The organism is Chryseobacterium jejuense (genome assembly GCF_017877355.1).
Lineage (GTDB): Bacteria > Bacteroidota > Bacteroidia > Flavobacteriales > Weeksellaceae > Chryseobacterium > Chryseobacterium jejuense_A.
The window spans coordinates 1-57671 of the sequence record NZ_JAGIPR010000007.1 but is presented as its reverse complement, the minus strand read 5'-3'; the positions used below and the strand labels follow the sequence as shown (position 1 = coordinate 57671).

Here is a 57671-nt window from a genome sequence, read left to right as displayed (position 1 = left end):
AGAATATGCTGAAAAATTGTGGAATAAAAATATGGGAGAATAATTTGTAAATTAGTCCTATCAAACTGAATATAAATACAAATTACCTACAATTTTAATTTTAGAATCATGTTATTAGCTATTATACTTCCCTTTTTATCTTTTATTGTCCGGGGAAAAATCCTTACCGGAATAATCTGTTTTATTTTACAGATTACCGTAATTGGCTGGCTTCCTGCTGCCATTTGGGCCGTAATGTCTTTAAATAACGATAGAGCCAATAAACGAAACGAAGATTTAATTCGAGCAGTTCGTGAGGGCAGAAAATAAAATCATTTTTAAATAGATATTCAATCCTTTATTTGTGTAAAGGATTTTTTTGTGCTAAAAGTCTGGATTTACGTTTTAAAAATTTTTACATTAATAATCGTAAATTTATCATTCGTTAATCTCAGTTTTAAAATAGAACTATAAACCCTCTCTATCATGAAAGAAAACAAATATGACAACCCGTCTTTTTTTGACCAGTATGAGAAAATGCTCCGTTCCCAATTGGGACTGGAAGGAGCCGGAGAATGGCATGCCTTAAAAAATATGCTTCCTGATTTTAAAGAGAAAAATGTACTGGATCTTGGCTGTGGATTCGGATGGCATTGCCGATATGCCATAGAAAATGGAGCAAAATCTGTAGTTGGTATTGATCTTTCAGAGAAAATGTTGACGAAAGCCAAAGAAATCAATAATCTGGAAGGTATCCTGTATGAAAGAAAAGCATTGGAGGATCTTGATTATCCTAAAGAACAGTTTGATATTATTTTAAGCTCATTAACACTGCATTATATAGAATCATTTGATAGAATTGCTCAAAACATTTACCAATGGTTAACTTCAGGCGGACATTTTGTATTCTCTGTAGAACATCCTGTCTTTACCGCTGAAGGAAGTCAGGACTGGGTATATGATAAAAACGGAGAGAAAACATGCTGGCCTATTGATAAGTATTTTATGGAAGGAAAAAGAAATACAACATTCTTAGGTGAAAATGTAATTAAATACCACAGAACCTTAACTTCCTACCTCAACACTTTATTGAAACAAGGTTTCAAAATAAAGGAGATTATTGAACCGGAGCCAAGTTCTGAAATGCTGAAAGAAATTCCGGAAATGAAAGATGAACTTCGCAGACCTATGATGCTATTAATCTCTGTAGAAAAATAATCTGCTTGGAAGATTCAAATATTCCACAACCGATGAATACTCCTGTAAAAATAAACAGTCTTATCATTTATTTTTTGCTTTGAGGAAGAACATCATCAGGTACTTTAAAAACAGCTGCAAAAACAATAATCAGACATAGAATATTAACCAGTATTGCCACTGTAAAAGCTTTATGATAATCTTGTATTAAAGGTTTTTCGCCCAGAAAATAATAAAAAACACTTCCCACTGCCACAATTCCTATAATGGCCGCAATCTGCTGAAAAGTATTGTAAACTCCGGAAGCATTTCCAATCATTTTTTCAGGGATTCCTGAAAGGGCAATATTCGCCAGTGAAGGAATCACAGAGCCTACTCCTACTCCATGCAAAAATAACAACAGAAACAACCATAAAAACTCAGTAATTCCGTTGAAAAAAACAATCTGAAGAATCAAAATCAAGATGATAAAACCAAGTCCAGTCATCAGGGCTTTTTTCCCATATCTCAGGATTAGTTTCACCGAGAAAGCTGAAGCCAGAATAAATCCCAATCCCTGAAAAACGATTATTTCCCCGGCTCTCAAAGGGCTAATCATTAATCCATCCTGAAAAAATAAAGAGAGAATATAGAAATAGGAATCCAGCATAATAAAGAAGCAAGAGACTGCTACAATACCCAAATTGAAATTTTTGTAACGGAACAGCTCGAAATCAATCAGGTAAGTTTTTTTATTTTTCAAATTATCTTTCTGATTTTTAATAAAGTAGATTAAAATAACCACAGAAATAACCATGAACAGCATATTCTGGACAGAAAAGATCTCCTTTTCAGAAACGGTAAGCGTGTAGGTCATACTGAAAAGTCCTGCTGACAATAGAAAAACGCCCCAACTATCAAAGGATTCTTTTATACTGATTCTGGATTCTTCCAAAATTCTTACACTGAAAAAAATGGCGATCAGACATATAGGAATATTAATCAAGAAAATAAGCCGCCAAGGCTCTTCCCAAACAGTAAGTGATGAAAAATATCCACCCAGAAACTGCCCCAGAATTGTTCCGACTCCAATAGTGATTCCATACCACCCCATTGCCTTTGTACGCTCTTTGTGAACAGGAAATAAAATCTGGATCATAGAGAGAACCTGTGGTGCCATTAATGCAGCACTTATTCCCTGAGCCAATCTTGAAATCATCAGCATAACAGTTCCTTGTGAAATTCCGCAGGTAATGGAACTTATCATAAAAAAGATCAATCCGCTAATGAAAATCTTTTTTCTTCCGTATACATCTCCCAAACGCCCGCCTGTAATAAGAAAAGAAGCAAATCCGATAAGATAGGCAGCTATCATCAGCTGCATTTCTCCATGGGAAGCATGAATATCGCTTTGTATAGAAGGTATGGATACATTGATAATAAAAATATCCATAATTGTCAACAACTGTCCAAAAAGAATAATTAATAATTTCAAATAGTTACGTTTCATTTTTATATAGATATATCTATTTTTAAATTCATAAAAAAATTAGGGCAATAAACCCTGTATCATTTTTTTGATCTGATCAAAAGAATCATTTTTTCTGGTGATGGTGGAAGTTACTACAGCTCCTTCTATCAGTAAAAATATATTTTCCGCGATTAAATCAGAGTCTGACAACTGATGAAGCTCACTATATTCCTTCACAATACCATGAATGACTGCCCTTTGTTTTTCCTTATGATTTTTAGCAAAAGTGAATACTGCAGTGTTTCCATCTCCTATTTCAGAGACAATTTTAATGAAATGGCATCCTGCAAACTTTGAAGATTGCTGCAGCTTTTTACGGTAATCCACAATTGCTACTATTTTTTCTTTCGGATCTGAAATAGAAGCAATACTTTTTTCAAGACCTTCGAACCAGTTTTGCTCTTCCTTGACTAGATAAGCCTGAAGAAGCTCATTTTTAGAGGCAAAATGATTGTACAACGAACCAATGGCAATATCTGACTCAGCAATGATCTGATTGATTCCTGTAGAATTATATCCTTGTTTATAAAATAATTCCGAAGCCACTCTGATGATTCTGTCGTGTACTTTTTCTTTTTTCATCCTGAAAAGTTTTGACAAAGCTACATAAAAAATAGAGAAGTCTATCTATTTTTTATCATAGAGAGTCTCTATCTGTTGGTTAAAATCCTAATGATTTCACCAAAATTCTTTTCCGATTTTTTTTATTTTTGATAAAATAACGCGATCTTTAAGCTATAAAAGACAAGTTATGTTCAACTTTTTGAAGAAGAAGAAAAAAATTAAAGTCAACCTTCATTCTGTAACCATTCCCGATCAGGGATGGACTAAAGTTTCAGAAGACAATGAGGCGATAAGATGGGTAAATCCACAACAATCAGCTTTGATTGTTCTGCATTTTTTTGATAAAGAACCAGACCTTCCTACAGCAAAAGATCTCGATTATCTGAAAAAGTTTTACAGAAATATTGCTGCATCATCAAACGGTGGAATTATTGAGACAGACATTATCAATATCCACAATATTCCTTGTGTAAAAAACATGATTAAGATTCCTCAGCCGGAAACCGGAATGGCCTATATTGTGTCCATCACCATTCCTTTTGAAAACTGTAGTTATGTAGTAAAAATTCAAGCAGATGAAATTGGAATCACAGGGATGAGAGATGCAGTTATTCTTGACAGATTGCATAAAGCCGGAGAAGTAGAAATTGATGAAGAAACCATGAAAAACTGGTTTGAAGACCCTTATGATCCTGACTTTAAGCAAGGAACGGTAATGAATAAATCTGAACTGGAAAAATATGATCGTGAGTTTCCGGAGCATCCGCTTTCTATTGCCAGATCTCTTATCAGGTCAATAGCCACAACAATCATTTTCAAACCGGAAATAAAAGCGCTTCCACCCTTTAAAAAATAAAATTAACTTCAATGAATTCATCCAATCCTGTCGTTTATTTTGAAATTCCTGTGAATGATCTGAAACGGGCAGAGAGCTTCTATTCGGCTGTCTTTAATTTCAGTTTTGAGAAAGAAACCATCGATCATTATGAGATGGCTCTTTTCCCTTTTGAAGAAAAGAACTGTGGTATTACCGGAGCTTTAGCCAAAGGTGATGTTTATAAACCTACAAAAAATGGGGTTATTATTTATTTTAAAACAGAGAATATTGATTCCACTTTGGAAAAAGTTCTTCAGCACGGAGGAAAAATTCTTTATCCGAAAAGAATGGATGAAAAATATGGTTTCGCTGTAGCAGAATTTGAAGATTCTGAAGGAAACAGAATTGCGCTGCATCAAACTATTTAAGGTTTTTGAGATCTTATTTGATAATAGTATTAAAAACTTATAGGTTTGAGGGCAAAATTATTTTCAGACAACCTACTCACTCCCATTCATCGCATATTATTTTTTAACTTGTGTTTCAGCATATTTTGTATCTTTAATTACCATTTTTATAAAATATTTGGTAATTCGTTATGACAGGAGAACTTTATTTCATCAAAACCAACCCAAATATTGCCAAAATCAATTTGTACAATAAACTTTGTCGTGAAGAAGAGAATTTTCAAAAGTTTCTTCAGCCTGACGGAAAAATCAGTCTTGAAATCATCAAGGATAAAGTAAAAGATTCAGTGGAAGAGCTTACCAGAGAAGAGCTTTTAAATATATTTTTATGGTTCAACAAAGCCTATCCTTCAGATCATGAAGAAATAAAAACTCAACTGTTCATTAACGGCATTGATCTTTTCTACGAAATTCAATCGCCTATGCATACTGAGACCTTCCTACAGATTCTTTCTGAATATGAAAAACTTTCTCAGAAAAACCTTAATTATATTGTCAATGCTCAGAATTTTAACCAATTTCTGATCTATGGAATATTCCTTACTGAAATTATCCGCAGAGAACAAGGAAAAGAAAATATCCTTTCGGATTATCTGAAACCGGATAATAAGCCATTATATGAATTAGCTGAAAATCATTCTGAACTTCAAAGTCTTGATGATAAAAGCAATACAGACCTCCAAAAATATTTCAACGATCTGTATGACCTGACTAAATTTTATAAAGGTTCTATTATCCAGTTGTAATGCTAAACTTCTTTCAAAAGTTCAGGATTGGTCCGTAAATAATCAAGAGCCTCTTTTACAGCCTGTTCAGGGCTTTTAGGAGCAAAGCCCAATTCGTTTCTTGCTTTGGAAATATCAAAATCCTGTTGCAATCCGGAAAACATGGAGATATCTTTTCTTGTCAGTACCGGAGCTTTTCTGCTCATTTTTGCTGTAAATTCCATCAAGGCAGCAATGGTATAAAGAATTCCTTTGGGAACAGCATTTGGGACTTTCAGCTTTAAATCCGGATATAATTTATTCGCCAAAATTGTTGTATCCGTAATCGTCATACATTTTTCATTCGCTAGAATATAACGTTCGCCTGAACGTCCTTTGTGAGCTGCCAGATAACATCCTTCTGCTACGTCTTTTACATCTACCCAATTCAGGGTAATTTTTGTATCTACAGGAATTTGTTTGTTCAGAATAAGCTTCAATACTCCGTAGGAAACATTCAAAGGTAAAAAAGCTTCACTCCCAATCATTGCTGAAGGCATCACAGAAACAAGTTCTACTCCAAGTTTTGCAGCCAGTTCAAAAGCCAGCCTTTCGCCATCGTTTTTAGAATTATAGTACATATCTCTGCGATCAGGATTGTAACCATTACTTTCCTTTGTAGGTAATTGAGTATAATTGAGAGCGGCAATAGAGCTTATGTAGACTATTCTTTTCACTCCGGCTTCAGCCGCTGCTTCAATGGTATTGCGAGTTCCTTTGATATTAACATCGTAGATTTCCTTTTTAGGGTCTTTGGCCCATAATTTAAAGGAAGCTCCCACAGCATAAAAGGTTTCCACTCCCTGAAGAGCGCTTACAAAAGAGGCTTTATCTGTGATATCGGCTTGCATCAACTCACAGTTCAGTCCTTCAAAAGGTTTTGTATTATGGATATTCCTTACCGTTGCCCGTACCGGAATTCCCTGTTTGAGTAAAAATCTGACTAAATTATTTCCCAGATGTCCATTAGCTCCTGAAACGAGGCTTAGATTATTCTTTGTCATTGCATTGATTTTAATGCAGCAAAGTTCAGCCTCTTAGTTTCGGATCCGCTTGACTTTTGTTAGTTAATTATTTTTCTCCTGATCCTGCTCAAACTTTCCGGTTTCATTCCCAGAAAGGAAGCGATATATTGAATAGGAACATGCTGAATAATTTCTGGATAATCCTTTAAAAGCTTAAGATACCGTTCCTCGGCATTTAAAGCAGCCAATTCTCTGGAACGGTTTTCATTATAAGCAATAGAGTCTTGAAATACCGAAATACTGAAATCTTTCATCGCCTGACTTTCATTCACCAGATGATCGAGATTTTCTTTGGTAATTCTTAAAAGTTCACACCCGGTAATACATTCTACATTATGATCTGAGATGGTTCTGTTGATAAAATGAGAATAAGAGGTAAAAAATCCGGGTGGACAGTTGATATGTGTAGTCACTTCATTTCCATTCTGATCCATATAAAACAATCTGAGGTATCCCGAAACAATATAATAAAGATAATTGGGAACCTTACCGGATTCTTCAATCACCGTGTTCTTTGAAAAAACTACAGGCTCAAAATACTGTTTAACCATTTCAATTTCTTTTGGTGAAAAATCATAGACAGAACGAATATATTGTAAAAGCTTGTCGTGCATTGAAGTTGGTCTTATTATGTTGAATACAAAAATAGCCAAAAGAATGTTCAGATATTTTTAAATAAAAAAAGATTTTTCACAAACCTATGTAATGTTCTCCGCTAAATAATTGTCTTGTATTAAAAGCTAAATATGAACCAGGAAAAAGGAAAAGAATATTATCCGGACTATAATATTGATTATCAGTATAAGGAAATTACAAGAAATGTTCACCTTTCTCTTACATAAAAATTTGGAAATAATAATGTGAAAGGTGCTACCAAGCAGGTGAAGTTTGAAGAATCTAACAGAGCAGGTGCTAGTAACAATTAATTTTCCACCATAATGACCTTATAAAACAAAAAACAGGATAAAAATAATAACCCGGCCGGCAGTTCTTTTTAAATAAAGTTCTGTCGGCCTTTTTATAAGAAGCAGTCTTAAAAATCCACGAATGTATAGTGAAGAGTATTAATTATTTGATTTTAGAGATTCTTCGCTGCTCTCAGAATGACAAAAGTCGTTTTTTGGAATTTTAAGACTTATTATTTTTTTGCATGAGAAATTGATCTGATATTAAAAACGTAATAGATCATTCCCCCGATACAATAAGATAAAACATCAAAAATATCTCCTGTAAATAGTGGAGATAACTGGAGACAAAGCACTTCAAACAGGAAAGACAGATATAAAACGGAAGTAAGAACAAATTTAAAATCAGGTTTCCATCGAAATCCTAACAGGGAATTCATGATGTATCCTATCAGATAACAGTACATCGGAATGGTAATAAAATCAGTAAAATAATTATTGATGACAGGAATAAATATACCATTCTTTCTCAGCAGGATAATAACTAACCAAGCAGCTAAGCCTAACAAAAACCAATAAGAAATCTTGTTTTTCATTACATATGCAGTACAGCCATAATAAACCCGATGATGACCTGCAGTACTTTTGCCATAATATCCTGAATATCGGTTTCATTTTTCTTTTCACTCTTTCCAGCAGCCTCGTAATCAAACTTTTGTTTTCCTTCCATTGTAATAAGATTTGATATTACAAATATACCCAAATTAGAACAATTGTTCTAATTTAAAAAATATGATTTATTACCAGCCTTAATTATTCATATCTTTGAAAGATGAGCACAAAGGAAAAAATTCTGGCGAAGGCACTGGAGCTCTTTAATGAAAAGGGTTACAACAATATTACCACAAGGCATATTGCGGGTGAACTTTCCATCAGTCCGGGAAATCTTCATTATCATTTCAAGCATTCTGAGGATATTACCAAGATCCTTTTTGCAGAACTCACCCTGAAAATGGATGAGCTGCTGAACAAAATGAAGAAAATAGAAAATAAGACACTGGAAGATCTTTATACACTCACTTTTTCCACGTGTGAAATCTTTTATTCTTACCGATTTATTTTCATCAATTTTATAGATATTCTGAATAAAATCCCGGAAGTGAAAACTCAATATGAGGGCATTAATTTCAACAGAAAAGAAGAATTTCAATTGATATTTTCAGATCTTCAGAAAAACGATATTTTCGAAAAAGATATTCCGGAATTTATCACAAATAGCCTTACAGAACAGATTTTCATTATTGCAGACAATTGGCTTACTCACAACAGACTGATTTCAAAACTCAATAAAAAGGCAGCCATTCAACATTATACCGTTCTGCAGATGAATCTTTTTTATCCTTTACTTAATAAAAAACAACAAAAGCTCTATGAACAGCAATACATCTGATAAACCGTTGTTCAGGATCAGAAAAGGAAACTTACAGGATCTTTCTGAAATGCTGATTCTTTTTCAGGATACCATTACAGCCATCTGCAAACGGGATTACAATACAACTCAGCTTGAGGCATGGAAATCCGGATCAGAGAATAAAGAACGATGGCAAAATGTAATGAATGAACAATATGTTTTCATTGCAGAATCTGAAAATAAAATTGTTGGTTTCTGTACCCTTGCTCAAGGAAATTATATTGACCTGTTGTTTGTTCACAAAGATTATCAACATCAGGGAATTGCATCCAAGCTTTACGAGCTTATTGAAAAAGAAGCCTTAGATCAAAACCAAAAGATCTTAACTGCAGACGTAAGTAAAACAGCAAAACTTTTTTTTGAAAGGATGAATTTCAAGGCCATCCAAGAACAAATAGTGAATGTAAAAGGAATCGATTTCATCAATTATAAGATGGAAAAACGCCTATAACATGATAAAAAACATATAAAGTCAATTTAACAGATTGTGGCACAGAATTAGCTTAAGAAATGACAAGTAAAATTGTTTTGAACCATTATTTTAGACCATTAAGATTCGTAAATGGTTAAGTTTTTTCTAAAAAAACAAATCTTGTTATAACCACTTACACTACATCTTAATGGTTTAAATATTGGAACTTCAGGGAAATCCTGCTATATTTACAATATCAATGAAACACTTAAACAGCATATTGCGTCTTCCATTCTTCAGTGAATATTATACTCCGAATTATTGTTCGGGAAGACTTTCTATATCTGTATTCTAAAATAAATAATCTACTTAACATATAGAGCCCGGACAGTACCTGTCCGGGCTTTTTCCTTTTAAAACTATTACAACATGATTGATACATTACAAGAAAATGTCTCTATAATCCTTCCGGAAAACGGATTGGAAGAGAAATTAAAACAAGCTAAAGAAGAAAACAGAAAACTTTCTATTAAACTAGGCTTTGATCCTACTGCTCCCGATTTACATCTGGGACATGCTGTTGTGCTTAAAAAACTGAAACAGTTTCAGGATCTGGGTCATCAGATTATTATTGTGGTGGGAAGTTTTACCGCAAGAATAGGTGATCCTACAGGGAAAAACAAAGCCAGAAAACCTTTAAGCGCTGAAGATGTTCAGCATAATGCACAAACTTATATCAATCAGCTTTCGAAGATCATTGATGTTGAAAAAACAAAGATTGTTTTCAATTCTGATTGGCTTGATGCATTAAATTTCTCGGAGGTTATTCAGCTGCTATCAAAAGTTACAGTTGCCCAGCTGATGCATAGAAATGATTTTAATAAACGATTTACAGAAAACACTCCAATTGCCATGCATGAGCTGGTATACCCTATTCTCCAAGGCTTTGATTCTGTAAAAATTGAATGTGATATCGAAATGGGAGGCACCGATCAGCTTTTCAACTGTACGATGGGAAGACAATTACAGGAAGTTCATCAGATGCCCGCTCAAATTGTCATGTGTATGCCTTTACTGAAAGGACTTGACGGAAAGGAAAAAATGAGTAAATCTTTAAACAACATCATTGGACTAACGGATGAACCGAATGAAATGTTTGGAAAAACAATGTCTATTCCAGATGCTCTCATTGAAGAATTCATTGATTTTACCACAGATTTTTCAATAGAGCAGAAAAATAATTTAAAGGAAAAAATGGAAAACGGTGAAAACCCGATGAACATTAAAAAACTAGTTGCCAAAAATATTATCAGTCAATACCATGATGATGAAGTAGCTGAAAATGCAGAGCAGTTCTTCAATAACCAGTTTCAGAATAAGAATTTTGATGAGAAAAGTTTTGAACCTGTTTCCATCAGTTCTTTAAACTCTATTCAGCAAAAAAAGACTGTTCTTGAACTTTGTCACCAACTAAAAAATGACCTCAGCAAATCTGCGGTGAGAAGGCTTATTGAAAGCGGTGGTGTTCAAATTAATTCTGTTAAAATTCTAAATCCGGATCAGGAAATAGAGCTGATAAAAGAAATCAAAATAAAGATTGGCAGAAGAAACTTTTTTGAACTGATCTAAAAAGAGATTGAGTGCCGGAAAACAAAGCTTCCGGCATTTCTCCTCTTCCCTGGCTCCAATTAAATCAATATCTTCGCCCCAAGAAACAAAAAATAATGACGCAGGCTGAAATCCTTACCCTGATTGATGAAGAATTGTTCACTGACAATATTAAAACAGAAGTCGGTGAGCAAAAGATTACCTGGACAGATCATTCGGGTATGGAAAATTCAGTATCTCCACATCAGATAGCGATCAATAATGATGGGGTTATTGCATGGTGGCAGTGTAATAAAGCAGGAAAAGAAGAGGTTCGGATCAGGCTAAAGGAAAAGAAAGTTATTACCTGGAAACCATCCATCAATACTCTGGGGCAACCACTATTTCGGGATGGCCTTTTATATTTCTATGAAAACTATCTCATCATTAAGTATAAAGACACTCATTATCAGAGGCTTTTTATTTTTAATATTAAAACTTTAAAAAATGAGGAAATCATTATCAATGCCCTTACTATCCAAGTAAAAATAATAGGGAACGAATTATTTTTGGGAGGTCTTTATCATGATGAAGAATTTATTAAAATCACCATCTATCCGGATCATTTTGAAAAAGAAAGTATTGATGAGGTATATCTTCACCAAAGAAATATTACATTTGATTAAACTTTACATTCAACAGGTTAATTCTTTCTCCCAACAGCAAAAATATAGTCTGAAATCCAAATTCAAAAAATATGAAAACTCCACTTACCTACCAGAAAGCTACAGAAAACGACATTGATTATCTTCTTGATCTGAGGATCAAAACAATGGTTCCGCATTATGCAGCATCCAATCTTCCTACAGACCGGGAAACGACTCTTAACCGGATTCTTGATCAGTTTGATAAGGCTCATATTATTTTTATGGACAACCTTCCCATAGGGCTCTTGAAATTAGACAGAGCTGAATCGGATATTAATATAATGCAGCTTCAGATTGATCCCACCCAGCAGGGTAAAGGATTAGGAAGAATGATCCTTACAGATATTTTGAAAGAGGCATCTGAAACAGGAAAAACAGCTTCTTTAAGTGTTTTAAAAACCAATCAGGCACAGCATCTTTATTCCAGTTTAGGCTTTAAAATTGTAGGTGAAGATGAGTATGCCTACTCTATGGAATTTTCTCCGGTTTAAATCTTAATAATACAGATAAATTGGCTCTAATAAGTTCCAATTAAGATCTGAGTAAAATATAATCTCTCGCAGATTGAGCTGATAAAGCAGATGATTATGCATAAGATCTTCGTAATTTGTAAAATCTGCGACAGAGTATTATAAGTTTGGGCTAAAGGCCATTGGATTTGAGAAAAATATGAAACGAGGCTGTCTCCTATGTTTGCAAAGTCAAATAATTTGGCTTTTGTCATTCTGAAGAAGGAAGAATCTTATTGGTAATCAAATCCATGAGATTCTTCACTGCATTTTATTTCGTTCAGAATGACATTTTTTAGACAGTCTCTTCTATTGAATTTAAATACTATCATTTATTTTTTGCCGTTATACTTCCAGCTTCATTCTTCCAGCTTCCAGCCTATTTCTATCTACTGATTCGCCATTGTCACATAGATTAATCTTCCGCCTTCTTCTGCTGATAACAGTATTTTCTTTCCATCAGTCAGTTCTACCATAGATCCCGGTGGGATTTCTTTCTGTTCTGTAATATCTTTCATACCTGTCAAACTTTGATTCACCAGTACCCATTTTCCCTGATGGAATGTAAAATATCCTACAGGCATTTTATCCTGCATCGTAAGATTTTCATTTCTAATCACCTTTCTGGATACATGCCATTTGAATAAATATTGATTGTGATAGACCATCAACCGATGGTTTTCAGGTTTCCATACTTCATCATCAAACCGGAAATACAGATCCAGAACCGGAAGCGTTCCCTTATGTGGAGTTCCACAGAAAGGACATTTCGGATTACTCGTATTATCAAAGACATACCATTTTTCACTACAATTGGTATTCTGACAAGGCTGTATAAGGTCTACAGTCTTTAGTAAAGCAGTTTCCCATTCATTAGCTGTAGGACGTCTGATTGGATCGTGCAATCCGTCTATAAATGCTTTCCTGAATAAATCGGCAATATACGGACCTGTTACAGTATAAGGAATCTTCTGTGGATCACCCCAGAAAGCATCCCATTTTCTAAGATGATCTACTCTTACATTATTGGATGGATCATTAGGATGTTCTATAAACAGGGCTTTTTCTCCCATAGATATCATCTCATCCTTTTCAGAATCCAGATCCCAGATCTTTCCGCCACGGAGAGGATGTCTTCTTAACAGATACATATAGATCAGCACTGCAAGAGCATGTAGATCTGTTTTTTGATTGGGCAGATGTCTTCCGGGATCCTGAAGTCCCAAATGTTGGGTTTTTAAAACTTCGGGAGCAATAAAATCTGCTGTCCCAATTACTTCAGGTGGGAATAATTTTGGAACAACAAGTCCATCAATATCAATAATACAGGCCGATTTGCTCACCGGATCTACCAGAATATTGTTATAAGATAAATCTGAGTGGGCTAACCCCATCTGATGAAGCTTCTTTACACCCCGGCTGATATTAATGGTAATCTGAAAATAGCTTAACCAGTCTCCAAGTTCAGACTGATCTAACCTCAGCGGATACTGTGGATTTCTGAACATCGGAGCCGTGAACCATTTCCCTACTTTATCTTCCCCCTGAATATTATCCGAACCTACATATCCTTTAGCAAAGAAAAATTTTTGATTGTAAATAGGAACAATAATTCCTGTCAGCCTATCTTTTTCCACAATATCATAGGGCCATCTGAATATTTCATTCAAAAAGTATTCTGCTGAATTCCCATTCTGAATATTCTGCAGATAGGTAAAAACAATTCTCCTAATCCTTTCCTTCTGCCCTTCATCCAGAGGATTTCTATAAAAGGCAACTACATAATCCCTGTCCGGCGAGAAGTAAACATCTTTTACTCCGCCTTGAATTGGTTTTTCATCTACATATTCATAGGATTTGGCTGCATCCAGAACAGAAACAACCCTAATAGTGTTTTTCATATTGAATTAATAAATTATGGACAGTGTACGATCGTCATGGTTTCCTCTGCTCCAGAAATCGGTCCAGTGGAGAAGTTGTTGAGTAATTTCGGCATCATTAATAAAGTCTACTTTGGCAAGATCATCATTATCCCCACTAAGATCTTTAAAAAATGTTTTCCAGCTTTCTGTATCTTCCAGCTTGTTTTCGGTAAGAAATTTAGGATCATAAATTCCGTCTGTCATAAGCACCAGATATGAGAAATCCTCAACACAGTTCATCCCAAAGCGGGAAACAATATTGTCATTGAATATTTCTTTCATGGTGATAAAACGAGTGCCGCCGCTGAACGCTCCTACATCCATTGTATTTAAAAGCATTACCTCAGAAAAATCAGTATTGATAAGGTTGATAGGGCAATCTCCAACTCCAAAACTCAGGATCACATATCCAAAACTGAACTTTTTAACCAAAGCAAAAACAAGAGTGGCATGCAGATCATTAATGGATAAATTATTTTCTGAAGCAGTTTTCTCCAATGAACAATGAACATATAAAACCCCTTCATAAAGGAGCCTTATCACATTCTCTTTGGCTTCATCCTGCTCTTTTTTTGAATTCTCTGAGGAGTAAATGGCATTGATATTATTTTCAATTTCATGTACAACTTCCGGAGAGCTGAAAAACTGATTAACAGAAACAGTGGCCAGCCTTGAACCTTCTCTTGCCATTGTCGCAGAACCGGCACCATCAGATATAGAAATTATATTCCAGTCTGAAGGGAGTTTATTTATTGCAAAATCATCTTCTCTGAATTTTCCTTCATGGGCATGAGAGCGGCCTCTCTTGGAAGCCACAACAATTTTTTTGTCTGAAAAAGTTCCCTGAAATGAAGCTTCATCTTCTTTGTAAAAATCAGCATTTCTATCACTTGGAATATTCTTCCATAAGTCTTTGGGATCAATATTAACCAATAGCTGAACTCTTTTAACATCCGTATTCTCTTTATCCTCAGTGTGAAAAAATTCAATATCCAGATGATACATATTATGGGCTATAGGGGTCCCAGAAATCCTGTTATTTTCAAACGTGAGACCGGTTTCTTCCAGATTCCTAATATTTTTAATGTTGATATTCGGAAAATCAGTCATCTCAAAGATGAATTCATAGAACTTCCCTGAATGGGCATGCTTTAATACCCAGTGAACTTCTTTAAATTCTTCTTTTTCTTTACGAATAGTTCCTTTTTCCAAAGGCTTTTTTCCGATTCCAAAATAAAATGAAGGTATTTTCATGGCCAATACGATTTAACCTAAAGTTCTGTTGATATCAAATCCTCCTCCCGAATATCCGTAATAATCTGAAGTTCCGCACCAAGGACATTTATTATATCCTTCCCCTTGCAGGCAATGAATTCCACCACATGCACAGGTGGCCAGAGCAATAGGATTTGCACAATGCGGGCAGGAAGTTCCACCCTGAAGTTCTTCTATTGAAATTTTCAGATTACTCCTTTGAGCTGAAGACAGCCTGTAATAGGATTTTTCATCAATTTTATAGGCTCCCTCCAGTTTATAATATCTGGTTGACATCCCCGGAATGCTTGATTCTCCGAATGTCTTTTTAAATTTCATCAGATAGAGTTTATCCGTCTCTGAACATTTACCATTCAGAACTACAAAATTATTGTCCGGAAAACGCTGTTCCATCTGCGGATCTACTTTTTCAAGGATCACGGAATCAATTTTCGAAAGATTAATGCCTTCTTTTTTTGCTTCGGTAACACTCTGACTGGTTGTTTTGATAGAATCTGTTACCCATTTGAAAAATTCTTTATACGAATTTTCATCTGTATTATTGAAGAGTAAAACGTTATCTGCCAATGAACCCAATAGTTTATAATTGGTATTCTCTCCTATAGAAACAGCAATGGTATTGGCTTTTCCGTTATACTTATTATTCCATCTTTCTATCGCTTTGGTGGCATCATCTGTAGGAACACCATCTGTAAACAGAAAAACAATAGGCTTCCAGTCGCCTTTTCTATCGTACGTTGTTTTTACAACATCCTGATCTATGCAATCCATGATTTTAATCAATCCTTGCGATAATGAGGTACCGCTTCCAATTGGAATTTTGGGCGGATAAAAACTGATAATATCCTGAAGTGGTGTAATCACTTCAGCCTCTCCTGCAAAACCTACCACAGAAATATAAACCGTTTCCAATGAATACGGATCTTTTTTCAGTTCCCGGACGATATTGGAAATTCCTTCCTGTACCTGCTCAATTGGGTCTCCTACCATAGATTCGGAAACGTCAATTAAAAAATAAATCGGCAGCCTTCTCATAACTGTAAAGACAATTTTTTAAATAATAATAGTAAGCTCCGATGGTGGCGGAGGCAATGTTACGTGATCTGTTGTATTTTGTGAATGTCCACCTTGTGTAATGGAAGAACTTACCCATCTGAAAAATGATGAAAGCGTGATAGCATCTGTAGTATCCAGTTTTACAACATGATCTGTTAATTCTTTCAAATACTGCTCATCAGCTTTAGGACCTGCAGCACAACCTACAATAGCGCCAAACTCAAGGTCTCTAAGTACCGGAATCATCTGCCTGTATTTCTGAATATCGGAAGGCTTTCCGTCCGTAAATATAAAAAGTAACGGCTGCCAGTCTCCTTTTTCATCAGCAGAACCTTTTACAAGGTCTTTCTGAACAAGTTCAGCTACCATTTCCAGTGCTGCCCCCGTATGAGTAGGACCACTATCCGGACAGGTAATCTCCATGGGATAAAAATTGGCAAGAGCAGTTAGCGGAATGATATTTTTAACTTCCCTATCAAAAGTAATGACACTTAAGTGAAGGCTGTCCATCGCTTGTGGATCTGCACGAAGCATACTGATAAGCCCGTTGAAGCCGTTGTTCAGTGCCTGGATTGGCTCCCCGTTCATAGAGCCGGAGGTATCCAGTAAAAAATATGCTAATAATCTTCTGGTCATAAGGTGGTTATTAATTCTGAAGCCGGCGGAGGAAGTCGAAGACTTCCCAGCCGGCTTTTATGTTGAATAGAAATCTAAAGTTTAGTTTGAGTATGAATACTGCTGTCTCAGAATATCAATAAAATTATCTGTATTGTGAGGTTCTCCCACAGCACGGAACTTCCAGTCTCCATTATGACGATATGCTTCAGCAAAAACCATTGCACACATTCCATTCATACTGGAATCTCCTGAAAGACTGTACTTGGTAATTTCTTTACCTGTAGCATCTACAGCACGGATAAATGCGTTTTCAATCATTCCGAAGTGCTGGTTATTGGTTCTTCCCTGATAAATGGTAACCAGAAATACTATTTTCTGGTAGCTTTGATCCAGCTGATCTAGCTTCACAATAATCTGCTCATCATCTCCATCTCCGGCACCTGTTCTGTTATCTCCCGTCAACCATACATTTCCGCTTGGGTGTTGCATAGAATTGAAGAAAACTACATCTCCCTGGTACAACCCCATCTGTCTTCCGTCATTTGTCTGAACTGTTCTCCCAAGATTAGCAACTTTTCCGCTACCATCTAAAAGAAACGCTACTGCATCAAGATCATATTCGGCTTCCTTATTAAAAATTTTTCCAAAGAAACCACCTTGCTTCCTTACATCCCATCCTAATCCGATCGTTACTTTTGAAAGGTCATAAACACTTTCTCCACGGTCGTTTTTTCTTAAATCAATCGTTTGACCTTTCTGTAAATTAATTGCCATAGCTATCGTTTTGTGTATTAGTGTATTTATTATTTATTTGATGATTTGTCCTTTATAATACTTCTCAAGGAAAAAACCAAGATCTGCCCTGTAGCCTATCCCTGAAGCTTCAAACTTCCAGCTTCCGCTTCTTTTATACAGTCTTCCGAATTCAACTCCTGTTTCAATAGAAAAATCCTCATCCAGTTCATATTTTGCAATCTCCTGATTATTGCTGTTGTCAACTACTCTGATGTAAGAGTTTCTCACTTGTCCGAAGTTTTGTTTTCTTCTTTCAAAATCTTCAATAGTAACCACAAAAAGAATTTCTTCAACTCTTGAATCTACCTTATCTAGATCAATAATGATGGCTTCATCATCATCTCCATCACTGTTCTTTCCACTTGGATCATCTCCAGTATGGGTAAGAGCTCCATCCGGCGAGTTCAGATTATTATAAAAAACAAAATATTCCTCGCTCACTAATTTTCTGTCAGAATCAATCATGATTGCTGAAGCATCAAGATCAAAGTCGTAGCCTGTCCCTTCATTAGGATCCCAACCAAGTCCAATTGTCATTTTAGTCAATCCAATCTCGATCTTTTGTCCTTTCTGTAGATTAATTGCCATAGTATTTTATGTTATGAATTATTTTTTGCATTAAGATAGATTTGATTTATGAATTGACCAAATTTATTTATTAAAAATAATGGATATAAAGCAATTAAGTCTAATTTCCCAATTAAATAAAAGACAATAAAAAAGGTCCAATTAAAAAATTGAACCTTTATACAGTATAATTGTTGAATTAATTTTTAAAATTCCTTCTTTGAAGCGGCTTCATTTCTTGCCTTCGCCAGCATTGGAATAGAAATAAGTCCCATTACCAGCATAATTACAATCTGGAGCGGTAGAGAAATAAAAGAATAAGTAAGTCCCATTTCACCACCAAGATCTGCACTTTTCCCTATTGAGATAAAAAGAGCCATAAAACCATACTTCATCGCCAAATTATAAGCTCCAATTCCACCACTTGCCGGAATAATCATCCCCAATGTTCCTACAACAATAATGAAGAAACCATCCGCAAAGGTAAATGCTGAAGTTTCAGGAAGTGCAAAACACACCAGATATGCTGCAAAATAATAGGAAATCCAGATTCCCAGTGTATATAATATGAACTTTCCTTTTTGTTTTAACTTGAAAATAGTGCTTAACCCCTGAAAAATACCATCTATAAAATTGACAATCTTTCCTAAAAACGGAACATTCGCCAATCTCTTTTTAAAGGCAAAAAATAAGACTGTACCTCCTATTAATATAGCAAGAACAAGCAAAATTTTGTTAGGATTGATATTCACGCCTGAATTTTCATAGAATGATACGATTGCCTCATATTTAAACAATAGTGTCAGCCCAAGGAAACCAAGCATACATATCAGGTCTACTACTCTTTCCAGGATAATTGTGCCGAAAGATTTATCTACAGGCACTTTTTCCACCCCATACAAAGCTGTAGCTCGTGCCACTTCACCACTTCTAGGGATGGTAAGATTCATGAGATATCCAAATGAAATAGACCAAAGTGAATTGGAGTTTGAAATCCTATGTCCCATCGGCTCCAGCATCAGATTCCAGCGAATCGCTCTGAACCAATAAGCCAAAAGGCCAAATACAGATGCAAACAATACCCAAAGATAGTTGGCCTTAGCCAATGACTGTTGAATCACTTTAAAATCAAGCCCACGCAAGGCAAGCCATAAAAAAAAGCCTGCAAAAGCAAGCGATATTACTATTGTAATTATTGATTTTAAAGGACTTTTTGATGTTTTCTCCATGAATTATGTAAGAAGGTTTGTTTTTTCATCTGGGAAAACAATCTTAGGCTGGAAGTCTTTTGCTTCTTCAGGCGTCATCTGTGCATAGGCAATAATGATGATGATATCATCCTTTTGCACCTTTCTTGCAGCTGGCCCATTAAGGCATACTTCTCCGGATTTTCTTTTCCCTTTGATAACATACGTATCAAAACGTTCTCCGTTGTTTACATTGACGATATAAACCCTTTCTCCTACTACCAATCCGGCAGCTTCAATAAGATCTTCATCTATTGTTATACTTCCTATATAATTAAGGTCTGAGGCTGTTACTCTTACCCTATGGATCTTGGACTTGAAAACTTCTATTAACATGCTGCAAATTTATTAATAAAAATTAATAAAACAGACCTTCACTACCATTAAAAAACTCCCATAAACAATGGTGTTTAATTTTATAAAACACAATAAAAGAGACTATTAATTATATTATTAACAATTATATTCTTAAAAACTTCAATACTTTATACGCAATTTAGGATTTAATAAATACAGGAAATAATATTAACTTTTTGCTAAAGTCAATAAACATAAGCATTTGGCATGATTTTAGTAACCCGTAACGTAGATTTTTCGTGAAAACACGAATTATCATATTTTAACCATTTTCACTGAAAAGTAAAAAAATTGTATAAGTTTTAATAAAAAAATTGCACAATTAGAAAATAGTATTATATTTGCTATAATTACGAACTAACTTTAATATTAAAAATTATGAACAAGTCTGAATTAATCGACGCAATCGCAAAAGATGCAGGTATCACTAAAGTGGCAGCTAAAGCAGCTTTAGAATCTTTCATTGGTAACGTAACTTCTACTTTAAAGAAAAAAGATGGAAAAGTTTCTTTAGTAGGTTTCGGTACTTTCTCAGTAGCTGAGAGAGCAGCTAGACAAGGGATCAACCCTGCAACTAAAAAACCAATCAAAATTGCTGCTAAAAAAGTTGCTAAATTCAAGGCTGGAGCTGATTTATCAAATGCAGTTTCTGGTGCTAAGAAAAAATAATCATTCAGATTATAAAAATTCAAGGCTGTTTCTTCGAAACAGCCTTTTTTATGCCTTATAATTACTGATAGTGGATAGATTATTAATTATGGATTTGAATTTCTGAATACAGATATGATTCAATAGAAAAAGACCTTACTATGTTCGTCAATAAATCTTTCAATATTCAGACCCTTACAGGATGACAAATTAAGTGCTTAGAATAAGGAAAAACCCCTACTAAAAAGAACCACCAATTTGATTATCAATGAGATTCCTCCTGCATCAGAATAACAAAAGTCAAATTTTTTGACTTTTGAGACGACCTCTTATATTGATATTTCAAAATATTTTTCAATTAATCCGTTGAAAATAGGTATAGCAAACACCAGTACCTTCCATCTCTCAACTTTTCGCTTCCATCTTTCTGCTTATGGAGCCAATCGTGAGACCTTCCAGTCCAGATCTTCCAACTGATATACGATTCTATCGTGAAGGCGGTTAGGTCTTCCTTGCCAGAATTCAATTTCATAAGGTTTTGCCAGATATCCGCCCCAATGGACAGGTCTTGGCACCTCTGTAGTTTCGTATTCTTTTTCCAGCTCTTTTAATTTTTCTTCTAAAAATTCACGGTTAGGGATTTCCTGGCTTTGTGGAGAAACTACAGCACCAAGCTGACTTCCCTTAGGTCTTGAATGAAAATAACCATCGCTTAAATTTTCCGCTACTTTTTCAAGATTAGCTTTAATAATGATTTGTCTCTCTAAATTTGGCCAGAAAAAGTGTAAGCAGGCTTTATGATTATGCTCTATTGCTTTTCCTTTTCTGCTGTTGTAATTGGTATAAAAAATAAACCCTTCATATGTATACGCCTTCAGCAACACCATTCTTGTTCTGGGACACCCATCTTCTTCTACTGTAGAAACCGCCATAGCATTGACTTCAGAGATCATAGGACTCTCACTAGCCTCCAAAAACCAGTCTCTAAACTGCTCAATTGGATTTTGTTTTATCTCACTTTCAATAAGTTGGGATTTATCGTACACTTTTCTTTTGTCATGCAGGTTTTCCATAAATATTTTTTATTAAATTTGAGTATGAATCACTCATACAAAGGTAAAATATTAATCTCGACACCTGACATTTCCGGCGATATTTTTTCAAGATCGGTAGTATTGGTTATTGAACATAACGAAAGCGGAGCTTTTGGTTTGATACTGAATAAAAAGAATAGTCAGATGAGCAGTAAATTCAAGGAATTCTTTGATTTTAAGATTGAGGTATATGATGGGGGTCCTGTAGAAAATGACAAAGTCTTTTTCATTGTAAAAGGTGGTGAAAAAGTTACTGAAATTTATAGTGATATCACCGATGAATATTATCTTACCGAAGATATTGAACGTATTATTAATGCCGTTTTGGCCAACGAACTGGATATTCACAATGTAAAAATATTCTCCGGATATTCCGGATGGGCTCCTAACCAGTTGGACAGTGAGGTTCAGAGAAAAATGTGGACGGTAGTAGATGTTTACAATCTTGATTATACTCTTCCAAATGACCAGACATTATGGAAATCTATTATGCAGAATCTTGGTGGAGAATTCCTACTTTGGGCCAATTCACCTGAGGATATTTCACTAAATTAACTATATCTTTTTCAAATAAGTAAAATAATTAACAAATTTTAGGATTCTGTTAACCAATTTTAAAGAAAGTTTTTCCGTTCTTTGAAAAACCAAAATCACTGAAATGAAAGGTATTACATTACTTGCTTTATCAATCTTTTCGACTGCTTTTTTATCATTTACTCCTCTTAATAAGAAATACATTGTCATAGATGCCGGTCATGGTGGAAATGATTGTGGTTCAGTATATGCTCATTTTACTGAAAAAGACATCACATTAAGTATTGCAGGGCAAATTCAAAAGCTTAGTGGAACACAGAATCAATATGAAGTGATTTTAATAAGAAATGAAGATATCTATCCCAGCCTTTCGGAAAGAACCACTCAAATCAACAAATTGAACCCGGCAATGGTTATCTCACTCCATGTTAATACTTCTCTTCAGAAAGAGACTTCTATGCATGGAACTGAAATATATGTTCAGAATTCTGAAGATTCAAAGCAACTGGCGGGAAAAATATATAAAAAATTCAAAGTCCGTAAAATTGAAGAACGCAACAATCTCCACATTTTAAGAGAAACCAAAGCACCTGCTGTATTGGTTGAATTAGGATTCATCAATAATTCTGCAGACAGAGCTTATATTACCAGTGAAAACGGACAAAAGGAAATCGCACAAAAATTCGTTGACATCATCAACGGAAATTAAATAAAAAAACAATTTCTGATTTACTCAGAATAAAACCCGGTAAAGGACTTTGTAACGTTGTTGTTTACCGGGTTTGTCAATTTTATGAGTTAAAACTCTTTTGCCAGCTTTCTACCAATTCTGTAAATCGGGAAGTTTCAAAGGTTTTATTTCTTATTTTACCTACAGAAAATATGCCTTTCTCATCAGAAATCATTAGAATTTCTTCTGCTTTCTGAGATTCAAATGCAATAATCTCGTGTTCCTGGATATCAGCCAGGTTATTTTTATGTAAAAAAGTAACGAAGTTTTCCATTAAAGGAGAGATGTAGGCCCCTTCTGTCTGTTTCGGAACTTTAATAATATTTCCTTCCATGAATAAAAGGTTACCTGAGGTAGTACGGGCAATTCTTTTATTAGGGTTTAAAAGGATTACATCATCAAGGTCATTTTCCTGGGCATAAATTCCGCCATAGATATTTTCAGGACAATGTACTCTGATATTGCTTAAGAGATTATTATTTACATTGATTTCCTTAATCAGATCCAATTCCAAAGGTCTCTGATGAACCACCAGCACATCATCCATCTCTGCAACTTCATAAAAATAGGAAATCGAAGATTTTGCCAATGTTAAGGCATCCTGATTTCTAAACACCTGGAAATTGATAATTCCGTTCTTTATTCCTTTCCCATCTATGATCTCCTTTTGGAACAGTAACTGGAAAAATTCCAGTGTATAGGTTAAGGGAATATTCATTCTCATCTTTCTCATGGAAGCCATCAGGAAGAAATAGCATTCTTCATCCATGATCAATTTGCCGTCTCTTACAAAGAAAGAAACCTTCACTGCATCGCCCCAAAGAAAGGCCCTGTTCTTTACATTCAATTCGCCTGAAGTAAAATATTGATTTTCCAATTTTCGATGTGATTTATTTACAAAAAAATAATGAACGATAAATCGTTCATCAGTTTTATCATTTGATACAGTCCTGCATTATGCAGCACCTAATTTTATTCTGAGGTTCTCAATAAGATTTTCCCAATACATTGCATTTTCCTCTTCATCACCTTCTTCACAGAAATCTGTAATATTCAGTGCTAAGTCTTCTGTAATATCATCTATTGTGATGGTCATTTCAAAGAAGTTTTTAGTTCCTTCATCTTCTTCCCATCTGAAACGTACGAAACCTTCAGGCTTATATCTGATCAAAGTGGCCTTTTCTGCAAGGCCTCCACCCCAGCTAAAAAAGAAATCATCGCCTTTCTCTGTAACCTCATCCGCAAACCATTCAGACAACCCCTCTGCAGTAGCCAGATATTCATATAAAATCTCTGATAAACAATGCATTGGAAATTCGTAATGGACTTTATGTTTCGCCATATAATCTTTGTTTTTATCGTCCCGCAATATATAAATTAATTTTTTTATTACACAAAATTGCAGTTACTTTTTTAAAGAATCTGCATGATATTTATCAGAGATAAAAAATATGTATTATGTTAAGTATAAACCCTTAAAACTGCCATGTGAAGCATAAAAAAAATCTCTCCGCTTGGAGAGACTTTGTCTTTAGTCTTCATTAAGAATATCCAGTATAATCTGACAGCCTTTTCTGATTTCGTCAAGGGATAATGTAAGGGGTGGAGAAATTCTCAAATATTCATTTCTGTATAATTGCCAGAAAACAATAAGTCCGTTTTCCATACACTTTTTAGCTACTTTCAAAGTATATTCAGGTTCTCCCAGGTTGACAGCAAGCATTAAGCCTTTACCGTTGATATTTTTAATCTTTGGATGCACCAAAAGTTCTCTGAACAATTTTTCTTTCTCTTCCACCTCTTCCATCAAACCACTTTCCAGCACTTCTTTCAAAGTAGCATGGCTAGCTGCTGCAATTAATGGATTTCCTCCAAAAGTGGTAATATGGCCCAGCTTTGGGGAGTGAGATAAAGTTTCCATAATTTTTCTGGAGCTCATAAATGCTCCTACCGGAACTCCTCCTCCCATTCCTTTCCCCATAACAAGGATATCCGGAACAATTCCAAAATGCTCAAATGAGAATAGTTTTCCTGTTCTTCCAAATCCTGGTTGAATTTCGTCCAGAATCAAAAGTGCTCCTACTTCTTCACATCTTCTTTTCAATTTAATCAGATAATCATCATTGGGAACCAGAAATCCTGCTGCTCCCTGAATGGTTTCCAGAATGACACAGGCCGTTTTTTCTGTAATTTTTTCAAACTCATTTTCATTATTGAATTCGATAAAAGTAACCATCGGCAATAACGGGCGGAATTCTCTTTTATGGTTTTCATTTCCCGAAACACTTAATGCTCCATGCGTATTCCCATGGTATGAGTTTTTAAAGGAAATAATTTCTTCTCTTCCTGTATATCTCTTGGCCAGCTTCAAACTTCCATCAATAGCTTCCGCTCCACTATTTACCAGATACGTTATTTCCAAAGGTGCGGGAGTAGCTTCTGCAAGTAATTTACATAGTGCAATTGGTTTTTCCTGAGCATATTCTCCATATACCATTACATGAAGATATTTATCGGCCTGTTCCTTAATAGCATTGACTATTTTTGGATGTGAATGCCCTAAGGTATTGGCAGAAACTCCAGCTACAAAATCAAGGTATTTTCTTCCATCTGTACCGTAAATGTAATTCCCTTCTGCTTTTTCAACTTCAAAACCTGCAGCAAATTTTGTGGTTTGTGCCTGATATATATAAAAATCTTTGTGCATTTCCATTGTCTCAAAAAATTTCAGCAAAGCTATAAAAGATTCAGCAAATGCCGAAATTATTGATAGGGATAAAAAAAATCACCCTTAATAATTTAAGAGTGATTTTAATTGAAATATTAAGATTCGTTTAAACTTATAATACTTTTTCCACAGTTACATAACTGTCATTAGTAACCGTATAATTGGTTGTACCACTTACTTCTGTAATTGATTCTAATGTAATATACTGTCCTTGAACCGCATATACTGAAATATCTAAACTGATCTTCCGGTTGGTTCCGTCAAAATTAACGGTATCTTCCAGCAATTGAAATCTTTTCACATCATTCAGGTATAAGCTGGCTCCTAACCTATTACTAAAGGATCCGGTGGGACCTGTAAAGGTCAGATTCACGTTGACTCTATATAATCCTGTTTGCCTGATGTACAACCTATTGAGATCAGCTCCTGTTGTAGGAACATTTGTTTTCAGTTTTAAGGGATCAGCAAGGAAATTAGGTTTATCAATAGTGTTATTTATAGGTAGGAAAGCTGTACCATTTGTAGTAGAAACTGTATTCAACCGGAATCTTGAGATATTATCAGATTCTATTTCAAAAGCTTTACTCCACACCAACCCATCAAAAACCATTACCTGGCCGGTACTTTTAACAAACAAAAGCATTCCTCTCAATTCTTCCATTCTGGTTGCAGGAGCACTTGCTCCTGTGTAAGGAAGATCTGTGCCTGCATTTACAGTCGGAAGTCCGAATCCTTTCACCCCTGTTGCCTCACTGGTATTAGTAATATACATCATTACCCTGTCATTCCCACTAGCATTAGAGTCCGGATTAGGAATATTGGTAAAATTCACTTGTGCACTGTAAATATTGATGGCCAATAAAGACAGTCCGAATAAATATTTTTTCATCTTAATAAGCTTTAATTAAACGTGCTGCGAGATAAGAGTTGATTGAGTTAGCATCTGTTCCATAAGCAGAAAGCGATCCTCCTGATCCACCAATAGTTCTGATGGTAGGGATAACCCTCAACTCAGCCCCTACTGGTAACGAAAGAGTTTGGGCAAAACTGCATGTCTTATTTCCATTTGTATCTATAACAAATATGAGTGAATAATTAGACTTGGTAACGATGGTTTCCCAATTTCCTGTGGGTGTATATCTAACCTGCAGAGTAAGTTTAAATTCTGTAACGCCTATCTGGGCTCCAAGAGATCCACCGGTAAAACCTAAAGCAGCACCCACATCATATATACCGGCCTGTTTTATCGTTACATTACTTGCATTTTTTAATATAAGATTATCCACAAGAACTTCACTTTTGTTGTCTGGAGCTAAATAAACAGCAGAACCTGCTGAAAGACAAATCCCTAAACCAAAAGCAATACATGGAATTGAAATCCCCGAAGAGATTCCCAGTCTTGATCCTTTAGGTTGATATATCCCTTGAATCTGCCGCGCAGGATTCCACGCATAACCATCATACTTGTAATACTGATCATCAGATTTATTGTAGATAAGCCCTCCTACAAGATTGGGATAATCATTAAATACATCTGTTACTCCAGCGTTATATTGTGGAAACGAAGTAAAACTGTTGGAATAAGGAAGTATGGCTCCCTTGGTTCCATCCACAACCTTTACAATATTTTTTGTGCTATAGATATCACCACCAATACCTACTTGCGCCTGTAGAAAGTATTGGCAAAAAAGTGCTATAATTAATGTAACTTTTTTCATCTTATTGCATATTTATTTTTTCAACAATAATATCAGATATAGAGTTTCCTGTTGTGTTCATGGCAAAAAACATATTATTACCTACACACCCTCCAATTAACATGGATTGGTTTCCAAAAAATTTAAGCCTTGCTCTGTCATTAGCATTAAAGACTCCTACATAAGTAAATGCCAACGATTGACCTACATCTATGGATCCTACAGGTATAGAACCTAATGAAAGCAACCCTCCAGTAGTATTACTTACCGTATTATTCACGGGCCTCCAAGTGCTTCCACCATCAGAACTAATTTCCAGATTTAATCTTGAATATAGGTTGGTAGATACTCCTAAACAAGTAGGTGTTCCAACATTAATGGCTCCACTTTTAAATGAGATTTTATACAGACCTCTTGTTTTAAAAGTAATCATGTTACTTGGAGTACTTACTAAATCTACATCTGCGGAGATTTCATTCAGAGCTGGTGTTCCTGCGGTAAAGGGAACATCTACTGCAGCGCATTGCTGATTAGACCCTATAATACAGTTGGGAAGTGGAAATATCACGCAGGGATCACAAGCTGTAGTAACAGTACCATTTCTTACAAAACGAGCCATTTTATTATTCTTCATGGTAGTAACAATAGGATCTGAAATTTTCCAACTTGTTCCGTCATTCTGAACAACACTTCCTGTTTCACGGTTAAAGATAATGGAACCCTGAGTTCCGTCTCCTGTTGTCCCGGTTAATGAGGAAGGTAATGCCGAGGTTGTGTTAGCTCTCGGTAATCTTGTGGCATAATCATCTTGCTTTACGTGCAATTGAGCCCGAACGTCAGGCTGAAAGCCTGCCGTTTTGGAAATACCAACTTGGGCACCGATCTTTATATTACAAATAATAAAGATCAAGATAATAAATTCTAATTTCATATTGTCATTTTTAGATTGGCTTGACCTATTAAATGTATAAAATATTATAATTATATAATTATGATATTTTAAAAAAAATAATAATTCCTATATATTAGAATAAATATAACCAATAAAAACAGCTCTACTCAACAGAAAATTCTAAGTTTAAGACAGAAAAAAAAATATTTTAAAATTCTAAAATCTAAGGGTAAAATTCGAACGATTGTAGACTCTTTTTAGTGATTTGCTCGTAAAAATTTCACCATTTATTGATATGAGGAATGATTTTTTAACATTTCATATCATAAAACAATATTTCAATCTGCCATTCATCCAAATTAAAAGCTAATTAACGACAATTAAAAAACACTCAATAAAAAACTGATAATCAATACCATACATTAAATTAAATAAATTTATTAAAAATGGTAAAATGCTCATGCAATTCATTTTCTACTGTTATCAATATGATTAATAAAATTTATTTAACATATTAATTTTTCACTATATAATGATATAAAATATTAAATTCTGAGTTTTTTGATTAAATATTAACAATCAGCAAAAAATAGGACTTTGTTTAACAAAAACCTACCTGAACAAAATTTGAAAACCTCTATTTTTAATTTTTATTCTTCAAAAAGATAACAAATTAACCATTAGAAATAAAAAAAACCGCTTTACAAATAAAGCGGTTCATTTTATAGTTATTTTCTTACTCTTTTCGGTTTCTTAGCCTCTTCTTTGGCTCGTTCTTTCTCTATAGCATCCTGAGCCTTATCATAGAGCTCATTATCTGAAGAATATTTAATTTCTTCATAATTCGGACTGTCAACTAATACATCCTGCCATTTCCTGATCCTGTCTTTGGTATTCCAGTTGAAATCAGGAAATTTTCTTTTAGAAGGCTCTATTTTACTCATTGGATAGGTATCCGCAGTTGCCCCAATACTACATGAAATAATCTGCAAAGCTCTTTCCTCAAATAAAGCACCAATAATACCACAAGCAGAAAGTGTGATTCCAATTCTTTCCGGTTTTTGAGTTTCTTGGTTTACATCATCTACATAAGCAATAGACTGTGCATTTCCAACTACTCTAGCCTCTTTAATATCATTACCTTGATAGTAAACTGTCATATACTTACCTTTCACCTGATTGAATTCATCTTTCAGGGTTAAAGAGTCTACTTTACTAATGGCAAAGGCATTTCCAATTACTTTTAAGGAGTCTATATTTTCATTCTGAGTATTAAAATAGGCTTCAACTTTATCACCTGTTACCTGTTTTTCACCACTCCATAAAATAGGCTTTGTATACATATGCATCACACCATCCGTTTCATTAAAAGCGATAGAGTCTGCTCTACCTTGTGCATTGGATTTGTATATTCTTGCCTTTTTATAAGCTCTTAAAAAGCTCTTTTTAATTCTGATATCCAGAGAATCCGGTCTTTGATAAGTTATGATCGTCTCTGCAGCAAAATATGCAGTGTCTTTTTCCATGATTTTAACAGCATAAGGATTTTTGGTTATCATCGAAGAGTCTTTTTTCTCAAAGATTTCACCATATCCTCCTTTCACATATCTTCTTTCCTTCGGATCATCAAGCTTTACATTACCGGTTGCTTTTCCAAAACCTGTGATCTGATTAAAATACATGTCATCACCGGTAAGAATTTTATCATTATAAAAGATCTTGGAATTTTTGTTCAGGAAAGCTTCTTTGGTTTCCATCCTATAGGTTCCTCTTTCTGTGTAAACCTTGTTTTTAGGATTAGCTCTATTGGTAATGGTAGTAGGCCCGAAAAATTCTGCTACTTTGGTATTCTGGTTCTGCTTGATATTAACTCCTTCAATAATGTATTGAGCGTTGTCTATTTTAACATTTCCAACAAAATCAATCATTTTGGTATCAAGAAAATAGGTTGCAGATTTGGTATACATCACATTTCCCTGGCTGTCGGAAATAGTACCTCCCGTATTAAAATAAGCCTGACTCGACAGTTTATCATAATACAGAACTTCTGTTTTGATGGTTTGTTTTGGATCCGTAAGGACAACATTTTTCCGGGCAACACCTTTTTGGGTATTCCCATCATATTCCATTTCACCTGCTGTAATAACAGAGCCATCAGCATTTTGAAGCTTTGTATTTCCAATAGCTTTGGCAAAGTTCTCTTCACTATAAAGAACAACTTCATCTGCGGTAAGTATGGATCCCTTTTGCTCTATCTGAACATTTCCTACAAAATACTGGTTACCATCATATTTTGTGGGATCTTTAATAATTTTATCTGCGTTGATAAGTTTTATTTTATCTTCAGGTTTCAAGGGCTGAGGTTTTGCAGGTGAAGAAGTCTGTAAATAAGGGTCTCTCTTCACAGGAGTTTTATCCTGCGCAAAGCCAAGCGTAGAAATAAAGATAAACAGAAAAAGGATTATTCTCATTAATTAGTCATTCTTAGTGCCATAAAAATATAGCGAATGAGAATCAATTTTTACGCCAAATGCGTCTTCAATGGCTTCTTTGATTCCTTGGATTCTTGGGTCACAGAATTCAATAATTTCTTCAATTTCTTTATCTGAGTCTTTTTTGTAGATCACCAGGTGGTCATGCTGCTTGTCAAAATAAGACTTCTCATAGGATGAAGAAGTCAGGGTCTTTTCCCCGAACTGATGCTTACGGATTAATCCTGCATCAAGGAAAATCTCAATAGTGTTATAAATAGTTGCTTTAGAAACATGGTATTTCTTCTGCATCATCAGAAGATACAGATCATCAACATTAAAGTGATGATCCATATTATAAATTTCTTCTAATATCGTATATCTTTCAGGAGTGTTTCTAAACCCTTTTTCCAATAAGTAGTTTCTTAAAACATCCTTGATTAAAGCTATATTTTTTTCTTTTTGTATTGTATCCATTAAAAAAATTATCTACAAATTTATTGATTTTTATTTAAATAGATATTATGGTTTAAATACTCCAGGTATTAAGAGTTATGACGGAAGTATCCGGACTGTTCAATTTTATTGTCATAAACAGTGAGCTCTGTAATTGGTGCAGACTCCACTTCAACATTGTGAGAAGACACTCCCCATGCCTTAAAGTCATCACTTCCGATATACTTCACAAAGTTGTAAATATTAAGGGTAATCTTCTGTTTAACAGTCAGAAGTATATCGTTGATATAGGTGTTATCTATGATCACATATTTCAAATCCGGTGGTATGTCATGAGCTCTTAAAGAAGGATGACTACTTTTTGAAGGAATGGTTCCATCTGCCATAAGATCTTTCAGTACCATATTGAAATAATCATTGATTCTCCTGTCAACTTTAAACCCTAAAAGGAAATTGATCTTATAAACGGTTCCAGGCAAAATTTCATCCACCGTATATTTGAATGTATATGGATCTTCCTGATTAACAATACTCAGGATAAAGTAATGATCTGCTCTTTTCGGCTGTTTTTTGATGATGGAATAAATAATCTTTGATTCTACCTCATCATTTCGTTTGGCTCTGCTCAGATAAGCAAGGTTTGTAGCGTATTTAGGAATGGTTTCATCCAGCTTCATGTCTTTGAGAATAGAAATATACTTTTCTATTTTCACAAACTGAATAAACCTTGTTTTTATCAATCTTCCGTTATACCATGCGTACATAGAAACTCCGATAGACCCGGCCAGTACAACAGTGATCCAACCACCTTCCATGAATTTAATAATATTCGCACTGAAGAAACCTAATTCAATCGCCATATATACCAAAGCAAAAAGAAGGATCAGTACTTTACTTACTCTATGTTTCAATAGCCAGAAGACTAATAAGATTGTGGTCATCAACATCGTAACTGTAATGGAAAGTCCGTAAGCTGCTTCCATTTTTCCTGATTCTCTAAAATGAAGAACTACGATGATACATAAGATTAAAAGTCCCCAGTTGATTCTAGGAATATACATTTGCCCTTTAACTCCGGAAGGGTAATCAATTTTTTGATTAGGCCATAGATTAAGAGACATTGCTTCAGAAAAAATGGTAAAAGAACCTGTAATCAAGGCCTGGCTTGCAATAATTGCAGCAGCTGTTGCTAAAATTACTCCTGGTATAATCATCCATTCTTCCATAATACCAAAGAATGGGTTCACAACGGAAAATCCAGGTTTGTTATAATTGGTTAAAAGCCAAGCTCCTTGTCCAAGATAATTTAGAATAAGCATAATCTTAACGAATGCCCAACTTATTCTTATATTTTTGGCTCCACAATGTCCAAGATCTGAATAAAGAGCTTCTGCTCCTGTTGTACAAAGGAAAACAGCACCAAGAATAACAATAGCACTTGGAGAGTTTACAATCAGCTTGTAAGCATAATAAGGGTTAAAAGACCTTAGAATTTCAAGATTTTCACTCAAATGCATCACTCCTAAACCTCCTAATACTAAGAACCAAACTACCATTACCGGCCCAAAAAACTTACCAATAAAGCTAGTTCCGAATTGCTGCACCACAAATATTGCGATAAGAATTCCAATGGTAATAGGAACAACAGGGGTATGAGGATTATAAATTTCAAGCCCTTCTATTGCTGACATTACGGTAAGCGAAGGGGTAATCACTCCATCCGCGATAAGCGCTGCAGCTCCTACAATTGCAATAAGATACAGCCACCCTTTTTTAAGGTTTTTAACGAGGGAGAACAGAGCTAAAATCCCACCTTCTCCTTTATTATCTGCTCTTAAAGCAATAATTACATATTTTATGGTCGTCTGAAGGGTAAGTGTCCAAATAATACAAGAAAGAGCTCCTTCTATATATTCATTGAAAGGCATATTACTACCTTGAGATCTCGCATTCACAATTGCTTTCATTACGTAAAGCGGAGAGGTACCAATGTCCCCAAAAACAATTCCCAAAGACACTAAAACTCCAATAAAAGAAAGTTTCTTTATATCAAAATGATAACCATCTTCTGTAACTTCTGCCATATCAGCTTATTTATTTTAAAGGCGCAAATTTATACTAATTTTATGACGTCATGAATTATTCTTCATGAATATAATAAATGAAAAAACTTCCTTTCGGAAGTTTTTCTCTATAACTATTTTACGTACATCGCTTTTTTGATTTCTTCTTTTACTTTTTCAAGCTTAGGGAACCATTCTGCAAATAATGCTGCTGAATAAGGTGCAGGTGCATCAGGAGTAGTAATTCTCTTGATTGGAGCATCTAAATAATCGAATGCTTTTTGCTGTACCATATACGTAATTTCAGAAGATATTGATCCAAATGGCCAAGCTTCTTCTAAGATCACTAATCTATTTGTTTTCTTTACAGATGTTAAAATCGTATCAAAATCCAGTGGACGAATTGTTCTAAGATCAATAACTTCTACAGAGATACCTTCTTTAGCCATATCTTCAGCAGCTTGAATAGCCAGCTTCATGATTTTACCAAAAGAAACCAAAGTAACGTCTGTACCTTCTTTCTTAATTTCTGCCTTTCCTATTGGTAAGTAGTATTCTTCCTCAGGAATTTCCATTTTATCACCATACATCTGCTCAGACTCCATGAAGATAACAGGATCATTATCCTGGATAGCTGTTTTCAACAATCCTTTTGCATCATAAGGGTTTGAAGGAACAATTACTTTAAGACCAGGAACGTTTGCAAACCAGTTTTCAAAAGCCTGAGAGTGTGTAGCTCCCAATTGTCCTGCAGAAGCAGTAGGACCTCTGAAAACGATAGGACAGTTCCACTGACCTCCGCTCATCTGACGGATTTTCGCTGCGTTATTGATAATCTGATCAATACCTACCAATGAGAAATTGAACGTCATATACTCTACAATTGGTCTGTTACCATTCATTGCAGCTCCTACAGCAATTCCTGTAAAACCAAGCTCAGCAATAGGTGTATCGATCACTCTTTTCGGACCAAACTCATCCAACATTCCTTTTGAAGCTTTATACGCACCATTGTATTCTGCAACTTCCTCCCCCATTAAAAAGATGGATTCGTCTTTACGCATTTCCTCGCTCATTGCTTGTGCAATTACCTCACGAAAAGTATATTCTGCCATATTTATTTGAAAAATTTAGACTACAAAAATAGTGATTTTTTATTACTAACATAACAAAAAAGGTATCTCATTTGAATGGAAAGCCTTAATATTAATTTTATTTAAAAGGGGTTTTCTTCGTGGTAGCTGAGTTCTTTGTAGTTTTTTCTAAGATCATGTAAAATTTTCCCATAAGTTCTTTTATAAATTACATACAAAAGATAAAAGGTGATGAGCAAAACAATTGCAAAAACAATATAATTTGCCGTTACAGGTACTATTGTATTAGGATTAGTAGGCAAGTTATTCATATGATGAGCTGTATTCCATCCATCTTTAAAACCTGCCATAAAGTCTCTTAAATCATGATTAAAATGAATAATACTATCAACAATGGCCAACATCAAAGAAATACATGCATATGCTAATATGAGCGTTCTCAGATTTATAATATTTTTCATTAATGCAATACTGTTCTGTCCGGTTTTCATTTTATTGAAAAGATAAATAATTAATCCTGTAAAAACTAAAAACATAGCAACTCTCAGATAGGGAAACTGTTGATCAAGATACCCGTACAAGGTCCATAATATAATCTCAATTCCCCCAATAAGCAACAATGTTTTGGTCATGGAAACAGATTTATGTTTTATCATATTATAGATTTCATTTTCAGAATATTCTTTAAAATCGTCTGATTCTTTATTCCAGTCTTTTTTCAACAATTCTAATTCGTCCATATTATTTTGTGTTTATTTTGATTTTTAAATTATTCTTAGCCCTATTCATCTTTACTCTTGCATTTCCTTCAGTAATACCAAGGATCTCTCCAATTTCTTTATAAGGCTTATCTTCAAGATACATCATGATTAAGGCTTTTTCTACATCAGATAATGTATAGATTGCCTTATACATTTTTTGAAGCTTATGTTCATCATCTTCATAAACCTCATATTCCATTTTAAGGGATGAAACATCAATATCTACTGTTTGTGCATCCTTTCTTTTAGGTTTTCTAAATAAAGTAATTGCTGTATTAAGAGCTACCCGGTACATCCAAGTCGAAAATTTAGCTTCTCCTTTAAAACCTGGAAAAGATTTCCATAACTGAATGGTGATTTCCTGAAAAAGGTCATCATGATCTTCAGTATTATCTGTATATATTCTGCATATTTTATGGATAAGCTTTTGATTAGGCTTAAAAAATTCTACAAATGTTTTCTCCTGTCCGGTGCTCATATTCTATAAGTGGGGAGATTTTATTTTCGTTACATAATTTTTCAAAAAAAATGACATTTCATTTCTGAAATGCCATTTTAAAATTCTATTTAAACTTATATTAATTAGCTTTCTCCCAAACCTGGGTTCTTCCTAATAATGATAATCCTAAATATCCTCTTACATTAAGCTTATCTCCGCTTTTTGTAATGGTACATTTGTACGTTTTTCCTGTTTTAGGGTCTGTAATAGTGCCTCCTGTAAATTCGTCTCCTTCTTTTTTCAGTCCACGGATTATTTCCAGCCCAGCAATTGGTTTTCCTTTTCTGTCATCTTTACAAGCTGTACAGTTGGGCTCTGTCGGTTTTATTAATAACTGAGAAACCTTCCCGTAATACTTTCCGTCTGTCTTCTTAAAGATTTCTACAATAGATTTAGCCTGTTTGGTTTCATCATCTATTGTTTTCCACTTTCCTTCTATCTGTGCAAATGTCATCACTCCAAATAAAGAAAGCGCGAACGTTAACATTATTTTTTTCATATTTCTATAGTTTTAATTTTAATATAATATACTTTTCTAAGTATTGATAAAAATATAAATTAATTTTTAACGAACAAAAACTTTTATTATACAAAGCATAAAAGAGTAAATAAATGATTTCTGTTAATTCAGTTTCCTGTTGATTACTCTACTCATGTAATCCTGATACCAAGCTTTTGCCGTTTGTTTTCCCTGTTCTACTTCAGGTGTTTTTAATTGGCCAACCAAATTCTTTTCAAGAGCAAGATCGGCTTTATCATATACTCCCACAATATCCTTGCCATCAAAACGATAGATATAATTTCCGATCATAAACTGTTCATTATTTCCATCTGAATTTACTATAATATCCGGATATTTTTTATCACTTACCAGACTTCTTCCCCAACTTCTGATGGGTTTATTGTATCCTATCAAATCAGCAAGTGTTGGATAGATATCTATTTGCTGCGCCATTTCAGTATTTTCTCCTTTAAGCTGATATGCTGGATTTGGAGAATATAAAACTAATGGAACTGCAAAACGGTTCATTGCCTTTTCATATTCCGGATAATAAATCTGATTGGTATGATCTCCTGTGAAAACAAAAATCGTATTGTGGAACCAAGGTTCTTTTTTAGCCGTTTCAAAATATTTTTTAATGGCATAATCCGTATACTGTATCGGCTCATGCATTTCTATTTTTCCTTTTTTAAATTTCCCCTGATATTTTTCCGGAATTTTAAATGGATGATGAGAGGACGCAGTAAATACCGTGGTCATAAAAGGCTGTTTCTTTCCTACATTTTTAGCAAAGTATTGAAGAAACGGTTCATCCCAGATCGCCCACATTCCATCAAAATCCTCATCATGATTATATTCTGTTTTCCCGAAATAATGTTTGAATCCTAAAATATTTCCAAATCCCAAAAATCCCATGGAACCATTAGGAGCTCCGTGATAAAAAGAAGTATCATATCCCAGCTCATTACAAACAGAAACAATGGACTGAATCTTCTGATTGGAGTACGGAGAACCTGTAAAAGCATCCGTAAGACTCGGAATTCCGGCCAAAACACTGCTCATCCCATGAATAGACTGCCTTCCGTTCGCAAAAGTATTCGGAAAAATAAGACTTTGTGTTGCCAGGCTGTCCATAAACGGAGTATAGGAAACGTAATCTTTAATATTTTTATCCTTATTAAAAGCTCCGGAATACTCTCTGCCAAAAGATTCTACAATGAAAATAACAATATTGGGGCGGTTTTCCACCTTTCTGTCATATACTTTATAGGGATGCACATTTTCTTCAATATATTTTTCATCTACAAAATGAACTTCCTTGAAATTATTAGTGTTTAAAGTTCTGAAGAATGAAAACGTACTGTTAAGAACCAAATTCCCTTGCAATGGATTGGTTACAAAACGGGTAGCATCCACCATATTGATAGGTCTTGTGCTATGTTTGAAATCTCCTCTGATTCCTCCTACCACCAAAACAGCTGTGATACACAAAGTAACAATGGAAGATAAAAAATAAGGAAGTAATTGTACAGGTTTTGTTTCATCTACTTTTACTTTTTTATAAAGGAAAACCCATAATCCCATTAAAACGATAAACCAAATCAGCACAAAAGGATGCTGTCCAACTGAAATCATCAGCGTTTGAGAAACATTAGATTCATGCTCTGCTACCTGAAATACAGCTGAAGTAAGCCTTGATTGTGAAAATTTATAATAAATAAAGTCTCCGAAGTTCATGCCATACGCTAATCCGTTCGTCAGAAAATAAACCCAGAAAAGGACTTTCTGAAATCCTTTTTTTGTATTAATCACCAACGGTAAAAGACTTAACAAAATAAATAGTGCATTGACATACAAAATAGCTGTGGTATCGAAAGCTGTACCATGGTAAGCCAACTTAAGATACTCTGAAACAGAGCCTACTTTAATCAGATCCTTATTAAAATACCAGAATAAAAGTCTTGCGATCTGATAAAAAGTATAGGCTAAAAAAATCCTGTAAAGCAGTGCCAGAACTTCCTGTTTTCTAAATCCTTTTAAAAATTTCATGGGGCAAATTTACATCAAAATCATTTTATTGCGTTTTTTAGTGCATATTATTTTGAGTTAGAATTTTTAAAAACTGTAATTTTGTACTTATGGATTTTATAAAGAATAATCTGGCTAATGCCTTAACCCTGGCTAATCTATTTGCAGGCTGTGTGGGTGTAATACATCTTATTTTAGGAGACTATCAAACAACGGCAATATGCCTTATCCTCTCCTCTATTTTCGATTTTTTTGACGGATTTGTAGCCAGAGCTTTAAAATCGAACTCTAATCTGGGGCTTCAGTTGGATTCTCTTGCGGATATGGTGAGTTTTGGAGTGATCCCCGGACTTACGATGTATAAAGCATTAGAACCGTTCGGAGCTGAGCTTCTTGGACTTCATTTTCCTTTTGAAATTAAATATATCGGTCTGGTAGTAACTGTTTTCTCCTGCCTAAGACTTGCGATCTTCAATCTTGATGAGGAACAGAGGTATTATTTTAAAGGATTAAACACTCCAACCAATACAGTTCTTTTATTTGGATTATACTATGCTTTTAAGGAAACCGGAACTTTCAGTTTCCTGTTTGAAAATGCATTACTGCTTGTCATCCTTTCATTCCTTACTTCATGGCTTCTCATCAGCCCAATCAAAATGATGGCAATGAAGTTTAAATCCAAAGCATTAAAAGACAACTATCCAAAAGTAGCATTATTGATAGGCGGAATCGCTATTCTTGCGATCTTTAAGACTGTGGGAATTCCGATGCTGGTTATTTATTATATATTGGTATCACTTATTTTTCAAAAACAATTAAGATAGAAAATAGAGAACTTCTTATTTTCAATTTAACACATTTTCAAATTATTAATGAGCAACATGAACTTAAAACTCCATAAACCACTTTGTATTTTCGATCTGGAAACTACGGGAACCAACATCGGAAAAGACCGAATTGTTGAAATATGTATCTTAAAAGTAAATCCGGATGCCTCCAGAGAAAGCAAAACCTGGAAAATAAATCCTGAAATGGCCATTCCAAAAGAAAGCAGTGAAATTCACGGAATCTACGATGAGGATGTAAAAGATGCTCCTACCTTCAGAGAAATTGCTTCTAAGGTTATGGAAATGATTACCGGTACGGATTTAGGAGGTTTTAACTCCAACAGATTTGATGTTCCCCTTTTAGCTGAAGAGTTATTAAGAGTGGGAATGGATTTTGATCTGAGCAAATTCAAATTGGTAGATGCACAGACTATTTTCCATAAAAAAGAACCTAGAAATTTAGGAGCGGCTTATCAGTTTTACTGTGGAAAAACATTAGAAAATGCCCACTCGGCAGAAGCGGATGTGATGGCAACCTTCGAAGTTCTGGACGCACAGGTTGGAAAATATGATGATATTCCGAATGAAATTGCTCAATTAAGCGAGTTCACTTTCCATAATAAGAATGCTGACCTTGCCGGATTTATCGGATATAATGATAAGCAGGAAGAGGTCTTCAACTTCGGAAAATATAAAGGACAAGGTGTAAAAGCTGTTTTCCAGAAGGATCTTGGATATTTCGGATGGCTTCAGAATGCAGATTTCCCTCTGTATACCAAGAAAGTATTCACTAAGATTCAACTGTCTAGTAAATTTTAAATATGTCTGATCTGGTTCGCTTTAAATTTTATGAAACAGCCCTTGAAGCTAACAGGGACAAACAGATTCTGGCTGAAAACGGAATCAACAGTTTCATTGCGAATGAACAGCTTATTCAGTCGGATTGGCTGCTTTCTCAGGCTGTAGGCGGAATTCAGCTTCAGGTTTTTGAGGAAGATCGAGAAAAAGCGGAACAAATTCTTAAGGATTATAAAGACAATGAACAATACTCGTTAGAAGTAGAACACACTATTGAAGATCCGGAATTTGATTTTGTTTGTTCAAAATGTGGTTCCAATCATATCTACAGAGATGACAGGGCTACCAGTTTTTTTGGCATCTCGTTTCTGACGAGCCATAAATTTGTGTGCTATTATTGTGGCAATGAATTTATCCACGAATAAGTACAATAAAATATTTACATCAATAAAAAGACGGCTTCGTTTCTCGCAATGACGAAGTAAAAAAATAAAAAAGAGTTATGAAAATCATCTGCATAGGAAGAAATTACAGCGAACATGCTAAAGAATTAGGAAACGAAATTCCGGAGAACCCTGTTATTTTCATGAAACCGGATACAGCGGTTTTAAAGGGAAATGATTTTTATATTCCTGAATTCTCCAATGACATCCACTATGAGCTGGAAGTGGTGATAAAAATATCTAAAGGCGGAAAATACATTCAGAAGGAAACGGCTCACAAACATTATGAAGAATTAAGTTTAGGAATTGATTTTACGGCCAGAGACCTTCAGAGTGAATTAAAATCAAAAGGATTACCATGGGAACTGGCTAAAGGCTTTGATGGTTCTGCGGTAGTAGGGAATTTCTTTAAAAAAGAAAGTTTTGACCTTAAGAACCTTTCTTTCTCTCTTCTGAAGAACAAAGAGAAAGTTCAGGATGGCAACACTAAAGATATGTTATTTGATGTTGATGATATTATTGCTTTTGCATCTCAGTATTTTACTTTAAGAGTAGGTGACCTTATCTATACGGGCACACCAAAAGGAGTTGAAAAAGTAGAGGAAAACGATATTCTGGAGGCTTACCTTGGGGAAGAAAAAATACTGGACATCCGAATATTATAAGTATTTAACATAAAAGTCTGGTAATTTTTTTATATCTTTAGGTAACAAAATGAAAGGTTATGATAAATATTGTATTACCCGTAGATTTTGGGGACAAAACAGACCAACTGGTGGAAGGTGCCATAAAATTTGCAAAACAACTTAATGGTAAAATTTACCTGATCCATGTTGCACCATCCGATATCGGCTTTGCTATTGGTGATATGGGATTTCAATATTTTCCGGAAGTGGAAGCCAATGAAATCAGGGAAGAATTGGTTCAGCTTAATAAAATAGAGCAAAGAATCATCGCCCATGATATCGATTGTGAGCATCTTTTAAAACAAGGATTGGCAAAAGATATTATTCTTGAATATGCCAAGGCAAATAATGCTGATTATATTGTGATGGGTTCACACGGAAGAAGCGGGATTTATGATGTATTTGTAGGAAGTCTTACCAAAGGACTTACAAAGAGTTCGAATATCCCGGTTTTGGTACTCCCTATCCACGACTAAGTAAAGAAAATTTTAATCGTTAGTCATAAAAAAACCGATCAAATAAATTATTTGATCGGTTTTTTACTATATAACCAATTAATTAACCTTCTTTTTTGTAGATATTCGGATCATAGTAAGGATTCTTACCTTCCGTTGGAGAATAATAATCTTTATCTTTATCACCACCAAGTGTTACAACCAGTACGTAGCACCAGTAAGTGAATAATACACAGCAAACTATAAATAGAATCCAGTTTAAAACATTTCCGAAAGTATCAAAGAATGCGAAACTCGATTTGAAAACTTTGCTTAAGAATAGAAAGAAAGACGTCATTATTTTCCTTTTTTAAATTAACTTTGTACAAATTTATAAAAAATGTTTAAATTACTTTCAAAAGAAAGCAATATTTTTTCAATTCCTGTTTATATTGGTTGTCTTCTTTTAGTAGTCGTAATATTTAATATACTGAATTTCAATACTTATGAAGCAATTATTGCCGGAATTACATTTCTGGGAATTGCTTTAGGATATTTTTGTTTTCACAGTATTGCCCTTAATTATCAAACCCATCTGCCATTATTTTTATATACGTTTTTTATTTTTGGGCTGTATCCGGGTAATTTAGACATAGGAATTGCTGTTTCACTGTTAACCAACTCTTTCCTGATCTTACTCTTAACGAGTGCCGATGAAGATATCAGGAAGAAATCCTATGTATTGGTAGGTGCCATAGTAGCATTGAATTTTATTTTTCTTCCTACTACCTGGCCCATGGCTGTTTTTGTAATCATTCACGTGATTGCTACTTCTGCCAAAGTAGGTTTAAATCTTTTCAGGTTCCTTTTAGGGGTGATTCTGATTGTATTCAGTTATTTTTCTGTGATGTTCTTTGTGCAGTTCACTTCATGGAATATTGATTATTTCCCATTTGGAAAGATGAAACCGGTAACAGATTATACGGAATTATTCCCCTTAATTCCAGTGGCATTGATGCTTGTTTATGCCGTATATGACCATTTTCAAAACTATAATAAGAAAAGTCCGATAAGCAGATACAAATATACTTTTCTGCTGGTCTTTTCTCTAGCTCAGCTTGTTACCATCATTCTTTACATGAATAAAAACTATGAATACTTATTGCTTCTGGCATTTCCATCAAGTATTATTCTAAGCAGAATGATGAGATTCTTACCCAAATATTGGATGAAGGAGGCCGGCTTATGGCTTATTATTTTAAGTTTACTTACCTTTAAAGCAGGTACGTATTTTGATTTATTTTAAAAAATTATGATTCAGATAGACGATAAATTGATTTCTGAGGAAATCTTTTCCGAAGAATTTGTGTGCAACCTTACCAAATGTAAGGGGGCATGTTGTGTGGAAGGTGATGTTGGAGCTCCGTTGGACAAAAACGAGCTTGAAATACTGGACGGTATTTTTGACAAAATCAAACCTTATCTTACTCAGGAAGGCATCAAAGCCCTTGAAGAGCAGGGTACATGGACTACTGATCCACACGACGGAATGTATGTTACTCCCATGGTGGAAAACCGTGAATGTGCTTATGTAACTTTTGATGATAAAGGAATTACAAAATGTGGTATTGAAAAAGCATATGAAGATGGTGCAGTAGACTGGCAGAAACCTATTTCATGCCACCTCTATCCTATCCGTGTTACGGAATACTCTTCATTTACAGCATTAAATTATCATGAATGGAATGTATGCAGCGATGCCTGTACGCTTGGAAAAGAGCTTCAGGTTCCTGTTTATAAATTCCTGAAAACACCATTAATCAGAAAGTACGGCGAAGAATTTTACAATGTTCTGAGCGGAGCTGCCGATGAATGGAAGAAAGAATATGGTTCATAGACAACCTGAATAAAAAAGAAAAGCCGGAATATTTTCCGGCTTTTTTATTGAAGGTAAGAGATATAAAAGATGGCGGTTAGTAAAATGATATTAATCCTGAGATTTAATCTTTTTCCTACTCTAACTTCCAGCTTCCAGCCTCAAGCTTCCTTACTTTGCTTATTTAAAATCAGCATCTGACACTCCAGAATTGATTGTAATCTTAGTGGTTTTAATATTCACTTTCTGACCTGCTCCTTCTGCTTCTACATCAGCCGGGAATTGTAACCCGTCTACAGTCATATAGCTTTTTATCGTTACATTTCCTTCTCCGGCAAGCGTCTTATACAAAAGCCCTGTTGTTACATCAAAATAAAATTTCCCTTTATCTGAAGACAGTACATTATAGTCTTTACCATCCAGTTTTTCTACGGTAACATTTTGAAAAGTAGCTCCGTCAAACGCTAATGCATCCACCGGTCTTGCTTTTTTCAGTTCAGTAACTTTGTCTGCAGGAATTGCAGTTTTGTTTCCCATCTGATCAAAATATCCTTTTTCACCATCAAAAAACTGAACCATCTGCTGTCCCATCAATGATTGCACAGACTTAAATTTGTTTCCCATTTTTCTGGTAGTCATGGTAATTTCCATTCCTTGAGCAGACATGGTGTTTTCCATATAAAGAGTTTTTACGCCCTCTAATTTTTCTTTTCCTCCTAATGCCTTAAAGTAATTATCCAATACTTCTTTAGCCGTTAACTTTGATTTCACAGCCTCCGTTGTTACAGAAGCGGCATCTTTCTTCTGAGCTGCTGCCGGAACAGAGAATAGTACGGCACAGAAAAATGGAATGATGATCTTTTTCATATATATAATAAGTTTAAAGGGTAAATATAGGAATATTGGCGGACATACATAAATCATGAGTAATAAGTAATATAAGTAATAAATGATGAATGATGAATGATGAATGATAGTCACAATACTGAAAGATACTCAGACAAAGAACGGAAATAAAAAAACCGCCAAAATTGACGGTTTTGAAATATTTATATCTGAGTATAATTATTTTTTAAGTTCTTCTAAAAATTCGTCGTGAGAAATTTTAGTTTCTTTTTTGCTAGCTTTTTCAAGAATAACATCTTTTAATTTAGCCATAGCGACTTCAGAAGAGATTTGTCTTACTTGCTCCTGATCTTTTAACATTTCAACAGCATATTTCTGGATCTCCTCATCACCTAAGTGGTGGATTCCGTAGATAGCCAATTGGTTTTTCACTAACTGCTCAGCCTGTGCCAATACATCAGCATAGTCAAGGTTGATTTCGTTATCAGTCATCAATTTACCTTCGATGATCTGGTATCTCAATTGGTTTTTCTCAGCTTCAAGAATTTCTTTAGCCTGCTCTTCAGACTGGATGTTCTGGTTAGAGAACATTAACCATTTTGTTAAGAAAGTTTCAGGAAGTGCTACTTCTTCTTTTTCAGTAACTTGCTCCAATACTTTATTTACGAAGTGAACATCAGCATTTTGTTGAAAATATTCATCTAGTTCAGCTTTAACTTTATCTTTAAGTTCGTCTTCAGACTTGATGTTTCCTTCTCCATATACTTTGTCGAATAACTCCTGGTTAAGTTCAGCTAAGTTTAATGAATAGAAGTCTTTTACTTTCACTTCAATTTCATTGTGGTGTAGATGCTCTACCTCTTCTTTGCTGAATCCTAATTCTTTAGCTAATTCTTCATCACCTGCAAGAGTTTCTTTAGTTACTTTTACAGATCCATCCATTTTTAAAGCTTTTACTAATTTGAAAGCTTCTTTGTTTTCACCTGTAATAGTGATGTTTTTTGGGTGGTGGTGGTGCTCTCCTTCAGCATCTTCTTCCACAACTTGAGAAACCTCTAAAGCGATGTAAGAATCTTTAGTGATTTTATCTTGAGGAACCTGCTCAGCGAAACGCTTCTGCATGTTTTCAATACTCTTGCTGATTTCTTTTTCAGAAGCTTCTACTTTGTAGTGAGGTGCTTCATATTTAGCTAAATCTATAGTAAATGCAGGCTCATATCCTACTTCAAAAGCAACTTCCAATTGATCAGCATTGTAATCGAATTCGTTTACTGGCTGAGGAATAGGCTGACCAACTAATCTTAACTTGTTTTCGTTAACATAGCTGTTCAAAGCATCAGAAACCTGTCTGTTGATTTCTTCAAATGCAATTCCTGCTTCATATTGTTTTTTAACCATACTCAAAGGCACTTTCCCTTTTCTGAATCCAGGAACTTGCGCATTTTTAGCATAATTAATCAATTGCTTCTCTACTTTTTCTTTGTAGTCAGATTTTTCCAATGTCACTGTAAGCAATGCACTTACATCATCATGGTTTTGTGCGGTAACCTTCATTATTGATTAAAATTTTAGGTTGCAAAAATATGAATTTTTTATGAGAATCACCCATTTAAAATCAACTAATACAGCCAAATATTGTTAAATAAAAAAACCACTGAAAAAATCAGTGGTCTCCCAAAATTAATATGACGATATGTATACCCTTTTCTTTGAAGAGCTTACTTCTTAATTAATGAAAATCAATAAAGATATCTACATCACTTTCACCGCCTACAGTGCTTCCCTGCTGATTATCTACTGAAGGGAAATTATCATTTACAGAAGTAGGGCCATGTACAAGAGTAATATTTGCTTTACCCTCTGCCGCGGTTGCTATTGTCCATTCTGTTTTAAGCCCAAGCTTTTTACCGTCAGTTCTTACAAGATCATCAGCTGCTCTTTTTACTTTGATATCTGCCCCGGCAAATTTATAAGTGATAAAGTGCATATCTTTTTCTTTCTCTATTTCATCAGAACTATGGTAGTGATCTTCATGTTTTATCTGAAAATCCAGGCTTACCGCATAAGTGTCCCCCTGGTGAAGGTGTAAGTGCTCAACAGCCTTCCCGTCTACAACATTAACGGTCTGCTTTTCTCCGTTACTTTTATTAATTACCGTTACAACTACTTTTCCTATTTCTTCATGTTCGTGAATATCTTCAGGAATATCATTGTTCCCGTCACGACATGAGAATAATAAAATAGCAGCAAATAATAATAGTGATATGTTGAATAATTTTTTCATTGTAATTTAAATTTTAAAAGTTAAAAATTGTATTTAAGAGTAACTACAAAGTTTCTTCCTGGTTCCGGCATATAATATCTCAGTCTGTTGAGATATTCCTTGTACTCTCTGTTAAAAATATTGTTGATTCTGAAATTCAGATTCATGTTTTTGAATAGATCTGCACCTATAGAGGCATGAAATATTGAAAATCCTGCAGGAGGTGTACTGTAATCTATTATTTTAGTCACCAATTGTCCGTCATCATCAATGAACTGAACCGTCTGATCTCTGATTGGGAAACGGTTTTGTTTGAAAACATTTTCATTTTCCAGTCTCACATAGAAATTAGATGGTGTATTCCACTTCCATTCAAGTGAATTTCTAAGATTCATTGGCATCATCAGAATAAGAGGTTCATTATTGGTTAAATCATCTCCTCTTAATGCACTGAAACTGGTTGTCCATTTCAGATTATCCAGGATATTAAGCTGCGCATCAGCATCAATTCCGTACATTCTGGCCTTCACCTGCTGATAAGCCCACACTGCAAAAGTTCCTCTGCTCGTGTTCTGAATATCCACAGGAATCTGGTTGATAAAACTATCAGAAAATATAATATATGGATTGGCTTCCAGCTGCAGTCCTTTCAGAACATCAAAACGACCTGTTAATGAAAGATTCGCATTATAAATTTCCTCTTTTTTGATTCTTAAATCTCCTTTTTCAATGATGGCTGCAGAGTGGTGAAGCCCATCCGCAAATAATTCTGCAGGATTCGGAGTTCTGCTCATTCTTGAAAAATTAAATTTGATATCAAAGTCATTGGAAGGTTTATAATTTAATCCAACATTCGCTGAAAAATTATGATAATCAAAAATAGGGCGTGACAATACTCTGCTTCCGCTTTCTTTCACATAAAACTGTGGAAAAACATTGGCAAATTTTTCATACCAATCCTTAGCATCATAATATTTATAGGAATCATATCTACTGAAATCATATCTCACTCCTGCTTCTGCATTCAGTTTTGGAGTAAAGCGGTATTTAAACACAGAAAATGCTCCTGCATCGTAACGGTAATAATCAGGGATCAAACGTCTGACTTCTGTTGCAGGATTAGGATAATTATCCTGAAAACCTGCAGAAATTCCGCTTTCCAAACTCCATTTTGAACGTTCAATAAGATGGGTAAGACTTGCGGAGTGTGTAATCAGCCTTAAATCCATAGAAGGAGTATCTTTCAGTTCTCCTTTTCGGATATCATATTCCTTACGCTTGTTTACCTGAAAACTATATTGGAAAGTAATTTTCCCGAAATCAGCAAAACGTTTGTAAGCAGAAAGCTTTACAATATGATGCTCTATCTTTTGTTTCGGATATCCAATATCATAACTGAATTCATCCTGAAAATAAGGTTGCCCTAGAGTCATTGCTCTATAGATATCTGCGCTATTTCCAAGGTGTGCTCCTTTATAGATTCCAAATTCCTGATTGATTCCGCTGTATGAAACATCAAATCCCTGCATAAAACCATGCTTTCCAAAGGAAAAATTAAAAGAATTCACTTCTGCTCCGGTATTCTGAAGGGTATGATGTGGAATGTACAAATCTCCCAGCTTTTTATAGCTTCCTCCCGTTTTTACAAACCATTCGTTCTCCCAGGATTTAAGTATGTTAGCTGAAATCTCACCTCCTCTTCCATTGGATATCCCTGAAAGTTTAAGATTTCCCATCAGTGTATCCTTCTTTGGAGGGATTGCAGGTTCTAAAAGAACAACTCCTGCTACTCCGTCATTTCCATATTTCAAGGCAGATGCTCCTTTGATTACATCTATATGTTCAAAGTCATTCACATCTACATTGGGTGCATGTTCTGCTCCCCATTCCTGTTCTGCAAGCTTCACTCCATTATTCATAATAGAAATACGGCTTCCATAGAGCCCATGAATTACAGGTTTTGTAATATTATTCCCTGTTTTCAACACGGCAACACCTGAAATTTTTGAAAGAATATTCCCAAGATTTTCTGTGGAATTCCTTTCGATTTCAGCTTTGTCCAGTGTTTTCATTACTACGGAACCTTTGTTTTTATGGCTACCATGTAATGTAATGGTTTCTATATCACCTGAATGATGTTCTAAAGTAATGGTAATATGAAGATCCTGATCAACTCCTATATTTTCAGTATAATCATTGCAATCAGGATGTTTTGCAATGAGTGTATACTTCCCTGCAGGGACTTTATTAAAGGAAAATACCCCTTTTTTATCTGTTTTTGCCGTAAGGTTCCCAATTTTCACCACGGCATTTTCCAGCATGGTTTTATCATGAAAATCCTGAACCGTTCCTTGTACAGTATAAGTTTTCTGTGCACTCGTAAATACCGATCCACAAAAGATCAGCAACAGGCAATATATCAATTTCATTGTAAAATAGATTGATTACGTACCCTTTTAAAGAGGGATACATTTTCGTTAAAATTTATTGAATGGGCTTAGATTCTTGATACAATATATCATGCAAAATGTTTCAATGATGAAAAGCAATAATTTAAAATCACAGAAGTAAGCAGCTGAGTATTTACCCATTACGAACTAACAGCTGTTTTCAACAACTTTAAACATTAAACTCTAAAGCATAGAGTTATAAACCCAATAAGAATGTGTTGATTAGGAAATTGCGGGCGGTCCGCGAAGCTGAAAGGTAAATTTGGTCTGAGACCAGATTTTTTCCTGAATAGCGATAATTTGCTTTACTTCGTGCGTGTAATGCTCAAAGCTAAAGCTGAATTCTTCAGGAGCTAATGTGTGTCCGGTTACCAAAAAATGGCAGGCCAGACAGTCACCCGCTTTCTCTTTAGTAATAGCTTTCGTTATAGAATTTTCGACTTTTTTAAGATTAAATGCCTTAAAATAATCTACAGATTCGTGATGGTGAAAGCTTTGAGAAAGCAGCGCGATGAAGTATACCCCAAACAATAGCCTGGAAATAAATACTTTTAAGTTTCTGCTTTCTTTAATCATGGTTCAAAATTATGAAAATAATTTAATTCTCAGCTACAACTTCCATTAAATTACTTTTACGATTCACTATTGATAAGTAGGAAAGGATGGTATTTTGTTACAAAAAAGCTTCATAAAGTAAATTATGAAGCTTTTGTATGATGAATTAATCAAGTTGAGTTCCTAAGTATTCCCATTCCTGAAGAGCATTTTCCAGCTCTTCTTTAACTTTATTATATTTTTCTAAAGTTTCATCGGAAGGATTTTCTTTAGCGAAAGAAGCTTCCATTTCTTCTACTTTAGTCTCAAGCTCAGAAATTTTTTCTTCTACCTTCTTGATTTTATTCTGAATATTTTTTTGTTCTTTAGTGATAACATTTGATGTCTGACTAGTACTTACAACAGGTTTTTCTTCCACTTTCTTAGGTTCTTCCTTCACTTCGCTATGAAGCTTCGCCTTTTCTGCAGAAATCTCTCTGATGCTTTCTTTTTGTCTGTATTCAAGATATTCGTTGATGTCTCCCAAGAATTCTTTCATTTTTCCATCACGGAACTCATAGATTTTATCACAAAGCCCCTGAAGGAATTCCCTGTCGTGAGAGATTACGATCAGCGTACCTTCAAAATTCTGTAATGCCAACTTAATAATCTCCTTAGACTGAATGTCCAAGTGGTTGGTAGGTTCATCCATAATCAACGTATTGAAAGGACGAAGCAACAGTTTACAAAGTGCTAAACGGTTTCTTTCTCCTCCGGAAAGTACTTTTGTTTTCTTTGTAACGGCATCTCCCTGGAATAGAAAAGATCCTAATAAGTCTCTTACTCTAGGTCTGGTTTCCTCAGTTGCAGCATCTTCTGCTTCTTCAAGAACCGTTTTATTAGGTGTTAAAACCTCTTCCTGATTCTGTGCAAAATATCCAATGTTTACATTGTGACCAAGATTCCAGGCTCCTGAATAATCTTTAATATCTCCTGCTAGAATTTTAGCTAATGTTGTTTTTCCTTGTCCGTTTTGCCCTAAAAGAGCAATTCTGTCTCCTCTCTGAACAATGAAATCTACATCATCAAAAATTTGTTTCTGACCATAAGCTTTTCCAAGTTTAGCTGCTTCGAAAATCACTTTTCCAGGAACCATAGACTGTACGAAACGGATATTGAATTTTGAAACGTCTTCGTTATCTACTTCAATACGCTCAATTTTGTCTAATTTCTTAATAAGTGACTGTGCGAAAGATGCTTTTGTAGCACTTGCACGGAACTTATTAATATTATCTTCCATCTGCTTGATCTCCGCATCCTGATTCTTTTTAGCCTGAATCAGTTTTTCACGGCGATCTTCACGCATCACCAGATATTTGGTATAGTTGGCTTTATAATCGTCAACTTTCTTATTATTGATATCAAAAGTACGGTTACAAACAGCGGTCATAAACTGCTTATCGTGACTTACCAGAACAATTGCTCCCGGATAATCTTTTAAGAAATTTTCAAGCCAGATGATGGATTCCATATCCAGGTGGTTGGTAGGCTCATCGAGAAGCATGATATCATTCTTTTGAAGAAGAAGTTTTGCCAATTCGATTCTCATTCTCCATCCTCCTGAAAATTCATCTGTGATTTTTTGAAAATCATCAGCTTTAAATCCAAGACCAAACAATACTTTTTCCATATCACCTTCAAGATTATAGGCATCATGGTTCATTAAAAGGTCATTCAGCTCGGTCATTTTATTAATTAAATCCGTGTATGAATCACTCTCGTAATCGGTTCTTACAGTCATTTGGTGGTTAACCTCTTCCAGCTCATTCTTCCATGCATTAATTTGCTCAAAAGCCTGCATGGTTTCAGCCCAAACGGTTCTTCCTTTTACGAAATCAAGATCCTGCTTCAGGAAACCAATGGTAATGCTTCCTTCTGTTACAACCTCTCCTTCGTAGAAATTAATTTCTTTGGACAGCATTTTCAATAAAGTAGATTTTCCTGCTCCATTTTTCCCTACGAGCCCTACTTTATCATCCTTTTTAATGGTGAAATTTACGTTTTGAAATAAATAATTTCCTGAATGATGTAATCCTAAACTTTGAACCGAAAGCATTGTAATTAATAATTAGTAATGAATAATGAATTTTCGGGTGCAAAAATACGGAAAAAGAAATGAATAGCCCAGAAATAAAAAAACGACCCAAAACAGGGAGCTTTTTATAGACTGATTTTCCAGTAAAATTTATTAAAAAAACATTAAGAAGCTATACCAATTATGATCCTCCTGAAGGTACAATATTTATAGAAATATCAAAGTAACAGGAATCGAAACCTAAAAACTACAGTATAAAATACCAAATTCAAGGTTCAGTCATTATACTTATTGATGTAAAATATACTCCACATAAAAGGGAACACCTAAAATAGTGCTCCCTAACCTAAAATTTAAAACTAAATAAGGACTAGCATTAATTATTGATTTCATCCAGCCTTGTTGCCGGAGTTTTGATAATTGAACGAGTCCAGATATCATTATTGGGAACACTTGTTCCGTATAGAAATTCAGCTACAAAGCTATCATCAGGAAGGTGAAGCTCAGCAGAAAGCCTTGCATGGCTTTTCTGATCTACAATAGTACTGCTTGAAACATTTAATCCGTTGTTGAGAAGCTCGACATTTATTTCATACTCGGATCGTTTCGACAAACCATCATGATAAAGTCCGAAATTTGCTGAAATGTGGATATAATCAGCAAGTTCATTGTAATTGTATACTGGTTTTTCATCTATGGAAAGATCTTTTACATAGACCAGCATTTCTTTATACAAATCTTCTAATAAAGGATGTCTGTTATAATCTGTTTCAAAATCTTTTCCCGATATAAAGACCGGTGATATTGCATTGGTTTCCTGCAACATCAGTTTCCCATATAGTTTTGATAGTTCGTTGTAAACTTTATCTCTGCAAGCATAAGCTTTAGAAAAAGCATCTTTTCTTTCTACTCCAAATTCCGAGAGTAGCGCATCCCATACTTTATTTCCTTCAATATCTGTTGTTCTGTTTCTTATATTTTGAATATAATTTATAAGACCATCCGTATTGGCAAAATCTGTAGAAATATAGACAGACTGCGGCCCTTCCAGATAGCCACCACCAATATCCGCATGAGCTCCCGGAACAAAAATTTCTTTCCAAACGGAAGTATTATTCCGGAACCGGCAATCCTGCATCATTTTTGAATTCTCAAAAATACCAGTTAATGGAAAAAAGAACCGACATTCGTTGACTGCACAAATATGCAATACATTTTCCACCTGATAAGGCACACTCAGATCATACGTATTAAAAGGTTTTGATTCTACGGTATCAAAAGCTCCCAGAAATTTCACCTTAATCCTGGCAAAAGAATAGTTTGAAAAAAGCCAATGACTAAAGGTTATGGCCAACATTCCTCCTCTTCCGAAACCATATAAATAAAAATGATATTCATAGTCTCCATCAATAATAATTTTCTGTACAAAGTCTTCTGCTTTCTGAAGCTTATCATCTGATGAGTATCCTTTTCCATAAGGTGGATTGGCACATGTTGTCATGGCGAAATTACTGTCTTCCCCGCCTGGGATTGTTCCTATTCCTTCGATATATATTTTTTCATTACCGATAAATGATTTGTACAATTTATAGATATTGGTGAATGCACCGTGATAGCTTTCATTATTACTCAGTGGTTTATCTGATGAAAGTGCATTTACTCCATTGTTTCCCGTACCGTCAAAGAAAATCCCGACGGAAATCACTCTACTAACATTCATTCTTTTGTTAATTTTTTATTACAGATCTTCTCTGTGCATTTATGTTTTTTTTTAAAATCCCTAATAGAGATATTTCAAAATAACGGAAGAAAGTGCAGTTTGGCTAGAGTGAAAAGTACCAAATAAAAAATTCCGTATTTCTACGGAATCAAGCTATATTTTTTCAAGAGAGTAAATATTGTTCACAATGGCATAAATTACTATTCCCACTGTGTTTTTAGCGCCTATCTTTTCAAGAATACGCTGCCTGTGGCTTTCAACAGTTCTGGGACTTATGAATAGTTTTTCCCCTATTTCATTGTTGGTAAATTCCTGACAGATCAGTTTCACCACATCTTTTTCTCTCTCAGACAGTTCATCTTCAGTTTCAAAGAGTGAATTTTTCTTAGCAGAACTGTTCATATAGGTAAACAACATCTGGTGATCTTCAGCCGTAAAGAAAACTCCATTTTTATCAACCATTGTAATGGCATCAATAAATGTTTTCTTATCTGAATTTTTAGGAAGGAAAGCTGAAACTCCAAGTTTAACCATATATCCTAAGATGGATGTTTTGTAGTGAGAAGACAAAATAATGATCTTAAGATCGGGATATTTTTCTTTAAGAATTTCTACCAGTTCAAAACCATTCATCGGTTTCATCTGAACATCTACCAGTGCAATATCTGGAAATTCTTTTTCTGAAATCTTCTCCAGATATGCTATAAAATCAGGCCCGTTATCTGCAGTAAGGCATACGGATATATTTTTTTCATTGGACAGCAGCATTTTTACCCCTTCAAGGATCAGCTGCTCATCATCAATTAGTGCTATTTTGATTTGGGAACTCATAATGTTTCGGAATTTTAATGATTAAACGACTTCCTTTATTTAAAAAAGATTTTTTCCATTTATGAATGGCATTCATCGATTTGATTCTGGATTCAATGTTTTTGATTCCCATACCTTTTGTTACTTCCTCATACTCGAATCCCTGACCGTTATCTGAAATAACGACTGCCATATTTTTCGGATAATCTTTTATATAAATCCACAAATCTGTGGCATTAGAATGCTTGATTACGTTGGTAGTAAATTCCTGAATAATACGATACAGCTGTACTTCTACGAAGATATCTTTCTTTTCATATCCGGGCATCACCTGCAGGGAAATGTTAATCTTATGGGAAAGGTTCGCAATGAGTTCTTCTGCATACAAAACCAGTCCTACCGATTCCAGATTAACCGGATATAATGAATGGGAAATACTTCTGGCAGCATCAACAAGTGAAGACATCTGGCTGTGAATATTTTTTTTAATCAGCTCATCTCCTTTTGTATCCAGATTATTAAGCCATAAAGAAAGAATATTAAGTCGATTTCCTATATCATCATGAATCATCACAGCAATTCTTTTCCGTTCTTCTTCCTGAGCTTTGATGTTTTCCAATACCAGCTTTTTCTGATGAAGAACTTCTGCTTGATGCTGTACATTTTTTTCTTTAATAATTCTACTTATAAAAGCTCTGTAAGCGAGCATTATAAAGGATACTATAATTGCTATGGTAACAATTATGAGAATCAAAAGATTGATATTTAAGGTTACTTCTTTAATCGGATGAAGGTATATAAAAGTGAACAGTACAGAATACTGGAAAAAATATTATTGGCCGTGAAAAGAATATAATAATTGTTTTCTGAAAGGTTAACAATCTGATGCTGAATAATGAAAATGAATACTGAAACGGAGTAATAGAAAAAAATACTGGCATCTACCCAAAGAAAACGGTTCTGAACAGATGTTTTTTTGATTTCATCAATCAGCATTACTCCGGATAAACAAATGATTATGATATTGGAAACAACTTTTGCAATATCGGCATTAGCGGGCTCATCAAAACCGTATTTTGAGATCATAAAACCCATTGCAATTGAAGCTCCCAACCCTAAAAGATATTTAGGCCAATCCAATTTTCTGATAAACAGACCTGTCAGTAAGAAAAACTCTCCGGCAATGTAGAAGGGATAAATAAATGAGGTATCATTAAGCTTGAAAACATAAGGTAAAACCAGATTCAGCAGTTCAATAAAAAACAGAAAAGCAGTACAATAAAAATACTGCTTTTCTTTAGGATTTAATATGTGGTATTTGACAGCTCCTAACACTATAACTGTAAGAAGTAACCCGTAATTTAGGAATAAAATCGTCTTATAAAGATCTGCCATTCCTTTCATTTATTATTTTAAAATTCACCATCCAATCCTGGTATACGGCAGATAGGCGGACATGGCTTTGCCCAGTCATAGGTATTGGACATCATCTGAGCACGTTCTGCATTCTGAAGATTTTCACGGAAAGAGATAAAAATAAGAGTTACCAACATTTTCCCGTACACATCGTTATATTTAAGTCCGAAAGAACATTTAATTTCCTTCAAACCTTCATCTGTAAGGCATAAATCTGCCGTAGGAACATAAAATCTTTTAAAAATTCCGATTCCTTTAGATTCATTACACTCTTTGTAAAACCAATCCATCCCCGATTCTCTCCAGCTTTCAATAGCTTCTATCGCTTTATCCTGCTCAAGAATGGGTGTATTGGATATAGGAAAAGCCATATCTGTATTTTTCTCAATTTTTTCAAGGCTTTTGGAAAGAATGGTATTTTTAACAATGGTATATTCTTGTATCTCCTGAAGTTTTACATCACTTACCAATTCGGAAAGAAAGCAATAAGGATATTCTCTTTGATCTATTCTGTCTCCTTTTTCATTCATAGGATAAAAAATCAGGATCAGTTGATTTTTCCATACTCCCATTGTAGCACAGAATTCAGGATAATCCCTGAAGCTTTTCATCCATTCAAGAGGACCATCAGAAATCGTAAAGACATAGGTGGCAGGAATTAATTCCTTGATTTTCGAATAATTAGAACGACAAAGGCTCCATTCATCTGCAGCAATTCTGCATTCTTCTACAGGAAGTAAATAGTCTACGATGTTTAATGTTGTCATAAGCATGGTTTTTAGTTGTATAAAATTATATAAACTAAACATGCTGTGCAAGTAGGAATTTAATTAATAATTCCGCACTGTAATATGATAACAGCTCTGTTGTCTTTCTTTTATGTAATAAATTCTTCCAGCATCTGCATAATGCTTTAAAACCTTCTCCAAAGCCACTTCCATTTTCGGATTATTTTTAAGAACGTTATTGAATCTTACATAAGAAATATCGAAGGAATTTCCGTAGTTGTGAGAGCTTATTCCCAAGGATGCATTAGAGTTCACTCTTCTTAATCTGCATTGATCTTCCAGTGTTCGGGTTATGGATGAAACAGTAAATGTTGCTCCTTTGGTTGCCTTGCTGAATTTGGAACCGATATTTTCCAATGTGGTTTTGGCTTTAGAAACCATATAGGCTTTACTGTAATCAAGTTTCTGAATCTGATATCCTTTTCCCGATTTCTTAATTTTATGAAACTTTCCTTTATTAATATACTTCTGTACCGTTTTAGAATCTTTCAGTAGGTGTACTCCAAAACTTTTAGAAGCATCCAGATGGGGTTTGTAAAGCGCAGTAGGCTCAACCTTTAAAACAGTTGTAAGATCATAGCAGGGAAGGTTTTTTTTTGCCGCCTGCGAATAATGTAAACTATACATAAAAGGTACAAAGACCACACAAAGAAACTTTCTCATTAACCACCACTTTAAATTACTACGGAAGGATAAAACAATTATGTTAGCTCATTCAACAATAACCACAATAGTATCCCGACAAATCCCAAACAAACATCAAACCAATTTATTTAATTTACAATTTTTATTCCTCTAATTTTGATATTTTTTTTCAGTTTTAACTTTTTACTTTAAGATATAAATTCTACATTTGAGTTACATTTTAAAAATAAACAATATGATAAAAAAACTTTTTGCTGAATTTTTCGGCACATTTTGGCTTGTTTTCGGAGGTTGCGGGAGCGCTGTTTTTGCAGCAGGTGTTCCTGATATTGGCATCGGACTTTTAGGGGTTGCTCTAGCTTTCGGTCTTACTGTTCTTACGATGGCCTATGCTGTAGGACATATTTCCGGTGGTCACTTCAACCCGGCAGTTTCATTCGGACTTTTAGCAGGGGGAAGATTTTCTGCAAAAGACCTTATCCCTTACATTGTGGCACAGTGTCTTGGAGCTATTGTTGCTGCAGGATGTCTATACACAATCCTTAATGGAGCCGGAGCTGTAGATTTCTCAAAACCCGGAGCGTTTGCTACCAATTTCTATGGAGAAGCAGTATACAACGGAAAAGCATTCAGCATGGGTGCAGCATTCCTTGCAGAATTCTTGCTCACAGCTTTCTTCCTTATCGTTATTATGGGAGCTACGGATAAATGGGCTAATGGTAAGTTTGCAGGGATCGCTATTGGTCTTGCCCTTACTTTGATTCACCTTATCTCTATCCCAATCACTAATACTTCTGTAAACCCTGCAAGATCCCTTTCGCAGGCAGTTTTTACAGGCGGACTAGCTATGTCACAACTTTGGTTGTTCTGGGTAGCTCCAATTCTTGGGGGAATTGTAGGTGGATTAATCTACAAATTCTTACTTCAGAGAGATACAGCAGAAGTAACTGACTAATTAATTTTAGAATTATACATAACTATAAAATCCTGTCTGATGTAGACTGCACCCAAAAGTTTAGACAAAATTAAACAATATTATTATATGAAAGAGTTCGGTACTGTACCGGACTCTTTCCTTTTAAATTAAGTCTT

64 protein-coding genes (1 of these 64 running past the window's edge) are annotated in these 57671 nt (G+C 34.8%); 22 read left to right on the top strand and 42 right to left on the bottom strand.

Annotation, left to right across the window (positions count from 1 at the left end):
• The 3 genes from J2772_RS15310 to J2772_RS15300 all read left to right on the top strand — a co-directional run.
• Nucleotides 1-43: the final stretch of a M949_RS01915 family surface polysaccharide biosynthesis protein gene (locus J2772_RS15310; RefSeq protein WP_209918171.1), read on the top strand. Its footprint begins 653 nt before the window's first position; only the last 43 of its 696 coding nucleotides appear in the window; its start codon lies off the left edge, out of view; the stop codon is at nt 41-43.
• A gap of 65 nt (nt 44-108) precedes the next feature.
• On the top strand, nt 109-309 hold the full coding sequence (locus J2772_RS15305; protein WP_123868342.1) for a YqaE/Pmp3 family membrane protein: 201 nt from the start codon (nt 109-111) through the stop codon (nt 307-309).
• Between the two features lie 156 nt (nt 310-465).
• Nucleotides 466-1197 carry a class I SAM-dependent methyltransferase gene (locus J2772_RS15300; RefSeq protein ID WP_209918168.1) on the top strand — a complete coding sequence of 244 codons (732 nt, stop codon included), beginning with the start codon at nt 466-468 and terminating at the stop codon, nt 1195-1197.
• 67 nt (nt 1198-1264) lie between these two features.
• On the opposite strand, the gene J2772_RS15295 is transcribed toward J2772_RS15300, so the two are convergent.
• Both J2772_RS15295 and J2772_RS15290 read right to left on the bottom strand, forming a co-directional pair.
• Nucleotides 1265-2665, bottom strand: coding sequence for an MFS transporter (locus J2772_RS15295; protein WP_209918167.1), 1401 nt, complete (start codon nt 2663-2665; stop codon nt 1265-1267).
• Nucleotides 2666-2704: 39 nt separating this feature from the next.
• Entirely contained in the window at nt 2705-3268 is a 564-nt protein-coding gene (locus J2772_RS15290; protein WP_209918165.1) for a TetR/AcrR family transcriptional regulator, read from the bottom strand.
• Between the two features lie 169 nt (nt 3269-3437).
• On the opposite strand from J2772_RS15290, the gene J2772_RS15285 reads away from it, so the two are divergent.
• From J2772_RS15285 to J2772_RS15275, 3 genes are all read left to right on the top strand, one after another.
• Nucleotides 3438-4106, top strand: a complete 669-nt coding sequence (locus tag J2772_RS15285; RefSeq protein ID WP_209918164.1) for a hypothetical protein — start codon at nt 3438-3440, stop codon at nt 4104-4106.
• An 11-nt stretch (nt 4107-4117) separates the two neighbouring features.
• On the top strand, nt 4118-4495 hold the full coding sequence (locus J2772_RS15280; protein WP_209918162.1) for a VOC family protein: 378 nt from the start codon (nt 4118-4120) through the stop codon (nt 4493-4495).
• Nucleotides 4496-4665: 170 nt separating this feature from the next.
• Complete coding sequence (locus J2772_RS15275) at nt 4666-5280, top strand: hypothetical protein (RefSeq protein WP_209918160.1); 615 nt, start codon at nt 4666-4668, stop codon at nt 5278-5280.
• Nucleotides 5281-5282: 2 nt separating this feature from the next.
• Here the strand turns inward: J2772_RS15275 and J2772_RS15270 are convergent, their stop codons facing one another.
• The 4 genes from J2772_RS15270 to J2772_RS24305 form a co-directional block, all read right to left on the bottom strand.
• On the bottom strand, nt 5283-6302 hold the full coding sequence (locus J2772_RS15270) for an NAD-dependent epimerase/dehydratase family protein (RefSeq protein WP_209918158.1): 1020 nt from the start codon (nt 6300-6302) through the stop codon (nt 5283-5285).
• Nucleotides 6303-6361: 59 nt separating this feature from the next.
• The gene (locus J2772_RS15265) at nt 6362-6937 is read right to left on the bottom strand and encodes a Crp/Fnr family transcriptional regulator (RefSeq protein WP_209918156.1); all 576 of its coding nucleotides are present in this window, start codon (nt 6935-6937) and stop codon (nt 6362-6364) included.
• A gap of 524 nt (nt 6938-7461) precedes the next feature.
• Nucleotides 7462-7824, bottom strand: a complete 363-nt coding sequence (locus tag J2772_RS15255; RefSeq protein WP_209918154.1) for a hypothetical protein — start codon at nt 7822-7824, stop codon at nt 7462-7464.
• On the bottom strand, nt 7824-7958 hold the full coding sequence (locus J2772_RS24305) for a hypothetical protein (RefSeq protein WP_262487360.1): 135 nt from the start codon (nt 7956-7958) through the stop codon (nt 7824-7826). The genes J2772_RS15255 and J2772_RS24305 overlap by 1 nt, the downstream gene beginning before the upstream one ends.
• Before the next feature lie 102 nt (nt 7959-8060).
• Here J2772_RS24305 and J2772_RS15250 point away from each other — a divergent pair, with 102 nt between their 5' ends.
• From J2772_RS15250 to J2772_RS15230, 5 genes are all read left to right on the top strand, one after another.
• Entirely contained in the window at nt 8061-8678 is a 618-nt protein-coding gene (locus J2772_RS15250; protein WP_209918152.1) for a TetR/AcrR family transcriptional regulator, read from the top strand.
• Nucleotides 8659-9150, top strand: coding sequence for a GNAT family N-acetyltransferase (locus J2772_RS15245; RefSeq protein ID WP_209918151.1), 492 nt, complete (start codon nt 8659-8661; stop codon nt 9148-9150). Before J2772_RS15250 ends, J2772_RS15245 begins: the two co-directional genes overlap by 20 nt.
• A gap of 390 nt (nt 9151-9540) precedes the next feature.
• A complete protein-coding gene (gene tyrS, locus J2772_RS15240; RefSeq protein WP_209918148.1) occupies nt 9541-10740 on the top strand; it encodes a tyrosine--tRNA ligase in 1200 nt (399 codons plus the stop codon).
• Between the two features lie 11 nt (nt 10741-10751).
• The gene (locus tag J2772_RS15235; RefSeq protein WP_209918147.1) at nt 10752-11384 is read left to right on the top strand and encodes a hypothetical protein; all 633 of its coding nucleotides are present in this window, start codon (nt 10752-10754) and stop codon (nt 11382-11384) included.
• Between the two features lie 71 nt (nt 11385-11455).
• Nucleotides 11456-11896: a GNAT family N-acetyltransferase gene (locus J2772_RS15230; RefSeq protein WP_209918143.1), complete on the top strand. Its 441-nt coding sequence runs from the start codon at nt 11456-11458 to the stop codon at nt 11894-11896.
• 407 nt (nt 11897-12303) lie between these two features.
• Here J2772_RS15230 and J2772_RS15225 read toward each other — a convergent pair whose 3' ends face one another.
• The 8 genes from J2772_RS15225 to panD all read right to left on the bottom strand — a co-directional run bounded on the left by J2772_RS15225 (nt 12304) and on the right by panD (nt 19730).
• On the bottom strand, nt 12304-13815 hold the full coding sequence (locus tag J2772_RS15225) for a helix-hairpin-helix domain-containing protein (RefSeq protein WP_209918141.1): 1512 nt from the start codon (nt 13813-13815) through the stop codon (nt 12304-12306).
• Nucleotides 13816-13821: 6 nt separating this feature from the next.
• Nucleotides 13822-15090: a PP2C family serine/threonine-protein phosphatase gene (locus J2772_RS15220; RefSeq protein WP_209918139.1), complete on the bottom strand. Its 1269-nt coding sequence runs from the start codon at nt 15088-15090 to the stop codon at nt 13822-13824.
• A 12-nt stretch (nt 15091-15102) separates the two neighbouring features.
• Entirely contained in the window at nt 15103-16146 is a 1044-nt protein-coding gene (locus J2772_RS15215) for a TerY-C metal binding domain-containing protein (protein WP_209918137.1), read from the bottom strand.
• Nucleotides 16147-16164: 18 nt separating this feature from the next.
• Nucleotides 16165-16803, bottom strand: a complete 639-nt coding sequence (locus J2772_RS15210) for a vWA domain-containing protein (RefSeq protein WP_209918135.1) — start codon at nt 16801-16803, stop codon at nt 16165-16167.
• Between the two features lie 81 nt (nt 16804-16884).
• A complete protein-coding gene (locus J2772_RS15205) occupies nt 16885-17559 on the bottom strand; it encodes a TerD family protein (protein ID WP_209918133.1) in 675 nt (224 codons plus the stop codon).
• A gap of 33 nt (nt 17560-17592) precedes the next feature.
• Nucleotides 17593-18168 carry a TerD family protein gene (locus J2772_RS15200; protein WP_209918131.1) on the bottom strand — a complete coding sequence of 192 codons (576 nt, stop codon included), beginning with the start codon at nt 18166-18168 and terminating at the stop codon, nt 17593-17595.
• Between the two features lie 185 nt (nt 18169-18353).
• Nucleotides 18354-19376, bottom strand: coding sequence for a lysylphosphatidylglycerol synthase transmembrane domain-containing protein (locus tag J2772_RS15195; protein WP_209918129.1), 1023 nt, complete (start codon nt 19374-19376; stop codon nt 18354-18356).
• Nucleotides 19377-19379: 3 nt separating this feature from the next.
• Nucleotides 19380-19730 carry an aspartate 1-decarboxylase gene (gene panD, locus J2772_RS15190; protein WP_002976902.1) on the bottom strand — a complete coding sequence of 117 codons (351 nt, stop codon included), beginning with the start codon at nt 19728-19730 and terminating at the stop codon, nt 19380-19382.
• 399 nt (nt 19731-20129) lie between these two features.
• On the opposite strand from panD, the gene J2772_RS15185 reads away from it, so the two are divergent.
• Complete coding sequence (locus tag J2772_RS15185) at nt 20130-20420, top strand: HU family DNA-binding protein (RefSeq protein ID WP_027379880.1); 291 nt, start codon at nt 20130-20132, stop codon at nt 20418-20420.
• Nucleotides 20421-20830: 410 nt separating this feature from the next.
• Here J2772_RS15185 and pdxH read toward each other — a convergent pair whose 3' ends face one another.
• Nucleotides 20831-21472, bottom strand: a complete 642-nt coding sequence (gene pdxH / locus J2772_RS15180) for a pyridoxamine 5'-phosphate oxidase (RefSeq protein WP_209918127.1) — start codon at nt 21470-21472, stop codon at nt 20831-20833.
• Nucleotides 21473-21496: 24 nt separating this feature from the next.
• Between pdxH and J2772_RS15175 the strand changes: the two genes are divergently transcribed.
• Complete coding sequence (locus tag J2772_RS15175) at nt 21497-22048, top strand: YqgE/AlgH family protein (protein ID WP_045500495.1); 552 nt, start codon at nt 21497-21499, stop codon at nt 22046-22048.
• A 103-nt stretch (nt 22049-22151) separates the two neighbouring features.
• On the top strand, nt 22152-22736 hold the full coding sequence (locus J2772_RS15170) for an N-acetylmuramoyl-L-alanine amidase (RefSeq protein WP_209918126.1): 585 nt from the start codon (nt 22152-22154) through the stop codon (nt 22734-22736).
• An 82-nt stretch (nt 22737-22818) separates the two neighbouring features.
• Here J2772_RS15170 and J2772_RS15165 read toward each other — a convergent pair whose 3' ends face one another.
• From J2772_RS15165 to J2772_RS15100, 14 genes are all read right to left on the bottom strand, one after another.
• Complete coding sequence (locus tag J2772_RS15165) at nt 22819-23634, bottom strand: aminotransferase class IV (protein ID WP_209918124.1); 816 nt, start codon at nt 23632-23634, stop codon at nt 22819-22821.
• 78 nt (nt 23635-23712) lie between these two features.
• Entirely contained in the window at nt 23713-24099 is a 387-nt protein-coding gene (locus J2772_RS15160) for an START-like domain-containing protein (RefSeq protein WP_209918121.1), read from the bottom strand.
• 189 nt (nt 24100-24288) lie between these two features.
• The gene (locus tag J2772_RS15155; protein WP_209918516.1) at nt 24289-25464 is read right to left on the bottom strand and encodes an aspartate aminotransferase family protein; all 1176 of its coding nucleotides are present in this window, start codon (nt 25462-25464) and stop codon (nt 24289-24291) included.
• Between the two features lie 133 nt (nt 25465-25597).
• A complete protein-coding gene (locus J2772_RS15150; protein ID WP_209918119.1) occupies nt 25598-26374 on the bottom strand; it encodes a hypothetical protein in 777 nt (258 codons plus the stop codon).
• Between the two features lies 1 nt (nt 26375).
• Nucleotides 26376-27203 (bottom strand): hypothetical protein, encoded by an 828-nt coding sequence (locus J2772_RS15145; RefSeq protein ID WP_209918117.1) that lies wholly within the window; start codon nt 27201-27203, stop codon nt 26376-26378.
• A gap of 1 nt (nt 27204) precedes the next feature.
• Nucleotides 27205-28113, bottom strand: a complete 909-nt coding sequence (locus J2772_RS15140; RefSeq protein WP_209918115.1) for a hypothetical protein — start codon at nt 28111-28113, stop codon at nt 27205-27207.
• Nucleotides 28114-28802: 689 nt separating this feature from the next.
• Nucleotides 28803-30545: an OstA-like protein gene (locus tag J2772_RS15135; RefSeq protein ID WP_209918113.1), complete on the bottom strand. Its 1743-nt coding sequence runs from the start codon at nt 30543-30545 to the stop codon at nt 28803-28805.
• Nucleotides 30546-30548: 3 nt separating this feature from the next.
• Entirely contained in the window at nt 30549-31022 is a 474-nt protein-coding gene (locus tag J2772_RS15130; protein WP_034709941.1) for a Fur family transcriptional regulator, read from the bottom strand.
• Nucleotides 31023-31090: 68 nt separating this feature from the next.
• Nucleotides 31091-33085 (bottom strand): KUP/HAK/KT family potassium transporter, encoded by a 1995-nt coding sequence (locus J2772_RS15125; protein ID WP_209918111.1) that lies wholly within the window; start codon nt 33083-33085, stop codon nt 31091-31093.
• Between the two features lie 113 nt (nt 33086-33198).
• Nucleotides 33199-34179 (bottom strand): pyruvate dehydrogenase complex E1 component subunit beta, encoded by a 981-nt coding sequence (locus tag J2772_RS15120; protein WP_089737606.1) that lies wholly within the window; start codon nt 34177-34179, stop codon nt 33199-33201.
• 101 nt (nt 34180-34280) lie between these two features.
• Complete coding sequence (locus J2772_RS15115) at nt 34281-34898, bottom strand: hypothetical protein (protein WP_209918109.1); 618 nt, start codon at nt 34896-34898, stop codon at nt 34281-34283.
• A gap of 1 nt (nt 34899) precedes the next feature.
• The gene (locus J2772_RS15110) at nt 34900-35397 is read right to left on the bottom strand and encodes an RNA polymerase sigma factor (RefSeq protein ID WP_209918107.1); all 498 of its coding nucleotides are present in this window, start codon (nt 35395-35397) and stop codon (nt 34900-34902) included.
• A 100-nt stretch (nt 35398-35497) separates the two neighbouring features.
• Nucleotides 35498-35917: a DUF2147 domain-containing protein gene (locus J2772_RS15105; protein WP_209918105.1), complete on the bottom strand. Its 420-nt coding sequence runs from the start codon at nt 35915-35917 to the stop codon at nt 35498-35500.
• Between the two features lie 123 nt (nt 35918-36040).
• Complete coding sequence (locus tag J2772_RS15100) at nt 36041-37969, bottom strand: LTA synthase family protein (protein ID WP_209918102.1); 1929 nt, start codon at nt 37967-37969, stop codon at nt 36041-36043.
• Nucleotides 37970-38058: 89 nt separating this feature from the next.
• Between J2772_RS15100 and J2772_RS15095 the strand changes: the two genes are divergently transcribed.
• The 5 genes from J2772_RS15095 to J2772_RS15075 all read left to right on the top strand — a co-directional run bounded on the left by J2772_RS15095 (nt 38059) and on the right by J2772_RS15075 (nt 41178).
• Entirely contained in the window at nt 38059-38772 is a 714-nt protein-coding gene (locus J2772_RS15095; protein ID WP_209918101.1) for a CDP-alcohol phosphatidyltransferase family protein, read from the top strand.
• A gap of 57 nt (nt 38773-38829) precedes the next feature.
• Nucleotides 38830-39594 carry a 3'-5' exonuclease gene (locus J2772_RS15090; protein WP_045500539.1) on the top strand — a complete coding sequence of 255 codons (765 nt, stop codon included), beginning with the start codon at nt 38830-38832 and terminating at the stop codon, nt 39592-39594.
• Between the two features lie 2 nt (nt 39595-39596).
• The gene (locus J2772_RS15085) at nt 39597-39998 is read left to right on the top strand and encodes a putative signal transducing protein (protein ID WP_209918098.1); all 402 of its coding nucleotides are present in this window, start codon (nt 39597-39599) and stop codon (nt 39996-39998) included.
• Between the two features lie 77 nt (nt 39999-40075).
• Entirely contained in the window at nt 40076-40681 is a 606-nt protein-coding gene (locus J2772_RS15080) for a fumarylacetoacetate hydrolase family protein (protein WP_209918097.1), read from the top strand.
• A 59-nt stretch (nt 40682-40740) separates the two neighbouring features.
• Nucleotides 40741-41178 carry a universal stress protein gene (locus J2772_RS15075; RefSeq protein WP_209918095.1) on the top strand — a complete coding sequence of 146 codons (438 nt, stop codon included), beginning with the start codon at nt 40741-40743 and terminating at the stop codon, nt 41176-41178.
• An 82-nt stretch (nt 41179-41260) separates the two neighbouring features.
• On the opposite strand, the gene J2772_RS15070 is transcribed toward J2772_RS15075, so the two are convergent.
• On the bottom strand, nt 41261-41494 hold the full coding sequence (locus tag J2772_RS15070) for a DUF6341 family protein (RefSeq protein WP_209918093.1): 234 nt from the start codon (nt 41492-41494) through the stop codon (nt 41261-41263).
• A gap of 42 nt (nt 41495-41536) precedes the next feature.
• Here J2772_RS15070 and J2772_RS15065 point away from each other — a divergent pair, with 42 nt between their 5' ends.
• Together J2772_RS15065 and J2772_RS15060 are read left to right on the top strand one after the other, a co-directional pair.
• Nucleotides 41537-42442, top strand: a complete 906-nt coding sequence (locus J2772_RS15065; protein WP_209918091.1) for a DUF6427 family protein — start codon at nt 41537-41539, stop codon at nt 42440-42442.
• Between the two features lie 6 nt (nt 42443-42448).
• Nucleotides 42449-43033 carry a DUF3109 family protein gene (locus J2772_RS15060; protein WP_209918089.1) on the top strand — a complete coding sequence of 195 codons (585 nt, stop codon included), beginning with the start codon at nt 42449-42451 and terminating at the stop codon, nt 43031-43033.
• A gap of 159 nt (nt 43034-43192) precedes the next feature.
• Here the strand turns inward: J2772_RS15060 and J2772_RS15055 are convergent, their stop codons facing one another.
• From J2772_RS15055 to J2772_RS15000, 12 genes are all read right to left on the bottom strand, one after another.
• Entirely contained in the window at nt 43193-43879 is a 687-nt protein-coding gene (locus J2772_RS15055; protein WP_209918087.1) for a hypothetical protein, read from the bottom strand.
• A gap of 198 nt (nt 43880-44077) precedes the next feature.
• A complete protein-coding gene (locus J2772_RS15050; RefSeq protein ID WP_209918085.1) occupies nt 44078-45412 on the bottom strand; it encodes a trigger factor in 1335 nt (444 codons plus the stop codon).
• 175 nt (nt 45413-45587) lie between these two features.
• Entirely contained in the window at nt 45588-46142 is a 555-nt protein-coding gene (locus tag J2772_RS15045) for a hypothetical protein (RefSeq protein ID WP_209918083.1), read from the bottom strand.
• 20 nt (nt 46143-46162) lie between these two features.
• Nucleotides 46163-48550, bottom strand: a complete 2388-nt coding sequence (locus tag J2772_RS15040; RefSeq protein ID WP_209918081.1) for a TonB-dependent receptor — start codon at nt 48548-48550, stop codon at nt 46163-46165.
• 243 nt (nt 48551-48793) lie between these two features.
• On the bottom strand, nt 48794-49147 hold the full coding sequence (locus J2772_RS15035) for a hypothetical protein (protein ID WP_209918079.1): 354 nt from the start codon (nt 49145-49147) through the stop codon (nt 48794-48796).
• 145 nt (nt 49148-49292) lie between these two features.
• Nucleotides 49293-51221, bottom strand: coding sequence for an ABC-F family ATP-binding cassette domain-containing protein (locus J2772_RS15030; protein ID WP_209918077.1), 1929 nt, complete (start codon nt 51219-51221; stop codon nt 49293-49295).
• A 355-nt stretch (nt 51222-51576) separates the two neighbouring features.
• The gene (locus J2772_RS15025) at nt 51577-52920 is read right to left on the bottom strand and encodes a T6SS phospholipase effector Tle1-like catalytic domain-containing protein (protein ID WP_209918075.1); all 1344 of its coding nucleotides are present in this window, start codon (nt 52918-52920) and stop codon (nt 51577-51579) included.
• Between the two features lie 153 nt (nt 52921-53073).
• A complete protein-coding gene (locus tag J2772_RS15020; RefSeq protein ID WP_209918074.1) occupies nt 53074-53751 on the bottom strand; it encodes a response regulator transcription factor in 678 nt (225 codons plus the stop codon).
• A complete protein-coding gene (locus tag J2772_RS15015; protein ID WP_245365240.1) occupies nt 53720-54484 on the bottom strand; it encodes a sensor histidine kinase in 765 nt (254 codons plus the stop codon). The genes J2772_RS15020 and J2772_RS15015 overlap by 32 nt, the downstream gene beginning before the upstream one ends.
• Before the next feature lie 17 nt (nt 54485-54501).
• Complete coding sequence (locus J2772_RS15010; protein ID WP_245365239.1) at nt 54502-55134, bottom strand: hypothetical protein; 633 nt, start codon at nt 55132-55134, stop codon at nt 54502-54504.
• Nucleotides 55135-55142: 8 nt separating this feature from the next.
• A complete protein-coding gene (locus J2772_RS15005; RefSeq protein ID WP_245365238.1) occupies nt 55143-55913 on the bottom strand; it encodes a hypothetical protein in 771 nt (256 codons plus the stop codon).
• A 63-nt stretch (nt 55914-55976) separates the two neighbouring features.
• Complete coding sequence (locus J2772_RS15000; protein WP_209918069.1) at nt 55977-56597, bottom strand: DUF5715 family protein; 621 nt, start codon at nt 56595-56597, stop codon at nt 55977-55979.
• Between the two features lie 220 nt (nt 56598-56817).
• Here J2772_RS15000 and aqpZ point away from each other — a divergent pair, with 220 nt between their 5' ends.
• Nucleotides 56818-57534 (top strand): aquaporin Z, encoded by a 717-nt coding sequence (gene aqpZ / locus J2772_RS14995; RefSeq protein ID WP_209918504.1) that lies wholly within the window; start codon nt 56818-56820, stop codon nt 57532-57534.
• Nucleotides 57535-57671 lie beyond the last annotated feature (137 nt).

Bases quoted from the DNA above. Each gene is read 5' to 3' on its own strand.
- J2772_RS15305 (WP_123868342.1), top strand. From the start codon at position 109: ATGTTATTAGCTATTATACTTCCCTTTTTATCTTTTATTGTCCGGGGA.
- J2772_RS15300 (WP_209918168.1), top strand. From the start codon at position 466: ATGAAAGAAAACAAATATGACAACCCGTCTTTTTTTGACCAGTATGAG.
- J2772_RS15295 (WP_209918167.1), bottom strand. From the start codon at position 2,665: ATGAAACGTAACTATTTGAAATTATTAATTATTCTTTTTGGACAGTTG.
- J2772_RS15290 (WP_209918165.1), bottom strand. From the start codon at position 3,268: ATGAAAAAAGAAAAAGTACACGACAGAATCATCAGAGTGGCTTCGGAA.
- J2772_RS15285 (WP_209918164.1), top strand. From the start codon at position 3,438: ATGTTCAACTTTTTGAAGAAGAAGAAAAAAATTAAAGTCAACCTTCAT.
- J2772_RS15280 (WP_209918162.1), top strand. From the start codon at position 4,118: ATGAATTCATCCAATCCTGTCGTTTATTTTGAAATTCCTGTGAATGAT.
- J2772_RS15275 (WP_209918160.1), top strand. From the start codon at position 4,666: ATGACAGGAGAACTTTATTTCATCAAAACCAACCCAAATATTGCCAAA.
- J2772_RS15270 (WP_209918158.1), bottom strand. From the start codon at position 6,302: ATGACAAAGAATAATCTAAGCCTCGTTTCAGGAGCTAATGGACATCTG.
- J2772_RS15265 (WP_209918156.1), bottom strand. From the start codon at position 6,937: ATGCACGACAAGCTTTTACAATATATTCGTTCTGTCTATGATTTTTCA.
- J2772_RS15255 (WP_209918154.1), bottom strand. From the start codon at position 7,824: ATGAAAAACAAGATTTCTTATTGGTTTTTGTTAGGCTTAGCTGCTTGG.
- J2772_RS24305 (WP_262487360.1), bottom strand. From the start codon at position 7,958: ATGGAAGGAAAACAAAAGTTTGATTACGAGGCTGCTGGAAAGAGTGAA.
- J2772_RS15250 (WP_209918152.1), top strand. From the start codon at position 8,061: ATGAGCACAAAGGAAAAAATTCTGGCGAAGGCACTGGAGCTCTTTAAT.
- J2772_RS15245 (WP_209918151.1), top strand. From the start codon at position 8,659: ATGAACAGCAATACATCTGATAAACCGTTGTTCAGGATCAGAAAAGGA.
- tyrS (WP_209918148.1), top strand. From the start codon at position 9,541: ATGATTGATACATTACAAGAAAATGTCTCTATAATCCTTCCGGAAAAC.
- J2772_RS15230 (WP_209918143.1), top strand. From the start codon at position 11,456: ATGAAAACTCCACTTACCTACCAGAAAGCTACAGAAAACGACATTGAT.
- J2772_RS15225 (WP_209918141.1), bottom strand. From the start codon at position 13,815: ATGAAAAACACTATTAGGGTTGTTTCTGTTCTGGATGCAGCCAAATCC.
- J2772_RS15220 (WP_209918139.1), bottom strand. From the start codon at position 15,090: ATGAAAATACCTTCATTTTATTTTGGAATCGGAAAAAAGCCTTTGGAA.
- J2772_RS15215 (WP_209918137.1), bottom strand. From the start codon at position 16,146: ATGAGAAGGCTGCCGATTTATTTTTTAATTGACGTTTCCGAATCTATG.
- J2772_RS15210 (WP_209918135.1), bottom strand. From the start codon at position 16,803: ATGACCAGAAGATTATTAGCATATTTTTTACTGGATACCTCCGGCTCT.
- J2772_RS15205 (WP_209918133.1), bottom strand. From the start codon at position 17,559: ATGGCAATTAATTTACAGAAAGGTCAAACGATTGATTTAAGAAAAAAC.
- J2772_RS15200 (WP_209918131.1), bottom strand. From the start codon at position 18,168: ATGGCAATTAATCTACAGAAAGGACAAAAGATCGAGATTGGATTGACT.
- J2772_RS15195 (WP_209918129.1), bottom strand. From the start codon at position 19,376: ATGGAGAAAACATCAAAAAGTCCTTTAAAATCAATAATTACAATAGTA.
- panD (WP_002976902.1), bottom strand. From the start codon at position 19,730: ATGTTAATAGAAGTTTTCAAGTCCAAGATCCATAGGGTAAGAGTAACA.
- J2772_RS15185 (WP_027379880.1), top strand. From the start codon at position 20,130: ATGAACAAGTCTGAATTAATCGACGCAATCGCAAAAGATGCAGGTATC.
- pdxH (WP_209918127.1), bottom strand. From the start codon at position 21,472: ATGGAAAACCTGCATGACAAAAGAAAAGTGTACGATAAATCCCAACTT.
- J2772_RS15175 (WP_045500495.1), top strand. From the start codon at position 21,497: ATGAATCACTCATACAAAGGTAAAATATTAATCTCGACACCTGACATT.
- J2772_RS15170 (WP_209918126.1), top strand. From the start codon at position 22,152: ATGAAAGGTATTACATTACTTGCTTTATCAATCTTTTCGACTGCTTTT.
- J2772_RS15160 (WP_209918121.1), bottom strand. From the start codon at position 24,099: ATGGCGAAACATAAAGTCCATTACGAATTTCCAATGCATTGTTTATCA.
- J2772_RS15155 (WP_209918516.1), bottom strand. From the start codon at position 25,464: ATGCACAAAGATTTTTATATATATCAGGCACAAACCACAAAATTTGCT.
- J2772_RS15150 (WP_209918119.1), bottom strand. From the start codon at position 26,374: ATGAAAAAATATTTATTCGGACTGTCTTTATTGGCCATCAATATTTAC.
- J2772_RS15145 (WP_209918117.1), bottom strand. From the start codon at position 27,203: ATGAAAAAAGTTACATTAATTATAGCACTTTTTTGCCAATACTTTCTA.
- J2772_RS15140 (WP_209918115.1), bottom strand. From the start codon at position 28,113: ATGAAATTAGAATTTATTATCTTGATCTTTATTATTTGTAATATAAAG.
- J2772_RS15135 (WP_209918113.1), bottom strand. From the start codon at position 30,545: ATGAGAATAATCCTTTTTCTGTTTATCTTTATTTCTACGCTTGGCTTT.
- J2772_RS15130 (WP_034709941.1), bottom strand. From the start codon at position 31,022: ATGGATACAATACAAAAAGAAAAAAATATAGCTTTAATCAAGGATGTT.
- J2772_RS15125 (WP_209918111.1), bottom strand. From the start codon at position 33,085: ATGGCAGAAGTTACAGAAGATGGTTATCATTTTGATATAAAGAAACTT.
- J2772_RS15120 (WP_089737606.1), bottom strand. From the start codon at position 34,179: ATGGCAGAATATACTTTTCGTGAGGTAATTGCACAAGCAATGAGCGAG.
- J2772_RS15115 (WP_209918109.1), bottom strand. From the start codon at position 34,898: ATGGACGAATTAGAATTGTTGAAAAAAGACTGGAATAAAGAATCAGAC.
- J2772_RS15110 (WP_209918107.1), bottom strand. From the start codon at position 35,397: ATGAGCACCGGACAGGAGAAAACATTTGTAGAATTTTTTAAGCCTAAT.
- J2772_RS15105 (WP_209918105.1), bottom strand. From the start codon at position 35,917: ATGAAAAAAATAATGTTAACGTTCGCGCTTTCTTTATTTGGAGTGATG.
- J2772_RS15100 (WP_209918102.1), bottom strand. From the start codon at position 37,969: ATGAAATTTTTAAAAGGATTTAGAAAACAGGAAGTTCTGGCACTGCTT.
- J2772_RS15095 (WP_209918101.1), top strand. From the start codon at position 38,059: ATGGATTTTATAAAGAATAATCTGGCTAATGCCTTAACCCTGGCTAAT.
- J2772_RS15090 (WP_045500539.1), top strand. From the start codon at position 38,830: ATGAACTTAAAACTCCATAAACCACTTTGTATTTTCGATCTGGAAACT.
- J2772_RS15085 (WP_209918098.1), top strand. From the start codon at position 39,597: ATGTCTGATCTGGTTCGCTTTAAATTTTATGAAACAGCCCTTGAAGCT.
- J2772_RS15080 (WP_209918097.1), top strand. From the start codon at position 40,076: ATGAAAATCATCTGCATAGGAAGAAATTACAGCGAACATGCTAAAGAA.
- J2772_RS15075 (WP_209918095.1), top strand. From the start codon at position 40,741: ATGATAAATATTGTATTACCCGTAGATTTTGGGGACAAAACAGACCAA.
- J2772_RS15070 (WP_209918093.1), bottom strand. From the start codon at position 41,494: ATGACGTCTTTCTTTCTATTCTTAAGCAAAGTTTTCAAATCGAGTTTC.
- J2772_RS15065 (WP_209918091.1), top strand. From the start codon at position 41,537: ATGTTTAAATTACTTTCAAAAGAAAGCAATATTTTTTCAATTCCTGTT.
- J2772_RS15060 (WP_209918089.1), top strand. From the start codon at position 42,449: ATGATTCAGATAGACGATAAATTGATTTCTGAGGAAATCTTTTCCGAA.
- J2772_RS15055 (WP_209918087.1), bottom strand. From the start codon at position 43,879: ATGAAAAAGATCATCATTCCATTTTTCTGTGCCGTACTATTCTCTGTT.
- J2772_RS15050 (WP_209918085.1), bottom strand. From the start codon at position 45,412: ATGAAGGTTACCGCACAAAACCATGATGATGTAAGTGCATTGCTTACA.
- J2772_RS15045 (WP_209918083.1), bottom strand. From the start codon at position 46,142: ATGAAAAAATTATTCAACATATCACTATTATTATTTGCTGCTATTTTA.
- J2772_RS15040 (WP_209918081.1), bottom strand. From the start codon at position 48,550: ATGAAATTGATATATTGCCTGTTGCTGATCTTTTGTGGATCGGTATTT.
- J2772_RS15035 (WP_209918079.1), bottom strand. From the start codon at position 49,147: ATGATTAAAGAAAGCAGAAACTTAAAAGTATTTATTTCCAGGCTATTG.
- J2772_RS15030 (WP_209918077.1), bottom strand. From the start codon at position 51,221: ATGCTTTCGGTTCAAAGTTTAGGATTACATCATTCAGGAAATTATTTA.
- J2772_RS15025 (WP_209918075.1), bottom strand. From the start codon at position 52,920: ATGAATGTTAGTAGAGTGATTTCCGTCGGGATTTTCTTTGACGGTACG.
- J2772_RS15020 (WP_209918074.1), bottom strand. From the start codon at position 53,751: ATGAGTTCCCAAATCAAAATAGCACTAATTGATGATGAGCAGCTGATC.
- J2772_RS15010 (WP_245365239.1), bottom strand. From the start codon at position 55,134: ATGAAAGGAATGGCAGATCTTTATAAGACGATTTTATTCCTAAATTAC.
- J2772_RS15005 (WP_245365238.1), bottom strand. From the start codon at position 55,913: ATGACAACATTAAACATCGTAGACTATTTACTTCCTGTAGAAGAATGC.
- J2772_RS15000 (WP_209918069.1), bottom strand. From the start codon at position 56,597: ATGAGAAAGTTTCTTTGTGTGGTCTTTGTACCTTTTATGTATAGTTTA.